Origin of the sequence: Streptomyces sp. NPDC058872 (genome assembly GCF_042743065.1) — a bacterium.
Taxonomy (GTDB): Bacteria; Actinomycetota; Actinomycetes; order Streptomycetales; family Streptomycetaceae; genus Streptomyces.
In genome coordinates this window covers 1-55,844 of record NZ_JBHYMK010000054.1, presented here as the reverse complement: position 1 = coordinate 55,844, position 55,844 = coordinate 1, and the positions used below count along the sequence as shown (strand labels likewise).

General features: G+C 70.7%; 39 protein-coding genes, 1 tRNA gene, 1 rRNA gene and 2 pseudogenes. 29 read left to right on the top strand and 14 right to left on the bottom strand.

What is annotated here, in order from left to right; all coding sequences use genetic code 11:
* Positions 1-94: ribosomal RNA gene (gene rrf / locus ACFW22_RS27990) — 5S ribosomal RNA — on the top strand; the annotation flags it as partial.
* 4 nt (positions 95-98) lie between these two features.
* Positions 99-174 (top strand) — tRNA-Thr (locus tag ACFW22_RS27985).
* Positions 175-375: 201 nt separating this feature from the next.
* On the opposite strand, the gene ACFW22_RS27980 is transcribed toward ACFW22_RS27985, so the two are convergent.
* Positions 376-3,024 carry a SpoIIE family protein phosphatase gene (locus tag ACFW22_RS27980; protein ID WP_386409635.1) on the bottom strand — a complete coding sequence of 883 codons (2,649 nt, stop codon included), beginning with the start codon at positions 3,022-3,024 and terminating at the stop codon, positions 376-378.
* Between the two features lie 270 nt (positions 3,025-3,294).
* On the opposite strand from ACFW22_RS27980, the gene ACFW22_RS27975 reads away from it, so the two are divergent.
* The 9 genes from ACFW22_RS27975 (at position 3,295) to ACFW22_RS27935 (ending at position 17,574) form a co-directional block, all read left to right on the top strand.
* Positions 3,295-8,766 carry a HAMP domain-containing protein gene (locus ACFW22_RS27975; protein WP_386409633.1) on the top strand — a complete coding sequence of 1,824 codons (5,472 nt, stop codon included), beginning with the start codon at positions 3,295-3,297 and terminating at the stop codon, positions 8,764-8,766.
* Between the two features lie 290 nt (positions 8,767-9,056).
* Positions 9,057-9,722 carry a two-component system response regulator gene (locus ACFW22_RS27970; protein ID WP_384884406.1) on the top strand — a complete coding sequence of 222 codons (666 nt, stop codon included), beginning with the start codon at positions 9,057-9,059 and terminating at the stop codon, positions 9,720-9,722.
* A gap of 132 nt (positions 9,723-9,854) precedes the next feature.
* Positions 9,855-12,668, top strand: coding sequence for a DNA translocase FtsK (locus ACFW22_RS27965; protein WP_386409630.1), 2,814 nt, complete (start codon positions 9,855-9,857; stop codon positions 12,666-12,668).
* A gap of 277 nt (positions 12,669-12,945) precedes the next feature.
* Positions 12,946-13,773, top strand: coding sequence for a helix-turn-helix domain-containing protein (locus ACFW22_RS27960; RefSeq protein WP_384884412.1), 828 nt, complete (start codon positions 12,946-12,948; stop codon positions 13,771-13,773).
* A gap of 133 nt (positions 13,774-13,906) precedes the next feature.
* A complete protein-coding gene (rimO, locus tag ACFW22_RS27955) occupies positions 13,907-15,400 on the top strand; it encodes a 30S ribosomal protein S12 methylthiotransferase RimO (RefSeq protein WP_386409628.1) in 1,494 nt (497 codons plus the stop codon).
* A complete protein-coding gene (gene pgsA / locus ACFW22_RS27950; protein WP_386409626.1) occupies positions 15,397-16,071 on the top strand; it encodes a CDP-diacylglycerol--glycerol-3-phosphate 3-phosphatidyltransferase in 675 nt (224 codons plus the stop codon). The genes rimO and pgsA overlap by 4 nt, the downstream gene beginning before the upstream one ends.
* On the top strand, positions 16,068-16,589 hold the full coding sequence (locus tag ACFW22_RS27945; RefSeq protein ID WP_386409624.1) for a CinA family protein: 522 nt from the start codon (positions 16,068-16,070) through the stop codon (positions 16,587-16,589). The genes pgsA and ACFW22_RS27945 overlap by 4 nt, the downstream gene beginning before the upstream one ends.
* A gap of 109 nt (positions 16,590-16,698) precedes the next feature.
* Positions 16,699-17,082: a helix-turn-helix domain-containing protein gene (locus ACFW22_RS27940; RefSeq protein WP_384884424.1), complete on the top strand. Its 384-nt coding sequence runs from the start codon at positions 16,699-16,701 to the stop codon at positions 17,080-17,082.
* 222 nt (positions 17,083-17,304) lie between these two features.
* Positions 17,305-17,574, top strand: a complete 270-nt coding sequence (locus ACFW22_RS27935) for a hypothetical protein (RefSeq protein WP_386409622.1) — start codon at positions 17,305-17,307, stop codon at positions 17,572-17,574.
* On the opposite strand, the gene ACFW22_RS27930 is transcribed toward ACFW22_RS27935, so the two are convergent.
* The 3 genes from ACFW22_RS27930 to ACFW22_RS27920 all read right to left on the bottom strand — a co-directional run bounded on the left by ACFW22_RS27930 (position 17,522) and on the right by ACFW22_RS27920 (position 23,940).
* Positions 17,522-18,289, bottom strand: a complete 768-nt coding sequence (locus ACFW22_RS27930) for an SDR family NAD(P)-dependent oxidoreductase (protein WP_386409620.1) — start codon at positions 18,287-18,289, stop codon at positions 17,522-17,524. The two genes, ACFW22_RS27935 and ACFW22_RS27930, sit on opposite strands and share 53 nt — an antisense overlap.
* Before the next feature lie 32 nt (positions 18,290-18,321).
* Positions 18,322-19,125 (bottom strand): DNA-formamidopyrimidine glycosylase family protein, encoded by an 804-nt coding sequence (locus ACFW22_RS27925; protein ID WP_386409617.1) that lies wholly within the window; start codon positions 19,123-19,125, stop codon positions 18,322-18,324.
* Positions 19,126-19,275: 150 nt separating this feature from the next.
* Positions 19,276-23,940 (bottom strand): ATP-dependent helicase, encoded by a 4,665-nt coding sequence (locus ACFW22_RS27920; protein ID WP_386409615.1) that lies wholly within the window; start codon positions 23,938-23,940, stop codon positions 19,276-19,278.
* 288 nt (positions 23,941-24,228) lie between these two features.
* Here ACFW22_RS27920 and ACFW22_RS27915 point away from each other — a divergent pair, with 288 nt between their 5' ends.
* Positions 24,229-25,617 carry an IS1380 family transposase gene (locus ACFW22_RS27915; RefSeq protein WP_386409613.1) on the top strand — a complete coding sequence of 463 codons (1,389 nt, stop codon included), beginning with the start codon at positions 24,229-24,231 and terminating at the stop codon, positions 25,615-25,617.
* A 571-nt stretch (positions 25,618-26,188) separates the two neighbouring features.
* Here ACFW22_RS27915 and ACFW22_RS27910 read toward each other — a convergent pair.
* Positions 26,189-27,397 carry an IS4 family transposase gene (locus ACFW22_RS27910; protein ID WP_386409611.1) on the bottom strand — a complete coding sequence of 403 codons (1,209 nt, stop codon included), beginning with the start codon at positions 27,395-27,397 and terminating at the stop codon, positions 26,189-26,191.
* 418 nt (positions 27,398-27,815) lie between these two features.
* Positions 27,816-28,016: a hypothetical protein gene (locus ACFW22_RS27905; protein WP_386409609.1), complete on the bottom strand. Its 201-nt coding sequence runs from the start codon at positions 28,014-28,016 to the stop codon at positions 27,816-27,818.
* Positions 28,017-28,298: 282 nt separating this feature from the next.
* Here ACFW22_RS27905 and ACFW22_RS27900 point away from each other — a divergent pair, with 282 nt between their 5' ends.
* The 7 genes and pseudogenes from ACFW22_RS27900 (at position 28,299) to ACFW22_RS27870 (ending at position 36,891) form a co-directional block, all read left to right on the top strand.
* Positions 28,299-28,730 carry a DUF2690 domain-containing protein gene (locus ACFW22_RS27900; protein ID WP_386409607.1) on the top strand — a complete coding sequence of 144 codons (432 nt, stop codon included), beginning with the start codon at positions 28,299-28,301 and terminating at the stop codon, positions 28,728-28,730.
* Between the two features lie 8 nt (positions 28,731-28,738).
* Positions 28,739-31,810, top strand: a complete 3,072-nt coding sequence (locus tag ACFW22_RS27895; protein ID WP_386409605.1) for a hypothetical protein — start codon at positions 28,739-28,741, stop codon at positions 31,808-31,810.
* A gap of 221 nt (positions 31,811-32,031) precedes the next feature.
* Positions 32,032-32,553, top strand: coding sequence for a hypothetical protein (locus ACFW22_RS27890; RefSeq protein WP_386409603.1), 522 nt, complete (start codon positions 32,032-32,034; stop codon positions 32,551-32,553).
* Between the two features lie 96 nt (positions 32,554-32,649).
* Positions 32,650-32,847, top strand: a pseudogene (locus ACFW22_RS27885) (transposase); the annotation flags it as partial.
* Positions 32,848-32,906: 59 nt separating this feature from the next.
* Positions 32,907-33,263 (top strand): annotated as a pseudogene (locus ACFW22_RS27880) (transposase); the annotation flags it as partial.
* 137 nt (positions 33,264-33,400) lie between these two features.
* Positions 33,401-35,137 (top strand): ABC transporter transmembrane domain-containing protein, encoded by a 1,737-nt coding sequence (locus ACFW22_RS27875; protein ID WP_386409601.1) that lies wholly within the window; start codon positions 33,401-33,403, stop codon positions 35,135-35,137.
* Positions 35,134-36,891 carry an ABC transporter ATP-binding protein gene (locus ACFW22_RS27870; protein ID WP_386409598.1) on the top strand — a complete coding sequence of 586 codons (1,758 nt, stop codon included), beginning with the start codon at positions 35,134-35,136 and terminating at the stop codon, positions 36,889-36,891. The genes ACFW22_RS27875 and ACFW22_RS27870 overlap by 4 nt, the downstream gene beginning before the upstream one ends.
* Positions 36,892-37,078: 187 nt before the next feature.
* Here the strand turns inward: ACFW22_RS27870 and ACFW22_RS27865 are convergent, their stop codons facing one another.
* Complete coding sequence (locus ACFW22_RS27865) at positions 37,079-38,008, bottom strand: hypothetical protein (protein WP_386409596.1); 930 nt, start codon at positions 38,006-38,008, stop codon at positions 37,079-37,081.
* 79 nt (positions 38,009-38,087) lie between these two features.
* Here ACFW22_RS27865 and ACFW22_RS27860 point away from each other — a divergent pair, with 79 nt between their 5' ends.
* From ACFW22_RS27860 to ACFW22_RS27850, 3 genes are all read left to right on the top strand, one after another.
* Entirely contained in the window at positions 38,088-38,282 is a 195-nt protein-coding gene (locus ACFW22_RS27860; RefSeq protein ID WP_384880344.1) for a DUF3046 domain-containing protein, read from the top strand.
* A 314-nt stretch (positions 38,283-38,596) separates the two neighbouring features.
* Positions 38,597-39,712 carry an AI-2E family transporter gene (locus ACFW22_RS27855; RefSeq protein ID WP_386409639.1) on the top strand — a complete coding sequence of 372 codons (1,116 nt, stop codon included), beginning with the start codon at positions 38,597-38,599 and terminating at the stop codon, positions 39,710-39,712.
* 78 nt (positions 39,713-39,790) lie between these two features.
* On the top strand, positions 39,791-40,600 hold the full coding sequence (locus ACFW22_RS27850; protein ID WP_386409594.1) for an SGNH/GDSL hydrolase family protein: 810 nt from the start codon (positions 39,791-39,793) through the stop codon (positions 40,598-40,600).
* 78 nt (positions 40,601-40,678) lie between these two features.
* Here ACFW22_RS27850 and ACFW22_RS27845 read toward each other — a convergent pair whose 3' ends face one another.
* The gene (locus tag ACFW22_RS27845; protein ID WP_386409592.1) at positions 40,679-41,425 is read right to left on the bottom strand and encodes a VOC family protein; all 747 of its coding nucleotides are present in this window, start codon (positions 41,423-41,425) and stop codon (positions 40,679-40,681) included.
* Between the two features lie 402 nt (positions 41,426-41,827).
* Between ACFW22_RS27845 and recA the strand changes: the two genes are divergently transcribed.
* Positions 41,828-42,961, top strand: a complete 1,134-nt coding sequence (gene recA / locus ACFW22_RS27840) for a recombinase RecA (protein ID WP_386409590.1) — start codon at positions 41,828-41,830, stop codon at positions 42,959-42,961.
* 3 nt (positions 42,962-42,964) lie between these two features.
* Positions 42,965-43,531: a recombination regulator RecX gene (gene recX, locus ACFW22_RS27835; RefSeq protein ID WP_384880359.1), complete on the top strand. Its 567-nt coding sequence runs from the start codon at positions 42,965-42,967 to the stop codon at positions 43,529-43,531.
* Between the two features lie 439 nt (positions 43,532-43,970).
* On the opposite strand, the gene ACFW22_RS27830 is transcribed toward recX, so the two are convergent.
* The 5 genes from ACFW22_RS27830 to ACFW22_RS27810 all read right to left on the bottom strand — a co-directional run bounded on the left by ACFW22_RS27830 (position 43,971) and on the right by ACFW22_RS27810 (position 49,179).
* On the bottom strand, positions 43,971-45,644 hold the full coding sequence (locus ACFW22_RS27830) for an FAD-dependent monooxygenase (protein WP_386409587.1): 1,674 nt from the start codon (positions 45,642-45,644) through the stop codon (positions 43,971-43,973).
* Positions 45,645-45,836: 192 nt separating this feature from the next.
* Positions 45,837-46,727, bottom strand: coding sequence for an amino acid ABC transporter permease (locus ACFW22_RS27825; RefSeq protein ID WP_386409585.1), 891 nt, complete (start codon positions 46,725-46,727; stop codon positions 45,837-45,839).
* A complete protein-coding gene (locus tag ACFW22_RS27820; RefSeq protein ID WP_386409583.1) occupies positions 46,724-47,398 on the bottom strand; it encodes an amino acid ABC transporter permease in 675 nt (224 codons plus the stop codon). Before ACFW22_RS27820 ends, ACFW22_RS27825 begins: the two co-directional genes overlap by 4 nt.
* A 120-nt stretch (positions 47,399-47,518) precedes the next feature.
* Positions 47,519-48,340, bottom strand: a complete 822-nt coding sequence (locus tag ACFW22_RS27815) for a glutamate ABC transporter substrate-binding protein (protein ID WP_386409581.1) — start codon at positions 48,338-48,340, stop codon at positions 47,519-47,521.
* A 53-nt stretch (positions 48,341-48,393) separates the two neighbouring features.
* Positions 48,394-49,179: an amino acid ABC transporter ATP-binding protein gene (locus tag ACFW22_RS27810; RefSeq protein WP_386409579.1), complete on the bottom strand. Its 786-nt coding sequence runs from the start codon at positions 49,177-49,179 to the stop codon at positions 48,394-48,396.
* 298 nt (positions 49,180-49,477) lie between these two features.
* Here ACFW22_RS27810 and ACFW22_RS27805 point away from each other — a divergent pair, with 298 nt between their 5' ends.
* Together ACFW22_RS27805 and ACFW22_RS27800 are read left to right on the top strand one after the other, a co-directional pair.
* The gene (locus ACFW22_RS27805) at positions 49,478-50,191 is read left to right on the top strand and encodes a response regulator transcription factor (RefSeq protein WP_386409577.1); all 714 of its coding nucleotides are present in this window, start codon (positions 49,478-49,480) and stop codon (positions 50,189-50,191) included.
* An 18-nt stretch (positions 50,192-50,209) separates the two neighbouring features.
* Entirely contained in the window at positions 50,210-51,640 is a 1,431-nt protein-coding gene (locus ACFW22_RS27800; protein WP_386409575.1) for an ATP-binding protein, read from the top strand.
* 27 nt (positions 51,641-51,667) lie between these two features.
* On the opposite strand, the gene ACFW22_RS27795 is transcribed toward ACFW22_RS27800, so the two are convergent.
* Positions 51,668-52,666, bottom strand: coding sequence for a TAXI family TRAP transporter solute-binding subunit (locus tag ACFW22_RS27795; protein ID WP_386409637.1), 999 nt, complete (start codon positions 52,664-52,666; stop codon positions 51,668-51,670).
* 416 nt (positions 52,667-53,082) lie between these two features.
* Here ACFW22_RS27795 and miaB point away from each other — a divergent pair, with 416 nt between their 5' ends.
* From miaB to ACFW22_RS27780, 3 genes are read left to right on the top strand one after another with little or no spacing between them, the layout of a single operon-like run.
* Positions 53,083-54,615, top strand: a complete 1,533-nt coding sequence (gene miaB, locus ACFW22_RS27790) for a tRNA (N6-isopentenyl adenosine(37)-C2)-methylthiotransferase MiaB (RefSeq protein WP_386409573.1) — start codon at positions 53,083-53,085, stop codon at positions 54,613-54,615.
* A 44-nt stretch (positions 54,616-54,659) separates the two neighbouring features.
* Positions 54,660-54,968, top strand: coding sequence for a hypothetical protein (locus tag ACFW22_RS27785; RefSeq protein WP_386409571.1), 309 nt, complete (start codon positions 54,660-54,662; stop codon positions 54,966-54,968).
* Between the two features lie 54 nt (positions 54,969-55,022).
* Entirely contained in the window at positions 55,023-55,796 is a 774-nt protein-coding gene (locus tag ACFW22_RS27780; RefSeq protein WP_386409569.1) for a class III extradiol dioxygenase subunit B-like domain-containing protein, read from the top strand.
* Positions 55,797-55,844 lie beyond the last annotated feature (48 nt).

The following is a 55,844-nucleotide window of genomic DNA, read 5'->3' as shown; positions in this document are numbered from 1 at the left end:
AACGCCCGGTTACATTCCGAACCCGGAAGCTAAGCCTTTCAGCGCCGATGGTACTGCAGGGGGGACCCTGTGGGAGAGTAGGACACCGCCGAACAGATGCCCTTTTAGCTCAGTCGGTAGAGCGTCTCCATGGTAAGGAGAAGGTCAACGGTTCGATTCCGTTAAAGGGCTCCAAGAGAGAAGGCCCCCGCCTTATGGCGGGGGCCTTCTGCGTTTCTGGGGCGTGCTCGGCACAGGCCTTCCAAGGGGTGCGGTCCTGCCCGGCGAATCCACGACGCCCTCGGCCCCATGGCTCACCACCCGTACGGGTACGACCTGTTGGACGGGGAAAAGGCGGTGCCCTCCTCGCGAGGGGCGAGGAGGGCACCGGGCGGTTCAGCGGGGGTCCGGCTCGCGGAGGCGCAGCGCAAGGATGGCCATGTCATCGGACGCAGGGGCCTGGGCGAAGCGTTCGACCGCACGGAGCACCCGGGAGGCGACCGCCCCGGCCGTCAGGCCGGTACACGTCCTGAGCACCTCGGCGAGTCCGTCGTCGCCCAGCATGCGGCTTCCTTCGCGTCGCTCCGTCACACCGTCCGTGACACAGAGGAGGACGTCCCCGGGGTCGAGCGTGACCGTCTGCTCGTACAGCTCCAGGTCCTCCATCACGCCCAGGAGCGGCTGCGGCTCGGCCGCCGGCTCGACCGTGCCGTCCGGCCTGAGGCGCAGCGGCAGCGGGTGCCCCGCGCAAACGACCTTGAGGATCGCGGAACCGTCCTCCTGCGGACGCATCTCACCGTAGAGGAGCGTCAGGAAGCGGCTGCGGGTGCCCTCGTCGAGGATCGCTGCGTTCAAGCGCTCCAGTACGGCCGGACCGCCGAAGCCCTCGCGCGCGAGGAGGCGCAGGGCGTGGCGGGCCAGACCGGTGACGGCAGCGGCTTCCGGGCCCGTGCCGCAGACGTCGCCGATGGCGAAGCCGTACGCGCCGTCCCGGATCGGGAAGAGGTCGTAGAAGTCGCCGCCGACCTCGTTGCCCTCGCCCGCCGCGCGGTAGATGACGTCCACCTCGACACCGGGGATCGTGGGGAGGCCCGGAGGGAGGAGGCTGCGCTGGAGGGACTGGCTGATCGCCACGCGCTCCGAGTACAAGCGGGCGTTGTCGAGGGCCAGGGCCGCCCGGCGGGAAAGGTCCTCGGCGAGCTCCAGGATCTCCTGGCGGAAGTGGTCCTCCGAAGGCCGGCCGAGGGTCAGCATGCCGATGACGCGGTTACGGGCGACCAGCGGCAGGACCACCGTCTCCCCGGCGACCGTGCTCGCGGTCGCCAGGGTGGTGTCGATGCCGGAGGAGAGCGGGCTCGTCGGATGCTCGAGGGCCTGCACCGAAGCGGTGAGCGCGGCCCGGTGGGCGGCATGGGCCGGTGCGGTCCAGACACGGGCGCCGGGAGTCGGCACCGGGTCGGGCGGGGCGATCGAGGACAGCAGGTCCTTGAGGCCGTCGATGCGGTCCTCGTCCTCGTGGAGCACGTACGAGAGGTACGGATCCGAGGACTGGTCGGCAATCGTGTAGACCGCGCACCAGGTGGCGAGGGTGGGAACCGTCATCTGGGCCATCAGGGCCAGGGTCTGGTCCCGGTCGAGGGTGCCGGCCAGGAGGTCGGAGGCTTCGACGAGGAAGCTGAGGGAGCCGCGGCGGAGCCGTTCGAGCTCGCCCAGGCGGGCGGACTCCACGGCGAGGGCGATGCGGTCGGCGGCGAACTGGAGGCGCAGGGCCTCCTCGTTCGAGTAGCGGTTCGCGGCCTCGGCCGCCACGCCCAGGGAGCCGGTCAGCCGGCCCTCGACCTTGAGCGGCACGGTGACGACCGAGCGCATGCCGGTGCCCTCGAGGAGCGGGACGGCGCCGGGCACGGCGGCCAGGTCCTCGTGGACGGCGGGCATGCGGGCGGAGCCGTAACGACTGGCGCCGGTCTCCACGGGCACCCGGGCGAAGCGCTGTCGGGCGGCCGGCAGACCGGTCGAGGCCCGTACCTCGAGCTCCGTCTCGTCGTCGGTCGCGAGCAGGAGGAAGGCGGCGTCGCCGTCGAGCATGTCGCGGGCGCGTTCGACCGTGCGCTGCAGGAGGCCGTCGAGGTCGTCGGGGGCGGGAGAGCCGATGAAGACCTCGAAGGGGTCGGCCGTGCGGTTCTCGGCGCCCGGCTCGGCGGCGGGGCGCTGCGGAGTCTGCAGGACGGCGCGCTCGTGCTCCCGCACCAGGAGGCAGACGGTGGAGGGCTCGCCCTCGGCGTCGCGCACGCGCAGGTGGGAAGCGTAGACGGGGATCACGCGTCCGTTGGCGCAGCGGATGCCGTAACTGCCCTCCCAACGGGAGAGGCGCAGGGCTTCGGCGAGGCCGGTGCCGGTGCCGGGGGTGTGGGGCCAGGCGGCGAGGTCGCCGAGCGGCCTGCCGGTGACCTGTTCGGAGCGGTGGCCGAAGAGTTCTTGGGCGTCCTCGTTCCACGCGGTGATCGTTCCCTTGCGGTCGATCTGGGCGACGGCGACGCGGACGCGGCTCTCGGCGACGGGGAGGAGGGCGTCCGGGACGACGGGGCCGGCGGAGCGGGTGCCGATGGGACGCTGCGGAAGGTCCAGGTGGAACCAGACGTGTTTGCGGGTGGGGGAGTAGTCGACGCCCCAGCGGTGGGCGAGGGCCGCACAGAGCAGCAGCCCGCGGCCGTTCTCGCGGTCCGGGTTGGCGAACGCGGGGCCGCCCGCCTGGACGGGGATCTCCCGCTCGGGATAGCGGTCGGCTACCTCGATCCGGATGCTGTCGTCGGAGCGGAGGCAGAGGACCTCGGCGGCCGTACCTGCGTGGATGACGGCATTGGTGACGAGTTCACTGGTGAGGACGACGGCGTCGTCGACCAGCTCGGGATGCCCCCAGCCCTGCAGGGTGTCCCGGACGAAGGCGCGGGCGGCCGCGACGGACCGCCCGACGGGCTCGAAGCTGGCAGTCGCCCGCGCGGTGATCACAGCACTCCTCGTACGCGTCTCGACGCCCGGCTCTGCCATGCTCGGTCTGCCCCTCCCACTGCCCGGTGGTCGTACGCACACCACACCGCGCCCGCCGGGCGGACCGGGGCGGTTGGACAGCCGCATGCCAGGTTACTTACCTTCGCTGTCCGAGCGGACGCCGGTCGCCACTGTTTCCGTCCCACGGGGGTAGGGACGTAGGGGCGAAGCTGCCGAACTGTTATCGCCTGGTTCGGCCACGGTGAAACACTGGGCAGGCTACTGGCGGAAGCCGGAGCAGTACGGTCGACCCCTTTCGGGAGGGACACGGTGGAGTCTGGCACGGCGGCGCGGCGCAGCGCAGGCAATGGCACGCGCGCGAAGAGCGGGCGTTCCCGTGGGGGGACGGTTCAGGTGGACGCGGCGGCGCTGGAGCGGTTGCTGACCGCACTGGTGTCGATGCGGGACGGGAACTTCCGCAAACGGCTCACGGTGTCCGGTGACGGGGTCATGGCGGAGATCTCCGCCGTGTTCAACGAGGTGGCCGACCGGCAGATGCACGTGACGGGGGAGCTGTCGCGGGTCCGCCGGGTGGTGGGCCGCGAGGGCAAGCTGTCCGAGCGCCTGGAGGCGGGGGCCAGCGAGGGGGCCTGGGCGGCGGCCATCGAGGCGGCGAACGCGCTCGTCGACGACCTGGCCCGACCGGTCTCCGAGGTGGGACGGGTGCTCCTGGCGGTGGCCGAGGGAGATCTCGACCAGCGGATGGAGCTGCGTACCGAGGGCGCCGACGGGATGGTGCGGCCGTTGCGCGGCGAGTTCCTGAAGGTCGCGCGCACCGCCAACAACCTGGTCGACCAGCTCTCGGTGTTCGCCTCCGAGGTGACCAGGGTCGCGGTCGAGGTGGGCACCGACGGCAAGCTGGGCGGTCAGGCCCAGGTGCGAGGGGTGTCCGGTTCGTGGAAGGACCTCACGGACTCGGTCAACACCATGGCGAACCGACTGACGGCACAGGTCCGGGACATCGCGCTGGTGACCACGGCGGTTGCGGACGGTGACCTGTCGCAGAAGGTCACGGCGAACGTCGCCGGCGAGATGCTGGAGCTGAAGAACACCGTCAACCGGATGGTGGACCAGCTGTCGTCGTTCTCGTCCGAGGTCACCCGCGTCGCCCGCGAGGTGGGCACCGAGGGGGAGCTCGGCGGCCAGGCGGAGGTGGCCGGCGTCGCCGGCGTGTGGAAGGACCTCACCGATTCCGTCAACACGATGGCGGGCAACCTCACCAATCAGGTGCGCGGCATCGCCGAGGTGACGACGGCGGTGGCCAATGGTGACCTGTCGCAGAAGGTCAGGGTCTCCGCACGCGGTGAGATCGCCCAGCTCGCCGACACCATCAACCAGATGACCGAGACGCTGCGGACCTTCGCCGACGAGGTGACCCGGGTGTCGGGCGAGGTCGGGGCACAGGGCCTCCTCGGCGGTCAGGCGCAGGTGCCGGGTGCCGCAGGAACGTGGAAGGACCTGACGGATTCCGTCAACACGGTCTTCCGGAACATCACCACGCAGGTGCGGGACATCGCGCAGGTGACGACGGCGGTGGCCAACGGCGATCTGTCGCAGAAGGTCACGGTGGACGTGGCCGGCGAGATGCTGGAGCTGAAGAACACCGTCAACACCATGGTCGACCAGCTGTCGGCCTTCGGTTCCGAGGTGACCCGGGTCGCCCGCGAGGTCGGCGTCGAGGGTCTGCTGGGCGGTCAGGCCGAGGTGCCGGGGGCGGCGGGCACCTGGAAGGACCTCACCGACTCGGTGAACACGGCCTTCCGCAACCTGACCGGTCAGGTGCGGGACATCGCGCAGGTGACGACGGCGGTGGCCAACGGCGATCTGTCGCAGAAGGTCACGGTGGACGTGGCCGGCGAGATGCTGGAGCTGAAGAACACCGTCAACACGATGGTGTCGCAGCTGTCGTCCTTCGCCGACCAGGTGACCCGGATGGCCCGGGACGTGGGCACGGAGGGCCGACTGGGCGGCCAGGCGCGGGTGGACGGCGTGTCCGGGCGCTGGCGCGAGCTCACGGACTCCGTGAACTTCATGGCCGGCAACCTGACCTCGCAGGTGCGGCAGATCGCGCAGGTGACGACCGCGGTGGCGCGGGGTGACCTGTCGCAGAAGATCGACGTGGACGCGCGCGGCGAGATCCTGGAGCTGAAGAACACCATCAACACGATGGTGGACCAGCTGTCGGCCTTCGCCGACCAGGTGACCCGGGTCGCCCGTGAGGTGGGCACCGACGGTCGGCTCGGCGGCCAGGCGCAGGTGCCGGGCGTGGCCGGGGTGTGGCGTGACCTGACGGACTCGGTGAACGGCATGGCCGGCAACCTCACCACCCAGGTCCGCAACATCGCCCAGGTCGCCACCGCGGTGGCGCGGGGTGACCTGTCGCAGAAGATCGACGTGGACGCGCGCGGCGAGATCCTGGAGCTGAAGAACACCCTCAACACGATGGTGGACCAGCTGTCGGCCTTCGCCGACCAGGTGACCCGGGTCGCCCGCGAGGTGGGCACCGAGGGCATCCTCGGCGGTCAGGCCGAGGTCCAGGGGGTCTCCGGTACGTGGAAGGACCTCACCCAGTCCGTCAACTTCATGGCGAACAACCTGACCTTCCAGGTCCGCAACATCGCCGAGGTCACCACGGCGGTGGCGCGCGGCGACCTGTCGAAGAAGATCACGGTCGACGCCAAGGGCGAGATCCTGGAGCTGGTGACCACCGTCAACACGATGGTCGACCAGCTGTCGAACTTCGCCGACGAGGTGACCCGGGTGGCCCGTGAGGTGGGCACCGAGGGCATCCTGGGCGGTCAGGCACGGGTGCGCGGGGTGACCGGCATCTGGAAGGACCTGAGCGACAACGTCAACTTGATGGCGAACAACCTGACGAGCCAGGTGCGCAACATCTCCCGGGTTTCCGCGGCGGTCGCCAACGGTGACCTGACGAAGAAGGTCACCGTCGAGGCGCGAGGTGAGGTCGCGGAGCTCGCCGACACCGTCAACACCATGGTGACCACCCTGTCGTCGTTCGCCGACGAGGTGACCCGGGTGGCCCGTGAGGTGGGCACGGACGGCATCCTGGGCGGTCAGGCCCGGGTTCCGGGCGTGTCGGGCACCTGGAAGGACCTGACGGACTCGGTGAACGGCATGGCCGACAACCTCACCGGCCAGGTGCGTCAGATCGCAGCGGTCACGACCGCCATCGCCAAGGGCGACCTCACCAAGAAGATCGACATCGATGCGCGCGGTGAGATCCAGGAGCTGAAGAGCACCATCAACACGATGGTCGACCAGCTGTCGAACTTCGCCGAGGAGGTCACCCGGGTGGCCCGCGAGGTGGGCACGGACGGGCAGTTGGGCGGTCAGGCCCGGGTGCGCGACGTGGACGGCACCTGGCGGGACCTGACGGAGTCGGTGAACGAGATGGCCGGAAACCTGACCCGTCAGGTGCGGGCGATCGCGGCCGTCGCCACTGCGGTGACCCGGGGCGATCTCAACCTCAAGATCGACGGCGTTGATGCGGCGGGCGAGATCCAGGCCCTCCAGGAGAACATCAACACCATGATCGCCAACCTGCGCGACACCACCCTCGCCAACGAGGAGCAGGACTGGCTGAAGGGCAACCTGGCCCGCATCTCCGGTCTGATGCAGGGCCGGCGGGACCTGGACGACGTGGCCTCGCTCATCATGAGCGAGCTGACGCCGGTGGTCTCCGCCCAGCACGGCGCCTTCTTCGTCGCCATGCCGACGGGCTCCGCGCACAGCGACGCCGAACTCGTGGGAGAGGGCGACGGTTCGTACGAGTTGAGGATGCGCGGCAGCTACGGATACTCCGCCGGTTCCATGCCGACCTCGTTCCGTCCCGGCGAGACGCTCATCGGAACGGCGGCCGAGGAGAAGCGGACCATCCAGGTCAACGTGCCGCCGGGCTATCTGAAGATCTCGTCCGGGCTCGGCGAGGCCTCACCCGCGCACGTGATCGTGTTGCCGGTGCTCTTCGAGGGGAAGGTGCTCGGCGTGATCGAGCTGGCGTCCTTCCAGCCGTTCACCCAGATCCAGCGCGACTTCCTCAACCAGCTGGCCGAACTGATCGCCACCACGGTCAACACCATCAGCGTCAACACCAAGACGGAGGTGTTGCTCCAGCAGTCGCAGGAGCTCACCGAGCAGCTGAAGGAACGCTCGGCCGAGCTGGAGCACCGACAGAAGGAGCTCCAGGGATCCAATCTGGAGCTGGAGGAGAAGGCGGAGCTGCTGGCCCGGCAGAACCGCGACATCGAGGTGAAGAACACCGAGATCGAAGAGGCCCGGCAGGTGTTGGAGGAGCGGGCGGAGCAGCTCGCGGTCTCCATGCGGTACAAGTCGGAGTTCCTCGCCAACATGTCGCACGAGCTGCGGACGCCGCTCAACTCGCTGCTGATCCTGGCCAAGCTGCTCGCGGACAACGCCGAGAGCAACTTGACCCCGAAGCAGGTCGAATTCGCGGAGACCATCCACGGTGCCGGCTCCGATCTGCTCCAGTTGATCAACGACATCCTCGACCTGTCGAAGGTCGAGGCGGGCAAGATGGACGTCTCCCCGACCAGGATCGCGCTGGTCCAGCTCGTCGACTACGTGGAGGCCACGTTCCGGCCGCTCACGGCGGAGAAGGGACTCGACTTCTCGGTGCGGGTCTCGCCGGAGCTGCCCGCCACGCTCCACACCGACGAGCAGAGGCTGCTCCAGGTGCTGCGGAACCTGTTGTCCAACGCGGTGAAGTTCACCGACACCGGTGCGGTGGAGCTGGTGATCCGGCCGGCCGGCGGGGACGTGCCGCAGTCGATCCGCGAGCAGCTCCTGGAGGCCGGTTCGCTCCGCGACCCGGAGGCCGATCTGATCGCGTTCTCGGTGACCGACACCGGGATCGGCATCGCGGCGAGCAAGATGCGGGTCATCTTCGAGGCCTTCAAGCAGGCGGACGGCACGACCAGCCGGAAGTACGGCGGCACCGGTCTCGGGCTCTCGATCAGCCGGGAGATCGCACGGCTGCTCGGTGGCGAGATCTATGCGGCGAGCGAGCCCGGTCGCGGTTCGACGTTCACGCTCTACCTGCCGTTGAGCCCGATGGAGCTGATGCCGGGCGGCTACGGACCGGGCGCACTGGACGTCGGCGACCTGCCGCAGGGCGGCGAGGAGGGAACGGTCGGGGCGGCTCACGCCTTCCCCTACTTCCCGCCGCCGGTACGGACGGAGGCGCGGTCCGGGGCGGGGGCGCTGTTCCGGCACCGCAGGAAGGTCGCGGCCGAGGCCGCCGGGGCCGCGGAGGCGGCGGGAGCCCAGGGCGCGGCGGCCCGGGAGGAGCTGCCGATGGAGGCCGCGCCGCGCCGCACCTTCGGTTTCTCCGGCGAGAAGGTGCTCATCGTCGACGACGACATCCGCAACGTCTTCGCGCTCACCAGCGTTCTGGAGCAGCACGGGCTCGCGGTCCTGTACGCCGAGAACGGGCGGGAGGGCATCGAGGTCCTGGAGCAGCACGACGACGCGGCGGTCGTGCTGATGGACATCATGATGCCGGAGATGGACGGGTACGCCACGACGACCGCGATCCGGCGGATGCCCCAGTTCGCCGGGCTTCCGATCATCGCGCTGACGGCGAAGGCGATGAAGGGGGACCGGGAGAAGGCGATCGAGTCGGGTGCCTCGGACTACGTCACCAAGCCGGTCGACCCCGATCACCTGCTGTCCGTGATGGAGCAGTGGATGAGGAGGGCCTGATTCCCGTGCCGGGGGCCGCACGGCCCCCGGCATCTTCCGGCATCCGTCGACGGATGCCCACGGGAGCGTGTGAGAGGCTGCGATACGGGGAACCTTCTGGTCTCGCGTTGCGTTTCCGCTATGTGCACAGTGACATCGCGGTGACAGGGTGTGGCGACGGACGGGGTGCGGCTACGATGACCGGCACAAGGACGGACGGCGCTAGGGAGTCGTCTTCTGGGGCGGCGCCCGGTGCTTCCCCCGGTTCGGGGGTCCGGGGCGAGCCGTTGCCGGGACGAGGAGGACGGGGCATGGTGCAGAAGGCCAAGATCCTCCTGGTCGATGACCGGCCGGAGAATCTGCTGGCGCTGGAGGCCATTCTCTCCGCGCTCGATCAGACGCTGGTGCGGGCATCGTCCGGGGAGGAAGCGCTCAAGGCGCTGTTGACGGACGACTTCGCGGTCATCCTGCTCGATGTTCAGATGCCCGGAATGGACGGTTTCGAGACCGCTGCCCACATCAAGCGGCGCGAGCGGACCCGGGACATCCCGATCATCTTCCTCACCGCGATCAACCACGGGCCCCACCACACGTTCCGGGGTTACGCGGCCGGGGCGGTCGACTACATCTCCAAGCCCTTCGATCCGTGGGTGTTGCGGGCCAAGGTCTCCGTCTTCGTCGAGCTCTACATGAAGAACTGCAAGCTCCGCGAGCAGGCGTCCCTGTTGCGACTGCAGTTGGAGGGCGGGGAGGGCGGCCACGGCAAGGAGTCCGCCGGGCTGCTCGCCGAGCTTTCCGCCCGGCTGGCCGCCGTCGAGGAGCAGGCCGAGGCGCTGTCGAAGCAGCTCGACGACGACTCCGCCGATGCCGCGGCCGTTGCCACCGCCGCGCACCTGGAGCGCAAGCTGACCGGGCTGCGTCGGGCCCTGGACGCACTGGAGCCGGGCACGGGCGCCGCCCCGACGCTGCCCGCATAGGGCTGACGCTTCGTCAACACCCCTCCCGCGGCACCGGTCTCGACGTGATGGAGCGTCAGCTTCGCGCCTCGGTGCGGACGACACGAACGGGTGAGGCGGACAGCCGCTCTCCTCACCGGTAACCTCGGCACCATGGCTTCACGTACGTCCGGCAAGGGTTCCCAGGGCACGGCGGGCACCGCAAAGCCGCGCGCCGGCCGGACGGCGGGCGCCGCGAAGAAGGCGGCGCCCTCGAAGTCCCCCGCCAAACAGCCTGCGAAGAAGGCACCCGCCAAGAAGGCCGCGCCCGCCAAGCGGCCCCCGGCCCGCAAGCCCGCCGCGAAGAAGGCCGCCCCCCGACCCGCACCGTCCCCCACCGGAGGCGTCTACCGCCTTGTCCGCGGGGCGTGGCTCGGGCTCGCCCACGGTGTCGGAGCGATGTTCCGGGGCATAGGACGCGGCGCCAAGGGGCTCGATCCGGCACACCGCAAGGACGGCCTGGCGCTGCTCCTGCTGGGCCTCGCGCTCATCGTTGCAGCCGGCACCTGGTCCCATCTGCGCGGCCCGGTCGGCGACCTCGTCGAGATGCTGGTGACCGGGGCATTCGGCCGGCTCGACCTGCTCGTGCCGCTGCTGCTCGGCGCCATCGCCGTGCGGCTCATCCTGTATCCGGAGAAGCCCGAGGCCAACGGTCGCATCAGCATCGGGCTCTCCGCACTCGTCATCGGCGTCCTCGGTCAGGTCCACATCGCCTGCGGCTCACCCGGGCGCGGCGACGGCAGCGCGGCCATGCAGGACGCCGGCGGCCTCATCGGATGGGCCGCGTCCCAACCCCTCGTCTTCATGATGGGCGAGGTCCTCGCCGTACCGATGCTGGTGCTGCTCACCGTCTTCGGGCTGCTCGTCGTCACCGCCACCCCGGTCAATGCGATCCCGCAGCGGTTGCGCGCCCTCGGGGTGAAGCTCGGCATCGTCGAGCCCGTCGACGGCCCGGTGGAGGAGGCGGCGTACGAGGACCGCCCCGGCCACGACCCGGAGTGGCGCGAGGCGGGCCCCCGCCCCGCCCGTCGCCGGAGGACCGGGCCCACGGAGCCGTACGACGTGGACCGGGCCGAGGAGGAGATGCTGGAGCGGCGGGGGCGTGCGGCCCGCCGGGTCGCCGAGCGCCACGAGGCGGACGCGGGGCTCGATCCGGTGGACGTGGCCGCTGCCGCTGCCGCGGCGCTCGACGGCGCCGTGCTGAACGGCATGCCGCCCTCCCCGATCGTTGCCGACCTGACCAAGGACGTCACCGCCGAGCGGAGCGCCGCCGTGGCCGCCTCCGGGGCAGAGGGGGTGGAGGGTTCCGAGCGGACGGCACCGGCCGCGCCCGTGCCGTCGGCCCGTGGGGGAGGCCGTGCGGGTGGGGGCGTGCCCGATCTGACCAAGCCGGCACCCGAACCGGCCGACCTGCCGCCGCGGGCCGAGCAGCTCCAGCTCGCCGGTGACGTCACGTACTCCTTGCCCCCGCTCGACCTGCTGGAGCGCGGCGGGCCGGGGAAGACCCGCAGCGCGGCCAATGACGCCGTCGTCGACGCGCTTTCCAACGTCTTCACCGAGTTCAAGGTCGATGCCGCCGTCACCGGCTTCACCCGCGGCCCGACGGTCACCCGCTATGAGGTCGAGCTCGGCCCGGCGGTGAAGGTCGAGAAGATCACCGCCCTGACCAAGAACATCGCCTATGCGGTGGCCTCCCCGGACGTACGGATCATCTCGCCGATCCCGGGGAAGTCCGCGGTCGGGATCGAGATCCCGAACAGCGACCGGGAGATGGTCAACGTCGGCGACGTGTTGCGGCTCGCGGACGCGGCCGGGGACGAGCACCCGATGCTCGTCGCGCTCGGCAAGGACGTCGAGGGCGGCTACGTGATGGCCAACCTGGCGAAGATGCCGCACGTCCTGGTGGCCGGAGCCACCGGGTCCGGCAAGTCCTCGTGCATCAACTGTCTGATCACGTCGATCATGATGAGGGCGACCCCCGAGGACGTCCGGATGGTGCTCGTCGACCCCAAGCGGGTGGAGCTCACCGCCTACGAGGGCATTCCGCACCTGATCACCCCGATCATCACCAACCCCAAGCGGGCCGCCGAGGCGCTCCAGTGGGTGGTGCGCGAGATGGACCTGCGCTACGACGACCTGGCCGCCTTCGGTTACCGGCACATCGACGACTTCAACCAGGCGATTCGGGACGGCAAGGTCAAGCTGCCCGAGGGCAGCGAACGCGAGCTCAACCCGTATCCGTACCTCCTGGTCATCGTCGACGAGCTCGCCGACCTGATGATGGTCGCGCCGCGCGACGTCGAGGACGCGATCGTCAGGATCACCCAGTTGGCCCGTGCCGCCGGCATCCACCTCGTGCTCGCCACCCAGCGGCCGTCCGTGGACGTCGTCACCGGCCTCATCAAGGCGAACGTGCCCTCCCGGCTGGCCTTCGCCACCTCTTCGCTCGCCGACAGCCGGGTCATCCTCGATCAGCCCGGTGCCGAGAAGCTCATCGGCAAGGGCGACGGGCTCTTCCTGCCGATGGGCGCCAACAAGCCCGTCCGGATGCAGGGCGCCTTCGTCACCGAGGACGAGGTCGCGGCCGTCGTCCAACACTGCAAGGACCAGATGACGCCCGTCTTCCGCGACGACGTCACCGTCGGCACCAAGCAGAAGAAGGAGATCGACGAGGACATCGGCGACGACCTCGACCTGCTCTGTCAGGCCGCCGAGCTGGTCGTGTCGACGCAGTTCGGCTCCACCTCCATGCTCCAGCGGAAGCTGCGCGTGGGCTTCGCCAAGGCGGGCCGGTTGATGGACCTGATGGAGTCGCGGAACATCGTCGGACCGAGCGAGGGGTCGAAGGCCCGGGACGTGCTGGTGAAACCGGACGAACTGGACGGGGTGCTCGCAGTGATCCGCGGGGAGTCGGGGCCGGCGGAGTAGCGCCGGCGCACGGGGCGTTCGACCCGGCGCGGGCGCATGGCGCGCACGAGGTGTCGCGGGCGTGCGCCGGGGTACCCGGTTCGAGACCAGGTCGAGACTCACTCGTAAGGGAACGGGGGCAACCGTTTCCCCTGGTCGTACGTCAAGTTGGAGGAAGAGGCAGAAGGATGTCCCAGCCTCATGGCGTACAAACAGCACCCGCCCGGTTGCCCCACCCTTTCGTACCACCCATAGACTGAACGTCCAGCAGGTGGCTACACGCTCGAAAGGCGCTCTCGTGTCCATCGGCAACTCCCCCGAAGACGACAGGACCTTCCCGGCAGACGACCGGGACTCCATCGGTCGTGCCCTCCAGCAGGCCCGAATCGCCGCCGGTCTCACCGTCGAAGAGGTCAGTGCCTCCACCCGCGTCCGAATTCCCATCGTGCACGCGATCGAGGACGACGACTTTTCGCGCTGCGGCGGCGACGTCTACGCCCGCGGCCACATCCGTACCCTCGCGCGCGCCGTCGGACTCGATCCCGCTTCGTTGATCGAGCAGTACGACGCCGAGCACGGCGGTCGTCCCTCGCCCACTCCCGCAGCCCCGCTCTTCGAGGCGGAACGCATCCGTCCCGAGCCGCGCAGGCCCAACTGGACGGCAGCGATGGTGGCCGCCATCGTCGCCGTCGTCGGCTTCGTCGGCTTCACGATGTTCAACGGGAACGACGCCCCGAAGAACACCGCCGCCTCCGAGGGCGGCCCGGCCCCCGCGCCGGAGAAGGCCACGTCGGCCGCCAAGCCGACGCCCGTGAAGCCCGCCGCGCCCAAGCCCACCGAGAGCGCGATCGCCGCGGTCCCGCAGGACAAGGTCACGGTCAAGCTCTCCGCGATCGACGACAAGAGCTGGATCTCGGCCAAGGCGCACGACGGCAAGCTCCTCTTCGACGGACTCCTCCTGAAGGGCGAGTCCAAGACCTTCCAGGACGATGAGCGGATCGACCTGGTCCTCGGCAACGCCGGCGCGATCGAGCTGTACGTGAACGGCAAGAAGCTTGCGGACAAGTTCGAATCCGGCCAGGTCGAGCGGCTCACCTACACCAAGGGCGACCCCGAGGTCGGATGAGCCCGGGTGGCCGGCCGTGACGGCCGGCCACCGCCGCTTCCGTGCGACGGCCCCTTCGGCCCGATGTGACCTCCGTCGCGCAGGTGAACCCTGCGCGACGGGAGAACGGCCGGGACGAAGTAGTCTTGAGTCCATGCCCGAACGCCGTACCGTCGCCCTTGTCACTCTTGGCTGCGCCCGTAACGAGGTGGACTCGGAGGAGCTCGCAGGCCGCCTGGCAGCGGACGGCTGGCAGCTCGTCGAGAACGCCGAGGAAGCCGATGTCGCCGTCGTCAACACCTGTGGGTTCGTCGAGGCCGCCAAGAAGGACTCCGTCGACGCCCTGCTCGAAGCCAATGACCTGAAGGACCACGGCCGCACCCAGGCCGTCGTCGCCGTCGGCTGCATGGCCGAGAGGTACGGCAAGGAGCTCGCCGAGGCCCTTCCCGAGGCCGATGGCGTCCTCGGCTTCGACGACTACTCCGACATCTCCAACCGCCTCCAGACCATCCTCAGCGGCGGCAGCGTCGAAGCCCACGCCCCCCGTGACCGGCGCAAGCTGCTCCCGCTGTCCCCGGTGGAGCGCCAGGAGGCCGCCGCGGCCGTGGCCCTGCCGGGACACGGCGACGCCGTCGAGGCCCCCGCCGCCGTCCCCGCGGACCTTCCGGAGGGGCTCGCACCCGCCTCCGGTCCCCGCGCCCCGCTCCGCCGCCGCCTGGACACCAGCCCCGTCGCCTCCGTGAAGCTGGCCTCCGGCTGTGACCGCCGCTGCTCCTTCTGCGCCATTCCCTCCTTCCGCGGCTCCTTCGTCTCGCGCCGTCCCTCCGACGTGCTGAACGAGACGCGCTGGCTCGCCGAGCAGGGCGTGAAGGAGGTCGTGCTGGTCTCGGAGAACAACACCTCCTACGGCAAGGACCTCGGCGACATCCGCCTCCTGGAGGGCCTGCTGCCCGAGCTGGCCTCGGTGGACGGCATCGAGCGCGTCCGCGTCAGCTACCTCCAGCCCGCCGAGATGCGCCCCGGCCTGATCGACGTCCTCACCTCGACCGAGAAGGTCGTGCCCTACTTCGACCTGTCCTTCCAGCACAGCGCTCCGGACGTCCTGCGGGCCATGCGCCGCTTCGGCGACACCGACCGCTTCCTGGAGCTCTTGGAAACCATCCGTTCCAAGGCCCCCACGGCAGGTGCCCGCTCCAACTTCATCGTCGGCTTCCCCGGCGAGACCGAGTCGGACTTCGCCGAGCTGGAACGCTTCGTCACCCATGCACGGCTCGACGCCATCGGCGTCTTCGGCTACTCCGACGAGGACGGCACCGAGGCCGCCACCTACGAGGCCAAGCTGGACCAGGACGTCGTGGACGCCCGGCTGGCCCACCTCTCGCGGCTCGCCGAGGAGCTCACCGCACAGCGCGCGGAGGAGCGTCTCGGGGAGACCCTGGAGGTACTCGTCGAGACCCTGGACGAGGAGGACGGCTGGATCGGTCGCGCCGCCCACCAGGCGCCCGAGACCGACGGACAGGTGATGCTCACCACGGCCGACGGCATGCTCCCCGACCTGGCTCCGGGCCGTATGGTCAGGGCGAAGGTCGTCGACACGGAGGGCGTCGACCTGGTGGCCGAGTGTCTTTTCGAGGAGGCGGGCAGATGACCGGAGTCCCGGCATCCGCGACGGGCGGAACCGGTAGGCCGGCGCCCCGTGGCAAGCTGGGCACGGCGGCCGTCAACCAGGCCAGCCTGTGGAACATCGCGAACATCCTCACCATGATCCGGCTGGTGCTCGTGCCCGGCTTCGTGGTCCTGCTGCTCCAGGACGGCGGGCACGACCCGGCGTGGCGGGCCTGGGCCTGGGCCGCGTTCGCGGTGGCCATGATCACGGACGTCTTCGACGGACACCTCGCCCGTACGTACAACCTGGTCACCGACTTCGGGAAGATCGCCGACCCGATCGCCGACAAGGCGATCATGGCGGCCGGACTCATTTCGCTGTCCGCGCTCGGGGACCTGCCCTGGTGGGTGACCTCGGTCATCCTCGCCCGGGAGCTCGGCATCACCCTGATGCGGTTCTGGGTGATCCGACACGGGGTGATCCCCGCCAGTCGCGGCGGAAAGATGAAGACGCTCGCCCAGGGCACCGCCGTCGGCATGTACGTCCTCGTGTTGACCGGAGCGCTGGCCACCCTCCGCTTCTGGGTGATGGCGGTGGCCGTCGTGCTGACGGTCCTCACCGGTCTGGACTACGTCCGCCAGGCGGTCGTCCTGCGGCGCAAGGGGCTCGCTGCGGAGCGGGCCGAAGCACGGTCGGAGACGGCGGCACGGTGACCGAGGCCGCCCGGGTGTTGGCCCTGCTCGTGGAGCGTCATCAGACGCTGGCCGCGGCGGAGTCCCTCACGGGCGGACTGGTGGCCGCCGAGCTGACCGGCGTTCCCGGAGCCTCGGCCTCCTTCAAGGGGTCGGTCACGGCGTACGCCACCCCCCTCAAGCACCAGCTCCTGGGCGTGGACGCGGGTCTGCTCGCGGAGCACGGAGCGGTGGACCCCGAGGTCGCGCTGCAGATGGCAGCCGGTGTGCGGGACCGGCTCGGTGCCGACTGGGGCATCTCGACGACCGGGGTCGCGGGGCCCGCCGCGCAGGACGGACAGCCCGTCGGAACGGTCTACGTGGCGGTCGCCGGCCCGGCCGGGACCGGCGCCCGCAGCGGGAAAGTGGTCTCCTTGAGGTTGAACGGCGACCGGACGGAAATCCGTAGAGAGAGCGTGCGGAGCGTGTTGGAACTGCTCCACGAGGAACTCTCGGAAAATGCGCGGGCACAGGATACGGAACACTACGGGGGGAATTGATGTTTGCAGCCCTGAGTGAACACGACATCGCTCCCCGCACGGCCGCAGCGCGAGGCGGTACGGTGGGGCGTGAAGGATGCGGCTACGCGGTCCGAGGAGGGAGCCACCGATGATTCTGCTCCGTCGCCTGTTGGGTGACGTGCTGCGTCGGCAGCGCCAGCGCCAGGGCCGTACTCTGCGCGAAGTCTCCTCGTCCGCCCGAGTCTCGCTCGGCTATCTCTCCGAGGTGGAGCGGGGGCAGAAGGAGGCTTCCTCCGAACTGCTCTCCGCTATCTGCGACGCGCTGGACGTACGGATGTCCGAGCTCATGCGCGAAGTGAGCGACGAGCTGTCACTGGCCGAACTGGCCGAGTCGGCAGCAGCGAGCGAACCGGTACCGACGCCGGTCCGCCCCATGCTCAATTCGGTGTCGGTGACGTCGGTGGCCGGTGTGCCCACCGAGCGGGTGACCATCAAGGCCCCCGCAGAAGCGGTCAACGTCGTCGCTGCCTGAACCGAAACGGGGCGAAGCCCCGGTCCCTCCCCGTCTCCTGGGGTAGGGACCGGGGCTTCGCTTTTTCTTGCCTCCGGGCCCGCTCGTCTGAGATGCCGGGTCCGGGTCCGTCGTGCCATGGTGGAGGGGAGGCGCGGCCGGGCCGTGTGCGCCGGCTCTGCCTCCGGTGCGCCCTCCCGCAGGGTGATCCTGCCGGTCTAGCGTCGACCGCAGGAGGCGGCCATGGTACGGCGAGGGGTTCCGCTGGTGACGCTTGCGCTGCTCGCGTGCGGGGTGGCGGCCGGCGGACTCTGGTGGTGGGCGGTACTGCGCCTGCTGTTCGTCCCGGACGGGGCCGGACCGGTCGAGGGAGCGGTGGCTGCGGGCGGCTGGGGGCTCAGCCTGCTGCCGGTCCACGTGGCTGCGGCGTCCGGGCGCCGCGGCACGATGCCCGGCGGTGTCACCAGGGCATGGCGACGCCGCCGTTGGGGCGCAGGATCTGGCCGGTCATGAAAACGGAGGCGTCGGAGGCGAGGTACAGGACCGCGTGGGCGATGTCCTCGGCCTCGCCGACCCGGCCCAGCGGAGACCGGCGGACCATCGCGGCCTCGGCCTGCTGCTGGGCCGCCGGCTCGCGACGGGCCGTCATGGGGGTGCGGACCCAGCCCGGGGCGACCGCGTTCACCCGGATGCCGTGCGGCCCCGCCTCCGTCGCCAGTGTCTTCGTCAGTTGGACGACGGCCGCCTTGGTGGCGCTGTAGCAGAGGAGGCCCGGGCTCGCGGCGTCCACCGCGCCCGAGGCCATCGTCACGATCGAACCGGACACCGCGGCCGAGAGCATCGAGCGGGCGGCCTCTTGGCAGGCGTAGAGCACCCCCTTGAAATTGACGGCGAGGAGGCGGTCGAGGTCTTCGTCCCGGGTGTCCAGGACCGTGCTCGTGTGCATGGTTCCGGCGATGGCGGCCATGACGTGGAGGGGCCCTGCCGAACGGACGGCGGCGGAGAGGGCGGCGCGATCGGTCACGTCCAGGTGGTGCGTGCGTGCGGTGCCGCCCTGCCGGGAGATCAGGTCCGCTGTTCCCCCGAGGCCGTCCGCGTCGCGGTCCGCGCAGTGGACGGTGGCGCCCGCCCGGGCGAGGAGTTCCGCGCTCGCGCGCCCGATGCCGCTGGCGGCGCCGGTGACGAACGCGGTGCGACCGCTCAGGTCGTACGCCGGAAGGGTCGTCATGTCCGGACCGTACGACTGGATCTGATGATCCGTCAATTGTCAGGTGGGTTCTCCCCGGGACCCCGCTGGCAGCCGGGGCACCAATAGGTGATCCGTTCGCCGAGCTCCGCCCTGCGAATCGCGGTTCCACAGCGGAGGCAGGGCTTGCCCTCCCGGCCGTAGACGTGGAGCGGAACACCGGGGCGACGGGTCGTCGTGGTGCGCCGGTCCGGTCGGTCCTTGTTCGCTTCCAAGAGGCGGTGGGCAGTGGCGACCAGACGGGCCGGAACCCCGGGCGCCAGCTCGCCGACCGGAAGCCAGGGGGTGACGGCCGCGAGGAAGGCCAGCTCGGACTTGTACACGTTGCCGATGCCAGCCAGGTTCCGTTGGTCGAGCAGGGCCTCGCCCAACGACCTCGCCGGATCGGTGCCGAGCCTCCGCACGGCTTCTCCGGGATCCCAGTCGGGGCCGAGCAGGTCCGGGCCGAGGTGGCCGACGACCCGGGACTCCTCGTCGCTGCGGAGGAGCTCCAGGACCGGGAGGCGGTATCCGTACGCGGTGTGCTCGGCGTTCCCCAGGACCGCCCTGATCTGGTGGTCGGGGCCGCCGCGCGGGCGCTGCCCGGTGGCGTAGACACGCCAGGCCCCGTCCATCCGCAGATGCGAATGGAGCGTGAGGCCGCCTTCGATCCGGGCGAGCAGGTGCTTGCCGCGAGGAGTGACGTCGAGGAGGACGCGGCCGGTGAGATCGACGGTCGCGAACCGGGGCACCCGGAGGTCCGCCCGGCTCAGGGGGCGACCGGCCAGCGCGGTGTGCAGACGGCGTGCGGTCTGCCAGACGGTGTCTCCTTCGGGCACGGATCCATTGTGCGGGGACGGCCCTCCGCCGCACCCCCGCGGGGCGCGGCGGTTCGGCGCCCCCACGGGCCGCCCCACCACCCGTCGAGGAGGCGGACCGGCCGTGCGATCGGCACGGGGTAGCCCCGGGGCCTGCGGACCGCGCGGGGCTCAGGGACGGAGACGGAGGCCTCTGGGGGTGGCGAGGAACCCGGCTGTTTCCAGGCAGCGGGCCAGGGGCGAGGTCAGAGCGGGAACGCCGTTGACGCGCTCCACGGTGAGCGTGCCGAGCACACCCGCCCTGGCCGATGCGGCCAGCGCCTCCGCCGCCGCGACCAGCGCCGGGGCGTCCGGTGAGGTCGGCCAGGACAGCATGGTCTTCCCGCCGCGCTCCACGTAGAGCGTGAGCTCGCCGTCCACCAGGACGACCATGGCCCCCGCCTTGCGCCCCGGCTTGTGCCCGGCGTCCGTCGGGGGATCGGGCCAGGGCAGTGCCGCCCCGTAGGCATTCGCCGGGTCCGCCGCCGCGAGGACCAGGGCCTGGTGCCCGGCCGTCCCGGTGCCCCGCTCACGGGCGGTTGCCGCGGCCCGCAGCCGGTCCACCGCCCCGTCCATCGCGAACTGGGCCGCGCCGAGTCCCTCCACCACGTAACCGCGACGGGCCTGCCCGTTGTCTTCGAAGGCGGCCAGGATCCGGTAGGTGGCGGAGAAGCCCCCCTCGACCCCCTCGGCGACCACCGCGCCCCGGGTGACCACGCCGTGCCGGTCGAGGAGGGTGCGGGCGAGTGCGTGCGCGCGGTGTGTCGGTTCGGGTTCCACGGACGGCAACGACGACCAGCGCCCCGAAACGGTGGGCGGGCCGGTGCGGGAGACCGGCCGCGTGGAGGCCGTCAGGGCTCCGTACCGCCCGCGGGGGACGGTGCGGCGTGCGCGGTGCGCGGTGGAGCCGGCCGTACGGCCCGAACCGAGCAGAGCCCGCAGGGGGGCCAGCGTGTCGTTGGTGAGCCGACCCGACCAGGCCAGGTCCCAGAGGACGTCGGCGAGCTGCGGGTCGGTGGCGTCCGGGTGGGTGGTGGCCCGGACCTGGTCGGCGATCTGCCGGAAGAACAGCCCGTAGCCGCCGGAGAGTGCGGTGAGCACCGACTGGTGCAGGGCGGACTGGTCCAGCGGGTGCGGTGACGGCAGGAGCAGGGGCGCCGCGTCCGCGAGGTACAGGGAGACCCAGCCGTCCTTGCCGGGCAGCGCTCCGGCCCCCGCCCACACCACCTCCCCGGTGGTGGTCAGCTCGTCGAGCAGTGCGGGGGAGTAGTCGCGGACCCGGGACGGCAGGATCAGCTTCTCCAGGGCCGAGGCCGGCACCGGTGCGCCCTGGAGCTGCTCGATCGTGCGGACCAGACCGTCGATGCCGCGCAGGCCACCGCCACCCAGGTGCTGCCACTGCGGCAGGAAGGTGGCGAGGGCGGCCGGGGGAACCGGCTCCAGCTCGTGCCGCAGGGCCGCGAGGGAGCGGCGGCGGAGCCGGCGCAGGACGCTCGCGTCACACCACTCCTGGCCGATGCCCGCGGGGTGGAACTCGCCCTGGACGACCCGCCCGGAGGCCGCCAGGCGTTGGAGCCCGCCGTCCGTGACCGCAGCACCCAGGCCCAAGCGGTTCGCCGCGTCGGACGAGGTGAACGGGCCGTGCGTGCGCGCGTACCGTGCGAGGAGGTCACCCAGCGGGTCCTTGACCGGCTCGGTGAAGGCCTCGGGCACGCCCACCGGCAGGGCCGTGCCCAGCGCGTCCCTGAGGCGACCGGCGTCTTCGACCGCAGCCCAATGCTCCGCGCCGGCGATCCGCACCCGGATCGCCCGACGGGCCCGGCACAGTTCCTCGCCCCACCCCGGCTCGGCGCCGCGCTCGACGAGTTCGGCGTCGGTCAGCGGCCCCAGGACCCTCAGCAGGTCGGCGACGCCCTCCAGGTCCTTGATCCGCCGGTCCTCGGTCAGCCACTGGAGCTCCCGCTCCAGCTCCGTCAGGACCTCGGGGTCGAGCAGTTCGCGCAGCTCGGCCCGGCCCAGGAGCTCCGCCAGCAGCCGTGAGTCCAGGGAGAGGGCGGCGGCCCTCCGCTCGGCGAGCGGAGAGTCCCCCTCGTACAGGAACTGCGCCACGTAGCCGAAGAGCAGTGACCGGGCGAAGGGGGACGGCTCGGGGGTGGTGACCTCGACGAGCCGGACCCTGCGGGCCTCGATGTCCCCCATCAGTTCTTCGAGGCCGGGGAGGTCGAAGACGTCCTGGAGGCACTCGCGGACGGCTTCGAGGACGATCGGGAACGAGCCGAACTCACTGGTCACCTGGAGGAGCTGTGCCGCCCGCTGCCGCTGCTGCCAGAGCGGGGTGCGCTTGCCGGGGTTGCGCTTGGGAAGCAGCAGGGCGCGGGCGGCACACTCGCGGAAACGGGAGGCGAACAGCGCGGAACCGCCCACCTGGTCGGTGACGATCCCGCCGATCTCGTCCTTGTCGAAGAGGGCGTCCGCCGCCTCGACGGGAGGCTTGTCCGCGTCGTACGTCGCGTCCGGGTGCCGCTCCGCCGCGGCCGGCTCGTGATCGAGGAGGTCCAGCCCCACGTCCAGACCCATCAGATCGGCGTCCGGCAGCCGCAGCACGATCCCGTCGTCCGCGTGCATGACCTGCGCGTCCATCCCGTACCGCTCGGTCAGCCGCGCTCCGATCGCCAGCGCCCACGGGGCGTGCACCTGTGCCCCGAACGGCGAGTGGACGACGACCCGCCAGTCCCCGAGCTCGTCCCGGAAGCGCTCGACGAGGATCGTCCGGTCGTCCGGCACGTGACCACAGGCATCGCGCTGTTCCTTGAGGTAGGCGAGCACGTTGTCCGCGGCCCAGGCGTCCAGGCCCGCGGCGAGCAACCGCAGCCGTGCGTCCTCCTCCGCGAGGGCGCCGACCTCGCGGAGGAACGCGCCCACCGCCCGCCCCAGCTCCAGCGGCCGGCCCAGCTGGTCGCCCTTCCAGAACGGCAACCGGCCCGGTACGCCGGGAGCGGGGGAGACCAGCACCCGGTCCCGGGTGATGTCCTCGATCCGCCACGAGGTCGTGCCGAGCGTGAAGACGTCGCCGACCCGCGACTCGTACACCATCTCCTCGTCGAGCTCCCCGACCCGACCGCCTCCCTTCTTGGGGTCCGCCCCCGCGAGGAACACGCCGAAGAGGCCGCGGTCCGGGATCGTCCCGCCCGAGGTGACCGCGAGCCGCTGCGCCCCGGGCCGCCCCGTGACCGTCCCGGCGACCCGGTCCCAGACCACGCGGGGGCGCAGCTCCGCGAAGGCGTCCGAAGGGTAGCGGCCCGCCAACATGTCGAGGACCCCGGTGAACGCCGACTCGGGCAGCGAGGCGAACGGCGCCGCCCTGCGCACCACCGCGAGCAACTCGTCCACCTGCCAGGTGTCGAGCGCGACCATCGCCACCAGTTGCTGCGCGAGGACGTCCAGCGGGTTGGCGGGGATCCGCATCGACTCGATGGCGCCGGTGCGCATCCGCTCGGTGACCACCGCCGCCTGCACCAGATCGCCCCGGTACTTGGGGAAGACCACACCCGTCGACACGGCGCCGACCTGGTGCCCGGCCCGGCCCACCCGCTGGAGCCCGGAAGCGACCGAGGGGGGCGACTCGACCTGCACCACCAGGTCGACCGCACCCATGTCGATGCCCAGCTCCAGACTGGACGTGGCGACCACGGCGGGCAGTCGGCCCGCTTTGAGCTCCTCCTCGACCTGGGCGCGCTGCTCCTTCGACACCGAGCCGTGGTGGGCCCGGGCGAGGATCGGCGGGGCGCCCTGAGCCGCTCCCGACTGGGCCATGACCTGGGCCGGCGGAGCCCCTTCGGGAAGGGGCTCGCCGGTCGCCCGCTCGTATGCGATCTCGTTGAGCCGGTTGCACAGGCGCTCGGCGAGCCGGCGCGAGTTCGCGAAGACGATCGTGGAGCGGTGGGACTGGACGAGGTCGGCGATCCGCTCTTCGACGTGCGGCCAGATCGACGGCTTGTCGCCGCCCGGGGAAGACGGCGGGTCTTCCCCCGGCTTCCCCGGGGGGACCCCCACGAGCTCGCCCATGTCCTCGACGGGGACGACGACGGAGAGGTCGAACTCCTTGGCCGAGGGCGGCTGCACGATCTCCACGGCGCGCCCCGGGGAGAGGTAGCGGGCCACCTCGTCGACCGGACGGACCGTGGCCGACAGCCCGATCCGGCGCGCGGGGCGCGGCAGCAACTCGTCGAGCCGCTCCAGGGAGAGGGCCAGGTGAGCGCCCCGCTTGGTGCCCGCGACCGCGTGCACCTCGTCCAGGATGACCGTCTCCACGCCCGACAGGGCCTCGCGCGCGGCGGAGGTCAGCATCAGGAACAGGGATTCGGGGGTGGTGATCAGGATGTCCGGCGGTCGGCTCGCCAGCGCCCGGCGCTCGGCGGCCGGGGTGTCCCCGGACCGGATTCCGACTCGGACGTCCGGCTCGGGCAGGCCGAGCCGGACCGACTCCTGCCGGATGCCGGTCAACGGGGAGCGCAGGTTCCGCTCGACGTCCACCGCGAGCGCCTTCAGCGGCGACACGTACAGCACGCGGCAGCGCTTCCTGGCCTCGGCGGGCGGCGGAGCGGACGCGAGGCGGTCCAGGGCGGCCAGGAAGGCGGCCAGGGTCTTGCCCGAGCCGGTCGGAGCGACGACGAGCACGTCGGAGCCCGCCCCGATGGCCCGCCAAGCGCCCTCCTGGGCGGCCGTGGGTGCGGTGAAGGCCCCGGCGAACCAACCGCGGGTCGCGGGGGAGAACGAATCGAGCGCGGACCTGACCATGTCCCCCATCGTGCACCCGGCCACTGACATCGACGCCGGCATTCGGTCTCCGACGGTCGCGCCCCGTCACGGACCGATGACCTGCCGGCCCCCGGGCGGCGTGCGATGTCCCCGAGCGCCTTTCGCTTGGGAGGATCCGGGAAACCGAGCCCGTGGCACTGCTGAGCCTGGATCCACCGCGTGATCGCCGTCCGCGATCGGGGGCCGGGACGAAGAAGTGCCTTGTGACCTGCGATGATGGGAGTTCTCTAGGCTTCCAGCACGCACGATCAGCAAGGCACTTCGTAAGTGGAATCCTCCCACACGGCCGCGGCGACGTTCGCGGCGGCCGATGACTCGTCTCTGATCGCGTACGGCGGGCTGGCCGCCGGGGTGCGGCTGGCCGAGCGGTGCGGCCTGCCCGGGCTGGTCCGTGACAGGGTTCGCCTGGCCGGGGCGGTGAACGGTGCGGGCACGGCGCCGGACGCGAAGGTGATGTCGCTGGTGGCGGGCATGCTCGCCGGTGCGGACAGCATCGACGATGTGGACGTGCTGCGGCACGGGGCGATGTCCCGCGCGTTTGCCGGGATACGCGCCCCTTCCACGCTGGGCACGTTCCTGCGTGCCTTCACCTGGGGCCATGTGCGTCAACTGGATTCGGCCGCCAGGGTGTTCACGGCGAACCTGGTACGTCACTGCGCCCTGCTGCCCGGCGCGGAGCAGGTGGTGTTCCTGGACATCGACTCGAAGGTGAAACCCGTCCACGGCTACGCCAAGCAAGGCGCCGCCTTCGGCTACACCCGCCAGCGCGGGCTGCACTTCCAGATCGTGACCGCCTCCACCCCGATCGCCGCCCCGGTCATCGTGGCCTCGCGGCTGCGCAAGGGCTCGGCCGGCTCCGGCAAGGGCGCCGCGCACCTGATCGCCGAGGCGGTCAACACGGTCCGGGCCATGGGCGTGGTGGGCCAGATCGTCGCGCGCGGCGACTCCGCGTTCTGCTCGCACAAGACCGTGGCTGCCTGCCGCCGCCTGGGCGTGCGCTTCTCCTTCACGATCGCCCAGCGCAAGAAGGTCCACACCGCCGTCGCCGCCATCGACGAGGCCGCGTGGACCGCGATCAAGTACACGGACGCGGTGTTCGACGAGGACGAGCAGCGGTGGGTATCCGACGCCGAGGTCGCCGAGACCGACTACACCGCCTTCACCGGCAAGCCGAAGAAGTACCACGTCACGGCCCGGCTCCTGGTCCGCCGCGTTAGACGCCTCGGCCAGGCTCATGTTGCCGACGGGCAGGGCGAGTTGTTCACGGCCCACCGCTTCCACGCGGTATTCACCGACACCGCGCTCGGACTCGTCGAGGCCGAGGCCACCCACCGCCGGCATGCCATCGTCGAGCAGGTCTTCGCCGACCTGGAGGACCCCGCCCTCGGCCATCTGCCGTCGGGGAAGTTCACCGCGAACGCCGCCTGGCTCACCCTCGCCGCGCTCGCCCACAACCTCACCCGCGCGCTCGGCGCCCTGGCCTCCGCCTTCCACACGAAGGCCCGCACCGGCACCGTCCGCCGCCACCTGATCGCCGTCCCCGCCCGCCTCGCCGCAGGCGCACGCACCCTGACCTGGCACTTCCCCGACCGATGGCCCTGGCTGGAGGCGCTGGAGAACCTGTGGACAGCCGTCGGTCACCGCCTACGCACCTGACCAACCGGACCAACTGCCCGTCCGCGACCCGAAGGACCTCGAAGACCCCGCCACCGGACCGGCCATCCGGCACCCACCCCTGCCCGAAACCGGAAAACAACCCGAAAACCGATCAGCAAACCCGCTCAGGATTCACACGGTGGATCCAGGCTGAGGCGACGCCGGGGAGATTTCCTCGGGCGAGGGGTGCGCAGTGAGGTTTTCTCAGCGAAATTATCTTCGTGAAGTTGGGTGAACCGCCCGGCTCGGGATGGATCGAGCGGCTGGGTCCCGGGCGCGGACAGGAGTGAAGCCCCTGGTAGGCCCAATACCGGTGACTTAAAGGATCGGGGCCCAGCTTCGTGGGGCCTTCGTCGGTGGGTTGATCGAGGCTGTGCGCCAGTGCGGGGCGATGGCGACGGCCTCGGCTGGGCTCCGGTCGGGCTGGGGAGGGCGTCGGTGTTCGTCGCGTTTGACGCCGAAGCCGGACATCTTGCGTTTGATGACGCGGGGGTTGAAGCGTCTGCGGCGAGCGGGCAGCAGGTGCCGGGCTATCTCGTGCAGACCCTCTGCCAGGGCTGCGGCCAGGTGGTCAGGGGGAAAAGGCCGCCTGTGCGGTGACCTGTCGGCGTGCGAGGCGGATGCTGCGGGTGAAGGAGAGCCGGTCGGCGTCGAGTCGGGCGGCGTCCGCAGTGACGTGCATGAGGCTGCGGATCGCGTAGTGGACGAGCAGATGGCCCCAGACTTCCTGCTCGACGCCCTCAGGTGAACGGGACCGCAGGACCTGAGCGGGGCCGCGCTGATGGGTCTTGAGCTCGTCCAGTGCGGTCTCGATCTCCCGCCGCTCGTGATAGAGGGCGGCAAGGTCGGTGGCGGGGGCGGCGTCGGGGTCGAGGATGGTGGTGATCAGTCGGTAGGGCGCATCCTGCTCCGGGAAGCCCGGGCCTTGCAGGGTGTACTCGATGACCCGCACCACCTCGGGGTCGGCGCGTTTGCGGTGGTCCTTCGCGGTGACGATCTGCGACAGGTACGAGCCGTCGGACAGTTCCTGACGGACCGGCAGTACCTGGTGGGCGCGGACCCGCCACAACAGGTCCGCGCTGCCGGCCGAGGCCGCCCGCCACAGCTCCAGGCCGGTGAACCCGCGGTCGGCCAGCAGTAGATCCCCTACGCCGAGATGACCGAACAGGCTGCGGGCCAGGGCCGGTTCGGATGATGACAGCGGTCCCAGAGCGGCGGCAGTGATGGCGTGGGTGCCACACTCGGCCAGTGCCACCATCCGCACCTGCGGATATGCACACCGCTCGGTCCGATGGGTCTTCGGCCGCCCGAAGTACGCGGCGTTCGCCTCGCTGTCGGGCACGTCGAAGACCGTGCCGTCGACCGCCACCAGCCTCCACCGCCCATACCGGGCACCCCGGGTCTCCTCGGTCGCCAACGGCCGGGCAACCTCGGCGAACAGCGCCTCCAAAGGCTCCGGCCCCAGCTTCACCCGCGCCCGCGATATCGCCGCCGTAGTCGGCACCTGCCACGCGCCCGACCAACGCTTCGCCCAGGTCAGCCCCTGTGTGAGCAGTCGCGCGACCTCCTCATACCCCTGCCCAGAGAACAAGCACATCGCCAGCACGAAGTACACCACCACCCGCGGCGGCAGTAGCCGCGTGCGCTGGCCCGAGCGACCGGACTCGGCGATCACCCGGTCCACCAGCTCCGGCGGAAACGTACGCGTCAGCAGCCCGACCGCGATCCGGTCCGACAACCGCTCATCCGTCTCCGGCTTGACCTGCCCAGGGCGTGGCATCCAGGCACCTCCTGGACGCCACGCTAACAGCAGCGACACTTAAGTCACTGATATTGAGGCTAAGGGCCTTCCACGTCATTTTCCAGAATGAGGGCGACCGCGCTGAGCGAAGCTAATCCAGTTCGGCCACTCGGCATGGCTTAATTCCTTCGGGATGGGATCAGCACATGACGTACTAGCGAAATGGTCAGAATCAAATGTCAGGTACCTGACGTAGTCTGCCACTCTTCCGCCACATGGAATGAGGCATGGTGCACGCTAGGCAACATAATCTTGCGCGATTAGTCGCTCCGGCCGCCGCAGACGTCCTTGCGACGCTCGGCGCCGCCCCCACGGCGTCGTCGACACCGTCTTGGACAGCGGCCGAGACCTGTGAGTACATCTGCGGCGACGGGGTCCGCGCCGCCACCCACACCGGCTACGACCGCGTGGTGTTCGACTTGGGGGAGGGGCCGCTGCCGACGGTCGAGGCCACCCACTCCACGTCAAGTGGATACATGACTCCGGGCGGCGAGCCGAAGGCTCCGGTCACTCCCGGTTCCTCGTACCTGTTTTCGAGCCTCAAGGGCGCCGGGTCGGGGGACTCCGCGGCGACGAACCCCAGCGTGGAGTCGTTCAACTTGCCCACGGTCAAGGCGAGTCAGTTCACCTCCTGGAACGGCTCCATCCTCGGGTACTCCCCGAGATCGACTTCGGGACCGCCCTCGACGGTCCCGTCCCGCGCTACAACGACTTCACGCTGACCCAGCCGAACCGGGTCGTCGTCGACATCTACCGGTAGTCCCCTCTCATCTCGCTCAGGGAGAGTGTTGTGCGTAGAAGAAAGTGGGGAAGGGTAGGGGCCGCTCTGGGGCTCCTCTGTCTCTCCCAGACGCTCGCGGCGCCACAGGCGTCGGCAGGCGTGACCGCAGCCGGGTGCCACGCGGAGAGCTGTGCAGGCAAGGACCCGTACGCCATGGGGTGCGACTGGGACGCCGAGCCGCTCGAGCAGCTCAACATGGGCAACGACCTCGAAGTGAAGCTGGTCTACTCGTACAGCTGCAACGCCGTCTGGGCGACGGCGAGGCTGAACCCGGCCTACCCCGGCCAGGATTCGTTCTATGTGGCTCTGTGGTCCACGCCGACGATCGGCGGCGCCCAGTGGCCCAGGGGGACCACTAAGTGGCTCACCCGCGATCTACCGGTGGGCAACACCACCATGGGCGACTGGCAGGGCACCAACAAGGCCTGCTGGAACAACGTGGGGCCCAGCCAGGATCCGGCGCCCCTGGATTATGAAGGAGCCGGCGGCAACATGCCCCGTATAACTGGCGCCTGTACGGCCTGGCAGTGAGAGGAAACATGCTGAAGCACCCGCAGACGCCACGGCAGCGGCTCACCGCGCAGATGGCTGCGACCGCCGTGCTGGCGTCCTCGCTGGCCCTGATTCCGTTCGCGGCCCCGACGACGCCCGCCGAGGCGGCCGACGTCACCACGAACGTCCTCTTCGGCGCGCCGGAGAAGGCCCTCGGCAAGGACTACGAGAGCTCAACCGACGTGATCGTCAGTGGTACTGGCGACTCGGACGGCTTTCACATCGTGACCGCCTCGGAGCGGGAGGGCTACGCCTTCCGCGAGGTGGCCTCGCTGCGGCGCAAGGACATCGACGCGGGCCCGTGGACGGGGCATGTGTGTACCACCGGATCTGGCCGGTACGCGGCCGCCGTGTACATGCCGTCCATGTGGACGAACAAGCCGGGAGCCACCTATCGCGGCGCCTTCGCTGCCGTCGTGCGCCTGAGCGACGGCAAGGTCACCGAGGTCGCCGAGGGCGTGCAACTCGCCTACTACTCGCCGGGCTGCGGTGAGGACGACCGGGTGCTGTTCTCCACCAGCTCGGCCACGGACACCGACGCCGGGGAGACCACCGTCATCGAGGCGGACGCCGCAACGGGCAGGGCCACCGCCGACCGCACGGTCACCGGTCAGCTCACCCACATGCTGCCCACCCCGCGCGGGGACTACGGCGTCCTGAACGGCGAGCTGGTGAAGTTAACCGGTCACGGCACGTCGACACGCGCGCAGAAGCAGGCCGAGCTGCCCGGCCAGGTCTTCGCCCTGACCTCATCGGGCGCCGGCGACCTCGACCTCGGGCTCGTGAACGGCCGGAGGAGCGTCATCAGTCGCTGGCACGGCGGAAAGCTCTCCCCTCTCGGCTCCGGCGAGGTCGGGAAGCTCAAGCTCTTCCCGCGCAAGGGCGGCTCTCTCGTGGTGGGTGACATCGCCGGCGTGGACACCTCGCGCGCGCCCCGTCTCAAGGCCCAGCACTTCACAGGCCGGCCCGAGGCCGTCTCCCGCGAGGGGCGTCTGGTCGCGACCTCCCTCGTCTCGGACGAGCTGAAGGGCGTCACGGCGCCCCTCGGCACCTCGGAGGCAAAGGCCACGGAGGACGGGCTGGCCGCCGGCCTGATCCGTGTTCAAGCGACGGCCGTCCTCACGGGCGCCAAGGCAACGATCGCGTTCGACTCCGCAGCCCACCCCGTCAGGAAGGCAGCGGCCTCGGCGGACACCCCCGCGATGGGGCCCGCGGCCTACACCGTCTCCGGCCCGATCGCGAGCGAGGCCGCGGCACTCGGAGCGACCGAGGTGTCGCGGGACGACGTGGAGCCGCTCAGCTGCGGCGAGGGCAGCCCGGAGGCCATGTGCATCTCCGGCGGCACGAAGACGTACGACAAGTCCCGGGTCGACGCCTTCGAGATCCCCTGCTTGGTGAAGCGGAACAATCCCAAGCGGCAGGCACAGCAGCCCAGCGCCAACCAGGTGGAGTGGGCTGTCGACCAGGCCGTGCACGGCGCGCTCACCGTCCAGCGCCCGGCCAACTGGCACGACACCGGCCTGCCCGCGTTCTCGCCGCAGGGGCTGTTCCCCAAGCCGACGCTCACCGGTGGTGGTGACATCCCCGCCCAGGTGGTCCTTGGCATCCTCGCGCAGGAATCGAACTTCAAGCAAGCGTCCTGGCACTCGGTGAACGGAACCGCCGGCAATGTGCTCCAGGCCGACTGGTTCGGCAACGGGGCGTCCATCCACTACTACCCGAACCGCGACAAGTCGGACTGCGGGTACGGCATTGCCCAGGTCACCACCGGCATGTCCGAGAAGCACCCGATCCAGTTCGACGGCACCCGGGCCGGGGCCATCGCCACCGACTACGCGACCAACATCGCGGCCGGTATGGGGATCCTCGCCGAGAAGTGGAACCAGCTCAAGGCCCTCGGCATGGAGACCAACAACGGCAGTCCGCAGTGGATCGAAAACTGGTACATGGCCCTCTGGGGCTACAACAGCGGCGTCTACACGGATCCGTCCCAGCGCCGTGGCCTGGGCTTCTTCAACAACCCGGCCAACGCGCAGTACCCGCCGGACCGGCAGGGCTTCCTGCGGGCGACGTTCGACGACGCCGCGCACCCCGCCAACTGGCCGTACCAGGAGAAGGTCCTCGGCTGGGCGGAGACCCCGCACAAGACGTGGAACTGGGAACCCTCATACATGGTTCCCGACTTCCCCGGCGCCACGGCCCTGCTGAACCTGCCGACGAACTACGGCATGTTCTGTTCCCCCTCGGTCAACAACTGCACGCCAGGTACGACCAATCCCTGTCCAGCCATGAACGAGAGCTGCCGCTGGGCCGGCAGCGCCGCCTGGATCACCGGCCAGAACGAGACCAACTCCTCTCGTGAGCAGCTGCGGTTCACTGTCGGCTCCCCCGAGTCGGAACTCGTCGCCAAGTACCCGTCGGGACCCTGCATGACGACGCCTGACGGTAATCCGGACACCATCGTCGTTGATGACCTCAACGGGCGTGAGGACGTCTACGGTTGTGAGGCCTACCCGAACGCGGACAAGGGCAAGTTCTCGCTCCAGTTCGGAGACAACCTCATCGTGGACCGCGGCAACGGTACTTTCCGTGCCAGCCCGTACATCGCGCAGATTGACGTCCACCAGCTGGGCGCGGGCTACAACGGCCACGTGTTCTTCACACACAGCTACCCGTCGAGCGACTTCTTCCACAAGGTCACGGGGCGTTGGAAGCTCAACCCCGCCTACCTGCCAGACCCGGACCAGCCCGGCAGGCGGTACAACGTGTGGATTCACCTGCCCAACCACGGCGCCGAGGCGACCGTCCGTTACACGACCATTCCCGGCCCCAACAAGGAGGGGCTGGGCGTGGACATGTGCTCCATCAGCCAGGCGAACCGGACACAGGGCAAGAACTCCTGGTTCAAGCTGGGCTCGTGGCGCTTCTGGAAGGGGGGCGGCGTCGAGATGGACAACATCCACCCCGGCGGCACCGGAGACGCCAACGTCGCCTTCGACGCGGTTGCCTTCGTCCCCACGGCCACGCCCGACAAGGGCAATTGCAACATGGGGCAGTGATGAAAAGCGCGCACTCGATGCATCGTCGGGTCGTGGCGGCAGTCGCTCTCGCGGCTGCCGCCACCCTGACCGGCTGCACACAGCACGAAGGTACGGAGCAGTCGGGCCATCAGTCCGCCGGCGTACCCACCTCGTCCGCCTCGCCCCCGTCCTCAACTCCGACTACCGATCCCTGGGCGGTGGTTACGCCGCCGTCGGCTGCAGACTGGCCTGACCGGGCCGTGACCGCCGACCGTGTGCCGAGACTGGGGGAGAGCACGGTCATCGCTCCCGGCTACCGGGCGGACGACTTCCTGACCGGTCTCGCCGCGCGGTGGGACGTCCCCCTCAGCAAGCCGCGTTTGATCGACGCGCCACGCGGCCGCAAGGTGTGGCACATCTCCGGGGGCGTGCCCCGTGACGGTGAGCGGCAGCTCGCCATCTCCGGCGTTCCGACGGAGCAGGGCGACATCATCACGTTCAGTTGCATGGTGAAGGCAGACCGGGCAAAGGCCGGGGCCTTCCTGGAGGACTGCACCGACACCGGCATACCGGGGTGGGACGGCAAGGGCGCAGCCGCTTGGATTCGGACGGCGAAGCAGCAAGTCGACGCCCTCTACGCCGAGCAGAACCGGCAGGTCGTCAGCTCCCTGTACGTGTCCGCGGGCGCTCATGCACTCCTACTGAGGTCCGGCCCGACGCCCGAGTCGGTTGGAACATACACGCTAACGGTGGCCGGCGGAGGGCTCGCTGAGAGCCCCTGAGTACGTGCCGTATTAGTAGTGCTTGGTCAGGTCGTGTTTGGTGGTGTGTGTCCTTCGGGTTGTGTGTTGCGTTGTGGGTGTGTGACTCCGGACGAAATGGCTGCGGTGCGTGATGAGTTGGAGGTGTTTGCTGCGGAGGTGTTCGAGCCGTTTGCGCGCAAGGACCAGCGCCGGTGGGGGCAGGTCTACCTGCGGGGACTGCTGACCGACGGCAAGCGCAAGTCGGTCGAGCCGATGGCCGCTCGCCTCGGGGAGGACGGGAACCGGCAGGCTCTGGCCCACTTCATCACCACCAGCCCGTGGGATCCGGCCCACATCCGGGCCTGCCTGGCCTGGAGGATGGAGACGGCGATTTCGTGGCCTTGCGGATCCGGCCCGCCGGGCGTCAGATCCGCCAGGCCACCGAGGGCCCGGAACTGCCCGAGTGCTGGCTGCTGGCCGAGTGGCCCGCGCGCGAGAGCGAGCCGGTCCAGTTCTGGCTGTCCGACCTGCCCGCCGACACCCCGCTGACCACCCTGGTCCGCCTGGCCAAGCTCCGCTGGCGCATCGAGCACGACTACCGCGAGATGAAGCAGGCCCTGGGGCTGGCCCACTTCGAGGGCCGGACCTGGGGCGGCTGGCACCACCACGTCACCCTCGTCTCTGCCGCCCACGCCTTCTGCACCCTGCAACGACTGGCCAGAGCCCCAAAAGACGCGGCGCCGGCCTGAGCCTCTACCAAGTCGTCCGCGAACTACAGACCCTCCTCGCCACCTGGACCGGCGCCTGCCCCACCTGCCACCGCGACATACCAAGCACCACACCAACCTGACCAAGCACTATTAGGGGAGACGGTGAGTTTTTGCTCATGACGGATTCGCATGCCGACCTGGGAACCCCGGACCACCGGAGTGCCGCGCGCTACCTGTGGTGGCTGACCACGAGTCAGCGTCGCAGGGTGGCGGGCGGTGCGGTGGTCGGCACCCTCTGGATGGTCTGCCTCATGCTGCCGCCGTACCTCATGCAGCGTGCCGTCGACGACGGGCTCCAGGCGGGGAGGACCGGCGCCCTGGTCGGCTGGGTGGCCGCACTGGTCGGCGCTGCGCTGCTCAACGCATGGCTCGGCATCATGCGCCACCGCATCATGACGCGGGTCCGGATGGACGCCACCTTCCGGACCGTCAAGGTCGTGGTCGCGCATTCCACCCGACTGGGTGCCGAACTGCCCCGACGGGTGTCGACCGGTGAGGTGGCCAGCATCGGCGTGGGCGACGTCGCGCAGATGAGCCAGACGTTGACGATCACCGGACCGGGCGTCGGTGCGGTCGTCGCGTACCTGGTGGCGGCCGGGTTGCTGCTGTCGGTCTCCGTACCGCTCGCCCTCGTGGTCCTGCTGGGGGTGCCGTTGCTCGTGGTGGTGGTCGGGCCGCTGCTGGAGCGCCTCCGGGGCGCGGAGTCCCGGTACCGTGAGCAGCAGGGGGCACTGACCGCACGCCTCGGGGACATCGTCGGCGGCATGCGCGTGCTCAACGGCATCGGTGGCAAGGAGTTGCTGGCCGGCCGCTACCTACGCGGTTCACGGGACCTGCAGGCCGAGGGCTACCGGGTCGGCGCCGTGACCAGCTGGATCCAGGCGCTCTCGGTCGGCCTGCCCGCCCTCTTCCTCGCGCTGGTGACCTGGCTGGCCGCCCGGATGGCCGCCGAGGGCACCATCACGATCGGCACGCTGGTCGCCGTCTACGGCTACGTCGCCGTCCTGGTGGTGCCGGTCTCCAACTTCATCGAGGGCGGATACGACCTCACCAGGGGCCTGGTGGCTGCTCGACGGGTGATCCGGATGCTCGGGCTGAAGCCCGCCGTCGAGGACGCCACGACGCTCCGACCGGCTCCTGACGCACCGTCGGTCCTGCGCGATGCCGACACCGGTGTGGAACTGGCCCCGGGCCGGCTGACTGCGATCGTGAGTGCCCGCCCGGCCGATTCCGCGGCCGTGGTCGACCGCCTCGGCCGGTACGACGCATCCGCGGCGACCTGGGGCGAGGTGCCGCTCGCCGAGGTCGCCCTGTCAGAGGTTCGCAGCCGGATCATGGTGGCGGACAACGACGCCGACTTCTTCTCCGGGGCGCTGCACAGCGTGGTCGGCGGCCGGTCCGAGCACACCGGCCGGTCCATCGCCCGGGCGGTCAGGGACGCCGCGGCGGAGGACATCGTGCAGGCGATGCCCGACGGCCTGGACACCACGGTCCGGGCCCAGGGCAGCAACCTCTCCGGCGGCCAGCGCCAGCGGCTGCGGCTGGTTCGCGCCCTGCTGGCGGACCCTGAGGTGCTCCTACTGGTCGAACCCACCTCCGCCGTGGACGCCCACACCGAGGCCGCCATGGCCGCCGGGCTGCGCCGGGCGCGGGCCGGCCGCACCACCGCCCTCACCTCGACCTCCCCCGTCCTGCTGGAGCAGGCCGACACCGTCTGCTACCTCGTCGACGGCCGTCTGGCGGCAGCCGGCCCGCACCGGCAGTTGCTCGTCTCGGAGCCCGGTTACCGCGCGCTGGTGGCCCGCGGTGAAACCGCCACCGGGCCCGTGTCCGCCGAGGAGGCCGTCCGATGACCGCTCAGACCGAGACCGCTTCCGGGCGGCTCCCGATTGCCGGTCCCGCCGAGGTCCGTCGGTCCGCCGCGCGCCTGATGCGCCAGGACGGCCGTGCGGTCGCCACGATGCTGACCCTCAACGGGCTCGCCGCAGCCGCCGGCCTGGGCGGCCCCTGGCTGCTCGGCCGGATCGTCGACGACGTCCGGGGCGGCGCCGGGGTCGCACACGTCGATCGGCTCGCCCTCGGCATCCTCTGCTTCGCGCTCGCGCAGCTGCTCCTCGGCCGCTTCGCCCGCTACGCCGCCCACCGCTTCGGCGAGCGTACCCTGGCGCGGATCCGAGAGCGGTTCGTCGACCGTGCCCTCGCCCTGCCCGCTGCGGTGGTCGAACGTGCCGGTACCGGTGATCTGTTGACGCGTGGCACGGCCGACGTCGCCACCGTCGGCACCACCCTGCGCGACGCCGGGCCGGAGGTCTCCGTGGCGCTCGTCCAGATCCTCCTGATCCTGGTCGCCATGCTCGCGGTCAACCCGCTCCTCGGCATCTGCGGGCTGCTCTGTCTCTCCGGAATCTGGTTCGCCACCCGCTGGTACCTGCGCCGCGCGCACCCGGGCTACCTCGCCGAGGGGGCCGCCAACTCCGAGCTCATCGAGATCCTCACCGCCACCGCGGCAGGGGCCCGCACCGTCGAGGCCCTGGGCCTCCAGGACCGCCGGATCGCCGCCACCGCCGAGGCGGTCGAGCGCTGCCGGGCCACCCGTACCCACACCCTCGACCTGCGCACCGTGCTCTTCCCGGTGGTCGAGTTCTCGTACGTCGCCCCGGTCGCCGGCATCCTGCTGCTCGGCGCCGCCCTGCGCGACACCGGCGCGGTCACCACCGGCGCGGTGGTCGCCTGCGCCCTCTACTTCTGGAAGCTCTCCGAGCCGCTGGACAAGGTCCTGCTCTGGCTCGACCAGATCCAGCGCAGCAATGCGTCCTTCGCCCGGGTCGAGGGCATCGGCCAGGTGGACGTCCCGGCCGTGACCGGCGGCGGTCGGCCCGAGGACGACCGGATCGACGTGGTCGACGTCCGCTACGCCTACCAGGGCGAGCGGGACGTCCTGCACGGCGTCGACCTCACCGTCCGTCCGGGCGAGCGGCTGGCGGTGGTCGGCCCCTCCGGGGCGGGCAAGTCCACCCTGGGCCGACTGCTGGCCGGTGCGGAGCGGCCCCGTACCGGACGGGTGACGGTGGGGCAGGTGCCGGTCGCCGAGCTCGACCCGGCCCTGCTGCGCCGGCACGTCGTCCTGGTCTCCCAGGAGCACCACGTCTTCCTCGGCACCGTCCGGGACAACCTCCTGATCGCCGATCCGTCCGCGACCGACGCGGACCTGCACGCGGTGCTGGCCGCCGTCGACGTCGACTGGGTGGACGGGCTGCCGGACGGGCTGGACACGGAGCTCGGCTCCGGTGGGCTCCGCCTGGACGCCCAGCAGGCCCAGCAACTCGCCCTGGCCCGCGTCGTCCTGGCCGATCCGCACACGCTGATCCTGGACGAGGCGACCTCCCTGCTCGACCCGGCCACCGCCCGGCATGCCGAGCGCTCGCTGGCGGCCGTGCTCGCGGGACGCACCGTGATCGCCATCGCCCACCGCCTGCACACCGCCCACGACGCGGACCGGGTAGCGGTCATGGACGGCGGACGGGTGACGGAACTGGGCAGCCATGAGGAGCTGTTGGCCGCCGGGGGTGGATACGCCAGGCTGTGGAAGTCCTGGCACGGCGCCTGAAAGCGTTCCCTCCTTGCGCGCCCTCTCGACCGGGAGGAGCGGGACCCCGTGGACGCGGCACCCCGCAGCCGCCGCCATGCCGCGCGTACCCCCACGTGGCCTTTCCGGTCGCCGTGGGGGCCGTCGTCGTCACGGTCGGGGCGGGCCCCGGGGCGGTGACCGCGGGCGACGGCCCCGGAGCACAGGGTCACCCGATGCTGCGGCCGTGCGCGCGCAGGGTGCGCAGCGCCTCCACGGTGACGATCGGGCGCCACTCCAGGGCCGAGCCGGGTGCCCAGGCCCGCCAGCGGATCGGCCAGCCGCCGTCCTCCTGCTGGTCGGCTTCCAGCCGGTCCAGCGAGCGGGCCATCTCCCCGGCGGTGAACCATCGTGCTGCCAGCGAGTCCGGCGCGGGTGCGTAGTCGTGGGGGAAGTGGTGCTCGCCGGGGGCGTAGCCGTCCGCGACCGGGAAGTCCTCGGGTCTCTCCGGGTCGAGCACGACGAGCCGCTGTTCACGGACGAGCCGCCCGAGGCGTGCAGCGGCCTCCTCGGCGCGCGCACGGTCGGGGACCCCGTCCAGGAAGGCCACGGCCGCCTGGATCTCGTACGGGTGGGACTTCTCCAGCGCCTCCAGGGCCGACCAGCAGAACTCGGTGGCCCGGAACAGCCATGCGTGCCACACCTGGTTGCGGTGCAGCACCCCGACCACCGGCCCCGTCGAGAGCAGCGCGCTCGGCGGAGCGTCGACGACCGGGACGAAGGGCGCCGAGGGGTAGCCGTGCTGGGACGGATGGATCGCCGGGAGGGCGCCGTCCTGCGTGGAGACCTCGGTGAGGTAGCGGCAGATCCGTTCGGTGCGCAGTCCGCCGCAACGGTCGATGGAGTCCAGGACCCGCAGGCCGTGTGCGGTGTGCAGGGGTTGGCTCACTGGCCCGCGCAGATCGGGTTCGAGCGCGTGGCCGTAGCCGCCGTCCTCGTTGAGGTATGCCGCGAGGGCCGTCTCGACCCGTTCCGCGCCGCCGTGCAGGAAGTGGAAGGCGAACCGGCGCTGTTCGAGGACGCGGGCCGTCAGCCAGATGAAGCGCTCGGCGCGTGCCAGGGGGGTCGAGGACGGGGAAGGGAGGGGATTTTCGGCCATGCTCCGACCGTAGGGCGGAAAAGCGCGGTGACAAGCCCTACGGAGCGGGCTGCACTCTTGGGGGCTGGATACTGGGGTCATGCGGTTGACGATTTTCTGGGAACGGATGGCCGACCACTTCGGCCCGTCGTACGCCGAGTCCTTCGCGCGCGACCACGTGATGGCGGAGCTCGGGGGCCGGACGGTACGGGAGGCCCTGGAGGCCGGCTGGGAGGCGAAGGCCATTTGGCGCGCCGTCTGTGCGGCCGTCGACGTACCGGCCGACAAGCGGTGACCGGACGGCGAACCCCCGGGTGACCGGCGAGAAGGTGAGGGGCAGCGGGCGGGAATGTCCGTGCGGTGCGCGAGACTGACGGGGTGGCCCCGACTGACGACGCAGACGACACCGACACGATGGAACCGACCGAGACGACGGCGGTGAGCGCAGCTCCCGCCGTCCTGTCCGACTCCGCCGCGACGGAGTGCCCGGTGCCCGGCCCGGTCCTTGCCGCGGAAGGTGCCGGGCGCGCCGCGGCGACCGCTCCGCCCGCCGCTCCGCCCGCCGCCGAGTCGGAGCCGGCCACCGGGGCGTCGGCCGGTGCGGCGAGGATGCCGCGCTGGTTGCCCCGCGCGCTCGTCCTGGCCTTCGCGCTGTACGCGTGCTTCCTGCTGGGCAACTGGGCCTTCCACCAGCTCGTCGGCCTCCTCGTCAACATCCTGCTCGCCTTCTTCCTCGCGCTCGCCATCGAACCGGCGGTCGGGCGCATGGCGGCCCGGGGGATGCGTCGTGGCCTCGCCACCTTCCTCGTCTTCTTCGCCGTCACGATCGTCAGCATCGGCTTCGTCGTCCTCCTCGGCTCGATGCTCGCCGGCCAGATCGTGGACATGGTCGAGAACTTCCCGAAGTACCTCGACTCGCTGATCAACTGGATCAACCAGACCTTCCACACGGACCTGTCGCGCGTCGAGGTCCAGGACAGCGTGTTGAGCTCCGAATGGCTGCAGAAGTACGTGCAGAACAGTGCCTCCGGTGTCCTCGACGTGTCCGCCACCGTCCTCGGCGGGCTCTTCCGGCTCCTCACGATCTTCCTGTTCTCGTTCTACTTCGCGGCCGACGGGCCCCGTTTGCGGCGCGCGCTCTGCTCCGTACTGCCGCCCGCCCGGCAGGCCGAGGTCCTGCGGGCGTGGGAGATCGCGGTCGACAAGACCGGCGGGTATCTGTACTCGCGCGGTCTGATGGCCCTGATCTCGGGCATCGCGCACTTCGTGGTCTTCGAGATCCTGGGGGTGCCGTACGCCCCGGCGCTCGCGGTGTGGGTCGGCCTGGTCTCGCAGTTCATCCCGACCATCGGCACCTATCTGGCCGGCGCCCTGCCGATGTTGATCGCCTTCACCGTCAACCCCTGGTACGCGCTGTGGGTGCTCGGCTTCGTGGTGGTCTACCAGCAGTTCGAGAACTACGTGCTGCAGCCGAAGCTCACCTCCAAGACCGTGGACATCCACCCGGCAGTGGCCTTCGGCTCGGTCATCGCCGGAACGGCGCTGCTCGGCGCGGTCGGCGCGCTGATCGCCATTCCTGCCGTCGCCACCTTGCAGGCCTTCCTCGGTGCGTACGTGAAGCGCTACGACGTGACCGACGACCCCCGCGTCCACGGCCACCGCCGGTACGGCGAGGCGGTCGTGGCCCGTCTGCAGAAGGCCCTGCAGCACAAGAAGGAATCCTGAGTCGGAGCGTCAGGGTACTGGCAAAGTTCTCTAGTGGAATAATTGAATAGGGTGTGGGGATCGAGGAAAGGCGGGGCCATGACTGACGGCACGTTTCTGCGGTACGTCGCCCTGGGGGACAGCCAGACCGAGGGGCTCGGTGACGGCGACGACGCCACCGGGCTGCGCGGTTGGGCGGACCGGCTCGCGGAACTGCTCGCCCGCGAACACCCCGACGTGCTCTACGTCAACCTGGCCGTACGGGGCCGTCTCGCCGGGCAGGTCCGAGCCGAACAGCTCGCTCCCGCCCTGGCGCTCCGGCCGGACCTCGCCACCGTCGTCGCCGGCGTCAACGACCTGCTGCGGCCGCGCTTCGACCCGGACGGAACGGCCGGGCACCTGGAGTCCATGTTCGCCGCCCTGACCGGCGAAGGGGCCCGCGTCGTCACCCTCACCTTTCCCGACGTCGGCCGGATCACCCCACTCGCCCGACCGCTCGCCCCCCGGGTCGAGGCGCTCAACGAAAGGATCCGTGCGGCCTCGCGCCGACACGGCGTCACCGTCGTCGAAACCTCCCACCACCCCGTCGTCACCGACCCCCGGCTGTGGAGCCCCGACCGGTTGCACGCCGGACCGCTCGGCCATGCGCGCATCGCCGCAGCGGTCGCCCAGGCGCTCGCCCTGCCCGATTCCGACGACTCCTGGACCCGGCCCCTGCCCCCGGGGAACCCTTCCGAGGGCTTCGGAGCAGTGACCGCCGAACTCCGCTGGATCGGATCCTTCCTCGGCCCCTGGCTCGGCCGGCGCCTACGGGGTCGCTCGTCCGGCGACGACCGGCGGGCCAAGCGACCGGAGCTGCTGCCGATGGCGGCGGCCCCGCACGGGCCCCTCCCGCCCGGAGGCGGGTGACCGCAGGCATCCGCCCCCTCGGAGCCGGAAACCCCGGCCGCGACCGCCCCGGGGCCCTTCGGGAGGTGAAGCACCCCGTCAGCGCGGCGGAGCGAGGACGCAGAACTCGTGCCCCTCGGGATCGACCAGACAGGTCCAGGGGACCGCGCCCTGGCCGAGGTCGAGAGGGACGGCGCCGAGGCCCTTCAGCCGGGCGGCCTCCGCCGTCTGGTCGGCACCGGGGTACGGCAGCAGGTCGAGGTGGACGCGGTCCGGAGCGGTCTTCCCGTCGGGCGTCCGGAAGAACTCCACATAGGGGCCGACCCCCTGGGAGGAGCGCAGCCGCGCGTAATCGTCCGTCACCTCGTGCAGCGTCCAGTCCGTCGCCTCGCCCCAGAACCGCGCCATCGCCCGGGGGTCGGCGCAGTCGACCACCACCATGGCGATCGGCCCGGTGTCCCGGAAGACCTCCCGGGGTTCCAGTACGCAGAACTCGTTGCCCTCGGGATCGGCGAGGACCGTCCACGGGACGTCGCCCTGCCCCAGGTCCACGGGCGTCGCGCCGAGGGCCCGGAGGCGTTCGACCAGCTCTGCCTGGTGGGTCGCGGAGGTGGTGGCGAGATCGAGGTGGACGCGGTTCTTCGCCGAAGACTTGGGCTCCGGGACGGTCACCACGTCCACGCAGACGGCGACCGGATCCGGCCAGACGAATCCGCCTCCCGGTTCCACATGGGTCACCCCGGGGGCCTCACTGGATGTCCCCCAGCCGAGCGCCTCCGCCCAGAACCGGCCGATCGCCGAGTCGTCAAGGGCCTTGATGTTCACGTTGACCGGTCTCATCGCCATGGCGGTGATCTTGGAAGGCGCCCTGCGGCCCCCCGTGCCGTTGCCGAACGGTGGTCGACCCGAGGACGGCCGCGCGTGATGTCGACCGTCCGTGTCGTCGGACCGCGGAGTGCAGTGTCCCGGTGCCGCACCCCGCACCCCCGCCCCGACGCGCCCGGTGGCGTCCGTGCCCGACGGTGTGCGGCCTTCACCGGCGCAAGGCGCACGAAGGTGGCCCGGCTCCCGCGTGGCTTGCTTGACACTAAAATCGAACATCCATTCTCATGAAGGTCTGGCCCTTGGAATCACGGGCTCGATGCCGAGTTGTCCACAGGCCGGAAGGGACGTCGGAGCCCATTGTCAGTGGCAGGGGTTAGCGTCTTTCACATGAAGCGATCGACTCAAGCAAACCGGGTGGAACCCATGGCAGGAACCGACCGCGAGAAGGCGCTCGACGCCGCGCTCGCACAGATTGAACGCCAATTCGGCAAGGGCGCCGTGATGCGCATGGGCGACCGCACCCAGGAGCCGATCGAGGTGATCTCCACCGGATCGACCGCCCTCGACGTCGCCCTCGGTGTCGGCGGTCTGCCGCGCGGTCGTGTCGTGGAGATCTACGGACCGGAGTCGTCCGGTAAGACGACCCTGACCCTGCACGCCGTTGCCAACGCCCAGAAGGCCGGCGGACAGGTCGCCTTCGTGGACGCCGAGCACGCCCTCGACCCCGAGTACGCGAAGAAGCTCGGCGTGGACATCGACAACCTCATCCTGTCCCAGCCGGACAACGGCGAGCAGGCCCTTGAGATCGTCGACATGCTGGTCCGCTCCGGTGCGCTCGACCTGATCATCATCGACTCCGTCGCAGCCCTCGTGCCGCGAGCGGAGATCGAGGGCGAGATGGGCGACTCGCACGTGGGTCTCCAGGCCCGCCTGATGAGCCAGGCCCTCCGGAAGATCACCAGCGCGCTCAACCAGTCCAAGACCACCGCGATCTTCATCAACCAGCTCCGCGAGAAGATCGGCGTGATGTTCGGTTCGCCGGAGACCACGACCGGTGGACGCGCCCTGAAGTTCTACGCTTCGGTGCGCCTCGACATCCGCCGCATCGAAACCTTGAAGGACGGCACGGAAGCGGTCGGTAACCGCACCCGCGTCAAGGTCGTCAAGAACAAGGTCGCGCCCCCCTTCAAGCAGGCCGAGTTCGACATCCTCTACGGCCAGGGCATCAGCCGCGAGGGCGGCCTGATCGACATGGGCGTGGAGCACGGCTTCGTCCGCAAGGCCGGCGCCTGGTACACCTACGAGGGCGACCAGCTCGGCCAGGGCAAGGAGAACGCCCGTAACTTCCTGAAGGACAACCCCGACCTCGCCAACGAGATCGAGAAGAAGATCAAGGAGAAGCTGGGCGTCGGTGTCCGCCCCGATGCCCCGTCGGCCGAGCCGGGTGCAGACGCGGCAGGTGCTTCCGACGCGGCCGGGGCGGACGACGCCAAGAGCGCCGCTGCTCCCGCGAGCAAGAGCGCGAAGGCGACCAAGGCCACCGCGGTCAAGAGCTGACCGGTGACCGGTCGCACCGAATGGCCGGGTGACAGTCCCGACTCGTCGAGGGCCGAGAAGGAGCTGTCACCTCAGGATCCCGCTGAGCGAGCGCGCGCGATCTGTCTGCGTCTGCTCACCGGGAACCCCCGCACGCGCAAGCAACTCGCGGATGCGCTGCGCAAGCGGGAGATCCCCGACGAGGTGGCCGAAGAGGTCCTCTCCCGCTTCGAGGACGTCGGTCTCATCGACGACGCCGCCTTCGCCGGTGCCTGGGTGGAGTCCCGCCACCATGGACGGGGTCTCGCCCGGCGAGCCCTTGCCAGGGAACTCCGCACCAAAGGGGTTGAACCGACCCTCATCCAGGAGGCCGTGGGCCAGCTCGACTCCGAGCGGGAGGAAGCCACGGCGCGCGAGCTCGTGGACCGCAAGTTGCGGGCCACCCGTGGTCTCGAGCGAGACCGGCGACTGCGCCGGCTCGCAGGAATGCTGGCTCGCAAGGGGTACCCGGAGGGCATGGCGCTCCGTGTCGTCCGTCAAGCGTTGGAGGCCGAGGGCGAGGATGTGGACGGGCTGGACGAGCCCTTTTGAGGCCTTCGTCAAGGGAGGCGTCTCTGGGGGGCGCTTGAGAAGGGAATCACGGGGCGGGGCGCCTCGGACGACCGGCTCGGGGGAGCGGTCGTCTGGTGAGCGCTCATGGGCCGGGTGCTCTGCGGCAGGCGTCCGGAGCACGGACGTTTTCGTGCGGGCCGAAAGAGGGTGTTCCCGCAATGGACATCTACATGGGGAGCTTCTGGAGCGAGTCCTTCTGACGCGGGGGGACAGAAGGACTCACTCCTTCACGCGGTGCCCCGGGAGTGAGGCCATGTGCAGCACTCCACCTGATCGCTCCTGATCGCGCAGGGGAAGGGCCGGGGGCGGGGGCGCGGTGGGCCCGCGTTCTGAGGGCCTTGGAGAGCGAGTCGTCCGACACCGGGGTGGCGGCAGTGCCCGGCACCCTTCCAGACGTCCCTGCACACGGGGACGGGGCTCACACCACGTCTGCCGTGCGCCCGTTCTCCGTGGACACTTCCGGGGCTTCCTCGGCCGCTTGCGGTTCGTCAACCGGGCCGCCGCGGACCGCGTCGGCTGCCGCGTACAACTCCTCCGGACGAACCCCCGAGAAGGCGGCGACGAGATGTCCGTCGGGTCGCACGAGCAGGACTGCATGGGCCGGGGCCCCCGGATAGTCCTCCGTCACCAGGACCTCGGCCTTCGCCGGGAGTGCTTGGACGGCTTCTTCGAGCCGCGGCATCACTCCGGCGCTCTGCCAGTGCCGTCGATCCCACACTTCGGTGCCGGGGGCGACCAGGAGCACCAGGAGGCGACCCTGGCCGAGCCGGTCCCTGAGCCGCACGGTCGTGCCGTCGGGGGCGGTCACCCGAACGTCCTCGACCGGGGCGCCCGGAGGAGTGCCCACGGGCGTCTGCCCCTCGGTGTACGGGGGGGAGAGGGGGGAGTGGGGGTACGCCGGAGGGGCGCCGAGCGGACCGCGCCCCAGGTGGCCGTCGGTCAGCAGGGCGTCATGGCTCCGCGCGGCTCCGGGGAGGTACGTCCGAAGCCCCCCGCCGCCGCGCAGTACGGGAAGCGATTGGTCCGCTGCGCGCAGCCGGGTGGCGACGGCGGTTCGCCGCTCGCTCTGGTAGCTGTCGAGAAGCCGGTCCGAGGCTCCGTGGTGCCAGGTGTGTGCGAGTTTCCAGGCGAGGTTGTCCACGTCCCGCAACCCCTCGTCGAGGCCCTGGGTGCCGACCGCGCCGACCAGGTGTGCCGCGTCCCCGGCGAGGAAGACCCGGTCGACCCGCCAGCGGCGGGCGAGTCGGTGGTGCACGGTGTGGACGCCGGTGTCGATCAGTTCGTACGGGGGAGTCATCCCCTCGCACCAGCCGGCCAGGGTTTCGCGGATCCGGGAGACCAGCGCGTCCGGGGTGACCAGGTCCCCGCGGGGCGGTAGGAGCCAGTCGATGCGCCACACCCCGTCGGGCAGCGGGCGCGCGGTGATCTCTTCGGCACCGCGCCACGGGGGCTGACGGTGCAGCAGGGCCTCCCCCGGCCAGGGGAGTTCGGTGCGCAGCGCGGCGACGGCATGTCGTTCCACGGCGGTGCGTCCGGGGAAGCGGATGCCGAGCAGTTTGCGCACGGTCGAGCGGGCCCCGTCGCAGCCGACCAGGTGGCTGCCGCGCCACCAGGTGCCCTCCGGCCCCCTGGTGTGGGCGATGATCCCGTCCCGGTCCTGCTCGATGCCGTCGAGGCGGGCCTCGGTGACGAGCCGGATCAGTTTCTGACGGGAGATGGCGTCGCGCAGTCCGCGGGCCAGGGCGTGTTGGGGAATGTGCAGCGGGGCGGCCGGGGGAGCGGGAGCACCAGGCGCTTCTGACCACTCCTCCGTCCCGCCGAGCCCCAGGTCGAGGGCGAGGCTGCGGACCACCTGGCGACGGCGCATGCCGCGCCAGCCGACCCAGCGCACGCCTTCGTCACGGAGGGTCGTGCAGCCGAGCCGCTCGACCATCGAGGCCATGTCGGCGCGGAGGACCACGCTCCGCGCCGGTCGGGGCTCCTCTTTTCCGCCGCTCTCGTCGAGCACGACGCTGGGCACGCCCTGTGCGGAGAGCGCGAGGGAGAGCGCGAGGCCGACCGGCCCCGCGCCCACGATGATCACCGGATCCACGGCGCGGCTCCTGAAGGCCGGATGGTCATGAGGGCAGCACAGAGGAGTGTGGCACGAGCCCGGTGGTTGATCACAGAACGTATGCAACCCACTGAGGGTTCCCGCGTCAAGCGACGGGGTGGGCGCGGTGCGGTCGACCTGGTGTCGATGCCGCTCCGGCCCACCCCGTGGGTGTCATGGACCCCTCTGGGATCAGGTGCCGCTGGTTGCTTCCGACTTCACCTCGGGGGCTCCCGCCTGGGCGGGGAGGGGGACCGAGGGTGACTTCCGGCCCTGCCGGAGTCGCTTCTCCAGCCGGGCGGCGAGGCTGGTGAGAAGGAAGTTGATGGCAATGTAGATCAGCGCGATGACCGTGAGGGTGGCGATCGTGTTGGCGCCGTAGTTGGCCGTGATCTGCCGGTTCTGGCTGAGGAGCTCCGCGAAGCCGAGCATCGCGCCGCCGAGTGCGGTGTCCTTGACGATCACGACGAGCTGGCTGACCAGGGCGGGCAGCATGACGGTCACGGCCTGCGGCAGCAGGACGTGCATCATGGTCTGCCCCTTGCGCATGCCGAGTGCCACGGCCGCGTCGCCCTGCCCCCTGGGCAGCGAGAGGACTCCGGCCCGGACGACCTCGGCGATCACGGAGGCGTTGTAGAGCACCAGACCGGTGACGACCGCGTACAGCGGGCGGAAGTCGGAGCTCACGGTGGTGAACTCGCGGTAGGCCTGGTTGGCGAACACCATCAGGAGTAGTACCGGGATGGCGCGGAAGAACTCCACCACCATGCCGACCGGCACGCGCACCCAGCGGTGGTCGGAGAGCCGACCGATGCCGAGGGCCGCGCCGAGCGGCAGCGCGATCAGGATGGAGAGCGCGGCGGCCTTGAGGGTCTCGGTGATCCCCGGCAGGAGGTAGGTCGTCCAGACCTCGGAGTCCGTGACGAACGGGCTCCACTTGTCCGCGTCCAACTGGTGCTTGGCCGCCAGGGCGGCGAGCACCCACCAGGCCACGAGGGCGAGCACCACCAGGAAGGCGATCGTGTAGAGGAGGTTGCGCCGCTTGGCGCGCGGGCCGGGGGTGTCGAACAGGACGGAACTCATCGCTTCACCGCCAGTCGTTTGGCCGCCCAGCCCAGGAGCAGGCCGGTGGGGAGGGTGAGGACGATGAAGCCGAAGGCGAAGATGCTAAAGACCGCGAAGAGCGCGTCGGCCTCGTTCTCGATCATTTCCTTCATCAGGAAGGCCGCCTCGGCGGCGCCGATCGCGGCGGCCACGGTGGTGTTCTTGGTGAGGGCGATCAGGACGTTGGCGAGCGGGGCGATCGCGGCACGGAAGGCCTGCGGGAGGACCACCAGGCGGAGCACCTGGCTGAAGCTCAGGCCCAGCGCACGGGCGGCCTCCGCCTGGCCCGGCGGGACGGTGTTGATGCCCGAGCGGAGCGCCTCGCAGACGAACGTGCCGGTGTAGGCGACGAGTCCGAGGACGGCGAGTCGGAAGCCGATGCTCTCGGACCGGTCTCCGCCGAGCGTGACGAGCAGGGTTTGGTTGAGCCCCAGCAGACAGGCGACGATGACCACCGTCAGCGGGGTGTTCCGGACGGTGTTGACGTACCCGGTGGCGAAGCCGCGCATCACCGGGACGGGGCTGACGCGCATCGCGACCAGGGCGGTGCCCCAGACCAGCGAGCCGATCGCCGAGTAGAGGGTGAGCTGAGCCGTCACCCAGAAGGCGCCGAGCAGGTCGTACTGCCCGGAATCAAGAAAGTCGAACACGATGCCCCGCGCTCTCCCCTGGTGGTCGGTCGGTGTGGGGGCCGCCGCGTGGGCGGCGGCCGGTGCCGGTGTGACGGCCGCCCGAGCGGGGGCGGCCGTCACCGCGGAGACGGGGGCGGATCAGTCCTCGATCGCCGGGGCGGCCTCGGACTTGTAGCCGGAGGGCCCGAAGTGGGTCTGGACGAGCTTCTCCCAGGTGCCGTCGGAGACCATCTTCTTCAGCGCCTCGTTGATCTTCCCGCGCAGCTCCTCGTCGCCCTTCTTGAGGCCGATGCCGTACTTCTCGTCGCTCATCCGGAGGCCGGCGAGCTTGAACTTGCCCGCGTGCTCCTTCTGCGAGGCGTAGCCCGCGAGGATCGAGTCGTCGGTGGTCAGGGCGTCCACGGCCTTGTTCTCCAGGCCGGTGAGGCACTCGGAGTAGCCGCCGAGCTGCTGGAGGTCGGCCTGCGGCGCGAGCTTGTCCTTGACGTTCTGCGCGGAGGTGGAACCGCTGACCGAGCAGAGCTTCTTGGAGTTGAGGTCCTCGACCTTGGTGATCGAGTTGTCGTCGGCGCGCACCAGCAGGTCCTGGTGGGCCAGGAAGTACGGACCGGCGAAGTCGACCTCCTTCTTGCGCTTGTCGTTGATCGAGTAGCTGGCGACGACGAACTTCACGTCACCGTTCTTGATCAGGTTCTCGCGCTCGGCGCTGGGCGCCTGCTTGAAGTTGATCTTGTCTTCGGAGTAGCCGAGCTCCTTGGCGACGTAACGGGCGACGTCGACGTCGAAGCCGGCGTACGTGCCGTCCGGGGTCTTCAGGCCGAGGCCCGGCTGGTCGAACTTGATGCCGACGGTGATCTTGTCGCCGTTGCTGCCGGAGTCGGAGCCGCCGCCACAGGCGGTGGCGGTCAGGGCGAGGACGACGGCGGCTGCCGCGGCGACGGAGGCGTTGCGAAGCTTCATGGAGGAAAGTCCCTTGAGTAGACGTGAGTTGGGAAGAATAGGTCCGAACTCGCTCAGTGGTGAAGGATCTTGGAGAGGAAGTCCTTGGCCCGGTCGCTGCGCGGGTTGCTGAAGAACTCCTCGGGCGCCGCCTGCTCGACGATGCGACCGTCGGCCATGAAGACGACCCGGTTGGCGGCGGAGCGCGCGAAGCCCATCTCGTGGGTCACGACCACCATGGTCATGCCGTCCCGGGCCAGCTGCTGCATGACCTCCAGGACCTCGTTGATCATCTCCGGGTCGAGGGCCGAGGTCGGCTCGTCGAAGAGCATCACCTTCGGGTCCATCGCGAGGGCGCGGGCGATCGCCACGCGCTGCTGCTGGCCGCCGGAGAGCTGGGCGGGGTACTTGTCGGCCTGGGTGCCGACCCCCACCCGGTCGAGCAGGGTGCGGGCCTTCTCCTCGGCGGCCTTCTTCTCCGTCCTGCGGACCTTGATCTGGCCCAGCATCACGTTCTCGAGCACCGTCTTGTGCGCGAAGAGGTTGAACGACTGGAAGACCATGCCGACGTCGGAGCGCAGGCGGGCGAGCTCCCTGCCCTCCTGGGGCAGTGGCCTGCCGTCGATGGTGATCGTTCCGGAGTCGATGGTCTCCAGTCGGTTGATCGTGCGGCACAGGGTCGACTTTCCGGACCCGGAGGGTCCGATGACGACCACGACCTCGCCGCGGGTGATCGTCAGATCGATGTCCTGGAGGACATGCAGGGCACCGAAGTGCTTGTTCACGTCGGACAGTACGACCAGGTCGTCCGCGGCGTGCGCGGTGTCCTCGGGGCCTTTGGACACTGACTCTCCGCTCATCGGCCTTTTGCTCCGTCCTCCTCGGTTGGGGAGGACACTAGAGACCCGATGTGATGAGCGTCATCACATCTGAGCGGAAATTGAGGATAACGATACGGCTTCAAACGGACACACCGCGTGAACGTGACGCGGGTGGTCGTACCGGGTGCATAACAGAAACAGGGGTGCAACAGGCGGGCACTTGACGGGGACGCCGATGTTCGGTGTTCATGCCTTGGTACCACCTGGTACACAGAAGGGCCGCCACCGGCGGATCGCCACAGACCGCACCACGATCACCACCACGGAGGAGGCACGCATGCGACTGCTGCTCGTCGAGGACGACGACCACGTCGCCGCCGCGCTCTCCGCGATCCTCGCCAAGCACGGCTTCGCCGTCACCCACGCCCGCAACGGCGAGGAGGCGCTGCAGGCCGTGCTGCCCACGGCACAGGGCGAGCGCCCCTCGTACGGAGTGATCCTGCTCGACCTCGGCCTGCCCGACCAGGACGGCTACCAGGTCTGCGGTCGCATCCGGAAGCTCACCACCACTCCCGTGATCATGGTGACCGCGCGCAGCGACGTGCGCTCCCGGATCCACGGCCTCAACCTCGGCGCCGACGACTACGTCGTCAAGCCCTACGACCCCGGCGAGCTCCTCGCCCGCATCCATGCCGTCAGCCGGCGCAGCACCGGAACCGAGGAACCGGCCGGTGCCCCGGGAGCCGTCGACGGGACCCTGTTGCAGCTCGGCTCCGTCACCGTCGAGTTGCCCACCCGGCGCGTCAGCGTCGACGGCGAGAGCGTCCCGCTGACCCGCAAGGAGTTCGACCTGCTCGCCCTCCTGGCCCAGCGCCCCGGAGTCGTCTTCCGCCGTGAGCAGATCATCAGCGAGGTGTGGCGGACCAGTTGGGAGGGGACCGGCCGCACCCTGGAGGTGCACGTCGCCTCCCTGCGCTCCAAGCTGCGGATGCCCGCTCTGATCGAGACCGTGCGGGGCGTCGGCTACCGCCTCGTCGCCCCCTCCGCCTGACCCCGGACGGCTTTCCGCGTGCGCACCCGACTCCTTCCGCTGCTCATCGTGCTCATGGCCGGGGTGCTGCTCGCCCTCGGTTTCCCGCTCGCCGCCAGCCTGGCCGCCTCCGAGCAGCAGCGGGTCGTCGTCGACCGGCTCGACGACGCCGCCCGCTTTGCCGCGCTGGCCCAATTCGTCAGCGAGAACCCCTTCGGCACCGATGAGCGGCGGATCACCCTCCGTGGCGAACTCACCAGCTACCACGACGTCTACGGCATTCGTGCAGGGGTCTACTACCGCGACAACCGGGCCATGGCCGCGGCCCCCGAAGGCTGGGTCGTCCCGTACGAGGGGGAGGCCCGGCGCGCCTTCAACGAGGCACTGCTCGGGCGCCGCAGCCATGATCCGCCGCAGGTTTGGCCCTGGCAACGGGACGCCGTCCTCAGCATCGCCTCGCCCGTGGTCCGTGACGGAGACGTCGTCGCCGTCGTCGTCACCGACTCGCCCACCGGGCGGCTCCGTTCCGAGATCCTGCGCGGCTGGCTGCTGATCTTCGTGGGCGAAGCCGCCGCGATGCTGCTCGCCGTCGGTGCCGCCTTCCGGCTCACCGGCTGGGTGCTCAGGCCGGTGCGGGTGCTCGACGCCGTCACCCACGACATCGCCACCGGCCGGATGAATTCCCGTGTGGCCGCCGCCGGTGGACCGCCCGAACTGCGCCGTCTCGCACGCTCGTTCAATGAGATGGCCGATCACGTCGAGGATGCGCTCGAACAGCAGCGGGCCTTCGTCGCGGACGCCTCCCACCAACTGCGCAACCCGCTGGCCGCCCTGTTGCTGCGGATCGAGCTGCTCGCCCTGGAGCTTCCCGAGGGCAACGAGGAGATCGCCTCCGTCCGGACCGAGGGGAAACGCCTCGCCCAGGTCCTCGACGACCTGCTCGACCTCGCCCTGGCCGAGCACACGGCCGCCGAGCTGAGGCTCACCGACGTGGGGGCACTCGCCGAGGAGCGGGTCGCCTCCTGGCGTCCGGTCGCCCAGGACAAGGGCGTCGCCCTGACCGCAGAGTGTGCCGCGGCGACCGCTTGGGCGGATCCGGTGGCCCTCTCCAGCGCACTCGACGCGGTGATCGACAACGCGCTGAAGTTCACCCCGCCCGGCAAGGAGGTCGTGGTCGTGGTCGCGCTCGCCCCCGACGGGGCGGGCGTCTCCGTCGTCGTGGCCGACCACGGTCCCGGCCTCACGGAGGAAGAGCTCGCCAGGGTCGGAGACCGCTTCTGGCGTTCCGGCCGGCACCAGAACGTCAAGGGTTCGGGCCTCGGCCTCTCCATCGCGCGCGTCCTGCTGGCGGCGGGCGGCGGCGGCATGGGCTTCGCACCGAACGAGCCGCACGGACTGCGGGTCACGGTCACCGTCCCGCGGCACGCTCCCGCCGAGCGGGAGGCCGGTCGGGGCTCCGGCGGACGGTAACGGCGGGAAGGCCGGGAGGCGCGGAGGTCAGGGCTTCACCGAGCGGTAGTAGCGGCGGGCGCCGTCGTGGAGTTGCAGGGGATCGGTGTAGACGGCGGTGCGCAGGTCCACCAACTGGGCCGGATGGACCTGCCGGCCTATTCCGTCCCGGCTCCTGATCACCGTGCGGGTGAAGCCCTCCACCAGGTCCTCATCGGCGTCCACCGTGGTGACCAGGAGGTTCGCCACCGCCAGGGTCTCCACCGACTGTCCGTCCTGCGCCTTCGCATAGGTGTCCGCCGGGATGAGCGCCGACCGGTAGTGCCGGGTCGACTCGCCCACGTCGTGGAACCCGTCGACCAGGTCGGCGTCGAGCGGGAGAAGCCGGATCGGGAAGCGCTCGGACAGCGTCTGCATCGCCTGGGTGGGCAGGCCGCCCGACCAGAAGAAGGCGTCGAGACGGTCCTGCTCCAGGAGCACCGGCATGGTGTCGATGCCGGCCGAGACCGGTACGACGTCCCGGTCGGGGGTCAGGCCCGCTGCCGCGAGGACCCGGTCGGCGATCAGCCGCACCCCGGAGCCGTCCTGCCCCACGCCGACCCGGAGTCCCCGCAGGTCCTTCACGCTCCGCACTGACGAGCCCTTGCGCACCGCGAGCTGCACGTAGTCGTCGTAGAGCCGTGCACAACTGCGCAGCCGCTCGAAGCCGGGCAGGCGGTCGCGCTGGTACTGGGCCACGGCGTCGGCCGTCGCAATGGTGAAGTCGGCCTCGCCGGTCGCGACCCGGGCCAGGTTCTGCTGGGAGCCCTCGCTGTCCTCGAGCGCTATCGAGACCTCGGGCAGGTCCTGGGCGAGGGCCTGTTGGAGCAGTCTCCCGTAGCGCTGGTAAACGCCGGTGGGCACCCCCGTGCTGAAGGTGACGGAGCCGCTCGGGGAGGGGGCGCCGTACGGATACAGCCACCAGGCCAGCGCCCCGCACAGCACGAGCAGCGCGGCCGGGAGCACCAGGGCACGGCGGCGGGCGGCACGGGAGAGCGAGGCGAGCATGCGGCGATCCTGCCAGCTCACCGCCTCCCCTGACCAGGCTCGTCGGAGCGTCGGATCCCGGGTGGCTCCGCCGAAGCGGTGAGCGGTCCTTCCTGCGAGGGCGGCACCGTGTGTCCTGCCGGGCCCCACGGGCACCTGCGGCTAGCGTCGGAGAACGTTCGGTGATCTTGAGGACCGTCCCCTGTCCGCTCCTGGCACCCCCTTCCGAGCCCGTCGAACGGCCCCCCGTCCCCAGGGGGCAGCACACCCGCGTCGAATCCGTCGGCACGTCCCGTGCCGACGGGGCCCGCCCCGCCCGTTCGTCAGCGCCCGGAGGAACGTCCCCGCCGGGTCGCCCCGTCGTCCCCGGACCGCGGTACCGCGAGGCCCGGGAACGCGGGGGAAGGCGCACTGCCGGGCCCCCTTACCCTTGAGGCATGACCAGCAGCAGTGACCGGGCCGGAGCGGTGGACGAAGTGGGCGTTACTCGAAGCTACGAGATCCGCACCTACGGGTGCCAGATGAACGTCCACGACTCCGAGCGGCTCTCCGGTCTGCTGGAAGAGGCGGGCTACGTCCGTGCTCCCAAGGGCGCGGACGGCGACGCCGACGTCGTCGTCTTCAACACCTGCGCGGTCCGTGAGAACGCCGACAACAAGCTGTACGGCAACCTCGGTCGACTCGCCCCGATGAAGACCGCGCGTCCCGGCATGCAGATCGCCGTCGGCGGCTGTCTCGCGCAGAAGGACCGCGACACCATCGTCAAGAAGGCCCCGTGGGTCGACGTGGTCTTCGGTACGCACAACATCGGCAAGCTCCCCGTCCTCCTGGAGCGCGCCCGAGTCCAGGAGGAGGCGCAGGTCGAGATCGCCGAGTCGCTGGAGGCGTTCCCCTCCACGCTGCCGACCCGCCGCGAGTCCGCGTACGCGGCCTGGGTCTCGATCTCCGTGGGCTGCAACAACACCTGCACCTTCTGCATCGTCCCCGCCCTGCGCGGCAAGGAGGAGGACCGCCGTCCCGGCGACATCCTCGCCGAGATCGAGGCACTGGTCGCCGAGGGCGTCTCCGAGATCACGCTGCTCGGCCAGAACGTCAATGCGTACGGTTCGGACCTGGGCGACCGCGAGGCCTTCTCCAAGCTGCTGCGTGCCTGTGGCGGGATCGAGGGCCTGGAGCGGGTCCGCTTCACCTCGCCGCACCCCCGGGACTTCACCGACGACGTCATCGCGGCCATGGCCGAGACGCCGAACGTCATGCCGCAGCTACACATGCCGCTCCAGTCCGGCTCCGACTCGATCCTCCGCGCCATGCGCCGCTCCTACCGGCAGGAGCGCTTCCTAGGGATCATCGAGAAGGTCCGCGCGGCCATTCCGCACGCGGCCATCTCCACCGACATCATCGTGGGCTTCCCCGGCGAGACCGAAGAGGACTTCGAGCAGACCCTGCACGCCGTTCGCGAGGCCCGTTTCGCGAACGCCTTCACCTTCCAGTACTCCAAGCGTCCCGGAACCCCGGCGGCGACCATGGAGGGGCAGATCCCGAAGGAGGTCGTGCAGGCGCGCTACGAGCGTCTGGTCGCCCTCCAGGAGGAGATCTCCTGGGAGGAGAACAAGAAGCAGGTGGGCCGCACCCTGGAAGTCATGGTCGCGGAAGGCGAAGGACGCAAGGACGGCGAGACCCACCGCCTTTCCGGCCGCGCCCCCGACAACCGGCTCGTCCACTTCACCAAGCCGACCGAGGACGTCCGTCCCGGCGACGTGGTGACCGTCGAGATCACCTACGCCGCCCCGCACCACCTGCTCGCCGAGGGGCCCGTCGGGTCGGTGCGCCGCACCCGTGCGGGCGACGCCTGGGAGAAGCGCACCGCAGCGGTCGCCGCCAAGCCGGCGGGCGTGTTGCTCGGCCTTCCGAAGATCGGCGTCCCGGAGCCCCTGCCCGCGGTTGACGCGCCGGCCTGCGGGAACCACTGACACGGGGCGCACATGCGTCACACCGGCCGCCGGAGGGGGAGCACGTGGGGAAATGGGTCGTCGTCGCGCAGTTCGTGTCGGGGGACTCGTACCTGACCGAGGTCGTCGCCCGGATCTCCGGCACCCGGGAGGACGCCCGCAGAGCCATGCGGGCCGCCACCCGGACGTGCCGGACGCCGATGCGGGAGAAGTGGCGCGAGGTGTACCGCCTCCCGGGTGGGGACGGCTACCTCGTCATCGTCAAGGGAGCCGCGACCCTCAGCGAGGTCACCCTGACCATCGCCGAGATGGTCTACGACTCGGCCGACCCGACCGTCGAGGCGGAGGCCGGGGAGGAAGAAGCCGTCGTCTGATCCTCCCCCGGCCGGGCCCCGGAGATCGGACCACCGGGCAGTAGGCTGCGGATCATGCTTGTCGCCGCTGCCGTCTGCCCCTGCCCGCCGCTCCTCGTGCCCGAGGTCGCGACCGGCGCCGCCCCCGAGCTGGACGCCGCCCGGGCAGCCTGCGTGGACGCGGTCGGACTGCTCGCCGCCGCCCGCCCCGAGCGGCTGTACGTCGTCGGGCCCGTCGGGGCGGGCGCCCACGGCGCTTACCCGGGCGGTACGACGGGCTCCTTCGCGGGCTTCGGCGTGGACCTCTCCGTGCGCCTCGGCGAGGGCCCGTCCGGGAGCGGCGCCGACCGTTCCGCCGACACCGCCCCCCTCGCCGAAGGCGACGGGGCGCTCCCCGGCGAACGCGGGACCCTTCCCCCCTCGCTCGCCGTCGGCGCTTGGCTCCTCACCCGCACCCACTGGGCCGGCGCACCGGTCGAGGGCCTGGGGGTCGACGTGGCGGCCACGCCCGACCACTGCGCGGGCGCCGGCCGTGAGCTGGCCGCCTCCGCGGAGCGGGTCGCCCTCCTCGTCCTGGGCGACGGCAGTGCCTGCCGGACCGTGAAGGCCCCCGGCTACCTGGACGAGCGGGCCGCCGGCTTCGACGCCGAGGCCGCCCGGGCGCTGGCCGCGGCGGACACGGCCGCGCTGCTCGCGCTGGACGCCGGGCTCGCGTCCGCGCTCAAAGCGGCCGGCCGGGCCCCCTGGCAAGTCCTTGCGGGTGCTGCCGAGGGCGCCGGGCTCGACGGCCGACTGCTCTTCGAGGACGCTCCGTACGGCGTGGGGTACTTCGTCGCGGCCTGGTCCTGAACGAGGGCGCCGACCCTACGGCGGACGGCCACGGAACACGATGTTCCC

What these genes read in the sequence shown, in the direction of transcription:
- ACFW22_RS27940 (WP_384884424.1), top strand. Translation starts at nt 16,699, where the DNA reads ATGATTCTGCTCCGTCGCCTGTTGGGTGACGTGCTGCGTCGGCAGCGC.
- ACFW22_RS27980 (WP_386409635.1), bottom strand. Translation starts at nt 3,024, where the DNA reads ATGGCAGAGCCGGGCGTCGAGACGCGTACGAGGAGTGCTGTGATCACC.
- ACFW22_RS27850 (WP_386409594.1), top strand. Translation starts at nt 39,791, where the DNA reads ATGACTGACGGCACGTTTCTGCGGTACGTCGCCCTGGGGGACAGCCAG.
- ACFW22_RS27805 (WP_386409577.1), top strand. Translation starts at nt 49,478, where the DNA reads ATGCGACTGCTGCTCGTCGAGGACGACGACCACGTCGCCGCCGCGCTC.
- miaB (WP_386409573.1), top strand. Translation starts at nt 53,083, where the DNA reads ATGACCAGCAGCAGTGACCGGGCCGGAGCGGTGGACGAAGTGGGCGTT.
- ACFW22_RS27860 (WP_384880344.1), top strand. Translation starts at nt 38,088, where the DNA reads ATGCGGTTGACGATTTTCTGGGAACGGATGGCCGACCACTTCGGCCCG.
- ACFW22_RS27870 (WP_386409598.1), top strand. Translation starts at nt 35,134, where the DNA reads ATGACCGCTCAGACCGAGACCGCTTCCGGGCGGCTCCCGATTGCCGGT.
- ACFW22_RS27780 (WP_386409569.1), top strand. Translation starts at nt 55,023, where the DNA reads ATGCTTGTCGCCGCTGCCGTCTGCCCCTGCCCGCCGCTCCTCGTGCCC.
- pgsA (WP_386409626.1), top strand. Translation starts at nt 15,397, where the DNA reads ATGACCGGAGTCCCGGCATCCGCGACGGGCGGAACCGGTAGGCCGGCG.
- ACFW22_RS27865 (WP_386409596.1), bottom strand. Translation starts at nt 38,008, where the DNA reads ATGGCCGAAAATCCCCTCCCTTCCCCGTCCTCGACCCCCCTGGCACGC.
- ACFW22_RS27795 (WP_386409637.1), bottom strand. Translation starts at nt 52,666, where the DNA reads ATGCTCGCCTCGCTCTCCCGTGCCGCCCGCCGCCGTGCCCTGGTGCTC.
- ACFW22_RS27930 (WP_386409620.1), bottom strand. Translation starts at nt 18,289, where the DNA reads ATGACGACCCTTCCGGCGTACGACCTGAGCGGTCGCACCGCGTTCGTC.
- ACFW22_RS27815 (WP_386409581.1), bottom strand. Translation starts at nt 48,340, where the DNA reads ATGAAGCTTCGCAACGCCTCCGTCGCCGCGGCAGCCGCCGTCGTCCTC.
- rimO (WP_386409628.1), top strand. Translation starts at nt 13,907, where the DNA reads ATGCCCGAACGCCGTACCGTCGCCCTTGTCACTCTTGGCTGCGCCCGT.
- recA (WP_386409590.1), top strand. Translation starts at nt 41,828, where the DNA reads ATGGCAGGAACCGACCGCGAGAAGGCGCTCGACGCCGCGCTCGCACAG.
- ACFW22_RS27855 (WP_386409639.1), top strand. Translation starts at nt 38,597, where the DNA reads ATGCCGCGCTGGTTGCCCCGCGCGCTCGTCCTGGCCTTCGCGCTGTAC.
- ACFW22_RS27875 (WP_386409601.1), top strand. Translation starts at nt 33,401, where the DNA reads ATGACGGATTCGCATGCCGACCTGGGAACCCCGGACCACCGGAGTGCC.
- ACFW22_RS27965 (WP_386409630.1), top strand. Translation starts at nt 9,855, where the DNA reads ATGGCTTCACGTACGTCCGGCAAGGGTTCCCAGGGCACGGCGGGCACC.
- ACFW22_RS27810 (WP_386409579.1), bottom strand. Translation starts at nt 49,179, where the DNA reads ATGAGCGGAGAGTCAGTGTCCAAAGGCCCCGAGGACACCGCGCACGCC.
- ACFW22_RS27825 (WP_386409585.1), bottom strand. Translation starts at nt 46,727, where the DNA reads ATGAGTTCCGTCCTGTTCGACACCCCCGGCCCGCGCGCCAAGCGGCGC.
- ACFW22_RS27920 (WP_386409615.1), bottom strand. Translation starts at nt 23,940, where the DNA reads ATGGTCAGGTCCGCGCTCGATTCGTTCTCCCCCGCGACCCGCGGTTGG.
- ACFW22_RS27845 (WP_386409592.1), bottom strand. Translation starts at nt 41,425, where the DNA reads ATGGCGATGAGACCGGTCAACGTGAACATCAAGGCCCTTGACGACTCG.
- ACFW22_RS27970 (WP_384884406.1), top strand. Translation starts at nt 9,057, where the DNA reads ATGGTGCAGAAGGCCAAGATCCTCCTGGTCGATGACCGGCCGGAGAAT.
- ACFW22_RS27935 (WP_386409622.1), top strand. Translation starts at nt 17,305, where the DNA reads ATGGTACGGCGAGGGGTTCCGCTGGTGACGCTTGCGCTGCTCGCGTGC.
- ACFW22_RS27895 (WP_386409605.1), top strand. Translation starts at nt 28,739, where the DNA reads ATGCTGAAGCACCCGCAGACGCCACGGCAGCGGCTCACCGCGCAGATG.
- ACFW22_RS27910 (WP_386409611.1), bottom strand. Translation starts at nt 27,397, where the DNA reads ATGCCACGCCCTGGGCAGGTCAAGCCGGAGACGGATGAGCGGTTGTCG.